The sequence below is a fragment of the Myroides sp. C15-4 genome, from assembly GCF_050522745.1.
GTDB lineage: Bacteria > Bacteroidota > Bacteroidia > Flavobacteriales > Flavobacteriaceae > Flavobacterium.
The window spans coordinates 1-55926 of record NZ_JBMVQX010000020.1; the positions used below are offsets into that span (position 1 = coordinate 1).

The following is a 55926-nucleotide window of genomic DNA, read 5'->3' on the forward strand; positions in this document are numbered from 1 at the left end:
TCTGTGGCCGAGTGGTAGGCCTAACTCCGCAAGAGTTAGTAGGTTGGTTCGAATCCAACCGGAACCTCAAAATAGTTCACGGTGAGTGGTGAGTGGTAAACTGTGCATCGTGCATCAAAAAACAAGGTTCTGTGGCCGAGTGGTAGGCCTAACTCCGCAAGAGTTAGTAGGTTGGTTCGAATCCAACCGGAACCTCAAAATAGTTAACGGTTAACAGTTCGGTAGAGAGCAGAAAGCTGTACACTGTACACACAATCATCTTTATTTTTTACACCCATCTTGTCTTTTGCTGCGATGATTCAATACTGTCATTTTTTTTAATTGAATGCAGCAAAGATGGAGATGGCGATCATTTAAAACGGGAATACCATGAAAATACACAAAGAAGGAAGAGGATCCATTGCAATAGCGAGTATCGTTTTACTCCTAGTTAACGGAGGATCATATTATTTAATTAGCGAAAAATTAGCGCTTGTAAAAGCATTAATTTTGTTGGTAACCCTAGGGATTTGGGGGTTAGTGATTTTCTTTTTTCGCATTCCTTCACGGGTGATGACGCAGGATGATACGTGTATTACTGCTCCATGTGATGGAACAGTGGTCGTGATTGAGGAGGTCGAACCCGATGAATATTTCACGGAAAAACGCTTACAAGTTTCCGTATTTATGAGTGTATTCAATGTACATGTCAACTTGAATCCCATCAAAGGGGAGGTGGTGTACAGTCAGTACCACAAGGGGAAGCATTTAGTAGCTTGGCATCCAAAGTCCTCTACAGAAAATGAGAGACACAGTGTGGTTTATAGACATAAAAATGGGGAAGAAGTACTAGCGAAACAAATAGCGGGAGCCTTGGCCAATCGCATTGTCAATTATTTGGAGTGTGGAACAGTGGTCGAACAGACGGATCAAATGGGATTCATCAAGTTTGGTTCACGTGTAGATTTAGTATTACCCATCAGCTGTAAGGTTCAGGTACAGCTGGGGGATAAAGTACAAGGAGGCGTCACTACATTGGCGAAATGGCAGGGATAAAATAAGAACAATGACTACAGTGATGACTACAGTGCCTCGAGACATTCTCCAATAATACGTATTCCTTTTTCCAAGTCAGCTAGAGAAAGGGTACCAAAACTCAAACGCAAGCCATCGGAGGAAGTCGGAGCCATGTAATAGTCATTGGGATTAACCAATTGGACGCCTCTTTCTAATAAGCGGGGAATGAATACAGAATAGTCAATACTTTGTTTGGGCTTGATCCAAAAGGCCAAGCCACCATCGGGAATAGTATACGTAACCTGATCTCCTAAATAGTGTTGGATATACTCAAGCATTACCTCCCTTTTCTCTTTGTATAAACTTGTCGCTTTTTTAATATGTTTTCTTAGCATGCCGTCTTCGATTAATTGAAGTACGGCTTGCTCCATGATACGGTCGCCTTGAATATCAATGATCTTTCTCAGCTGGGAAATCTCTTCAATTAAGGAAGGGTGACTGGTCACTAAAAAACCAATACGCAGCGCTGGAGCAACAACCTTGCTTAGCGTGCCAATGTACACATAGTGCTGTAATTCGATATAGCTACACAACGGTAAAACGGGGCGGTAGCTATAGTGAAATTCATTGTCATAATCATCCTCAATAACTGTCAAATTATACTGGTTTGCCAGTTGAATAATTTCCAATCGACGTTGTAAGCTCAGCGTAACAGTTGTCGGAAATTGATGGTGTGGCGTGAGGTATACTGCTTTGATATTGGGATTCTTTTCCAACTGTTGGCGCATGGCAGTTGTGGAAATTCCCTCCGCATCCACTTCAATGGGCACTAAGGTTGCACCAGCGCGTTCAAAGGCTTGCCAAGCCGATTGGTACCCTGGGTTCTCTACCATAATAGCCTCTCCTTTTTTAAGCAAACACTGGGCAATTAAATAAATAGCCATCTGTCCACCACGAGTTACACAAACGTGGTCTTCTTTTACATGCATTCCCCTTTGATGGTTGAGCATATGTGCAATATGTTGAATAAAACGAGGATCCCCTAAGGCATTGCCATAGCCCATCATTTGCCATTTGGCATTTCGATTGAAAATCTGTCGATACGCTCGTGCTAATTCTTTTACAGGAACAATCTTACTATCTGGATAGCCATTGTCAAAAATGAGTGGCGCAGGATGTTGAAAGATAGGATCCACAGGTAAGGTAGTCTCAGCTTTTGCTCTAAGTGGTCTCGATTGCGGAATGGTTTGTGCAATGTAGATCCCTTTGCGCTCCATTGAAATTAACCATTCTTCATCCAAGAGTACACTCAAGGCTTTTACAATGGTATTGCGGTTAACAGCAAGCATCGTGGCTAAAGTTCGCGTACTTGGTAAAATATCTCCTTTGAGCAGTCTACCTTGTTGAATAGCCTCAATAATAGCATCCGCAATTTGCAAATATATCGGTTTTTCAGCCGCCTGATCCAATCGAATTTCTAATTTCCAAAGCCTTTTCATGTGGACTAGTTAAGTTGTTAGTATATGTGTTGTGTAATAGACCAAATATACGCAATAATATTGTAGTTTGCGGTTTGTAGTTTGTGCGGTTTGTAGTTTGCGCGGTTTGTTCTTTGCGCGGTTTGTTCTTTGTTTTTCGCGCGGTGTATCTCACCTAGTTTATATTGGTTTTGGTATTCGATGAACCTACACTTCGTTACGGTTTGTTTGATTTTCTTTTCATAAGAGAATCTACTTTTTCAACTAGATGTAATGAACCAAAAGCTGAAAGCCGAAAAACAGTTTTTTTGTTCGTTGCTCTTTGTTATTTGTGATATTTATTCTTATTTAGAAGATTTTCACCACTCACCACTCACCACTCACCACTTACCACTCACCAGTGTATCGTGAATCTGTTGAGAGAGCAGATGCGCTTCTTGTTCAGCGGATTGAAGGATGAGATTTTCACTTAGAATATAGGTTTGTATTTGGTGAAATCCCAGTTCGTGCATTAACTGTCGGAGCACGTCCATTTTCAGGAGATTCTTTCCACTTACATTGACACTTCGAAGTAGGGTAATATAGGTTGTCATTCGCAGTTTATTCTAAAATGAATGGCTAAGATACATATTTGCCTGTTTTTATGAAAAATTGTGGGTTTACTTGGGATGTTATTTTATAGCTTTTTAAAGCTAGTGTAGGGAAGAATTCTACCTATTTGGAATTTTTATTTCTATTAGTTTAGTATCATGTAGTATTGTGTATTTATAGTAAACTTTGTTAAAAAACAGAATTTAACTTTAGTTTTTTATTTAATTCGTGTAAAAAATATTGATTTTTATATGAAGAATAAAATAATGATCTTGTTTCTTTTGTTCTTGAAATTGAATGGAAGCGCCCAGAAGGGAATATTCAGAAGAGGGACGATTAGCCCCAGGCAATATACTGAAAACATAGTTTTTAAAATTGTCAATCACTTGATCTATGTTACAGTTGAAATCAAAGGAAAAAATTATGTTTTTTTAGTCGATACAGGAGCTCCCTCAACAATTCGGAAAAGTTTGGATGCGGACTTTATTTTTCTAACGAAAGAGCCGATTATGGATGCCATGAGAAATGTACAAGAAGTTGAATATGGTATAGTACCCCAAGTTAAGATGAGCTCGATTACTTTTGAAAATTTTACCTTTATGCGCGAAGATTTTACGCTATTTGATGAACTAGGGATTGATGGTATTATTGGGGCGAATATTACGAGTAAAAGTGCTTGGGATTTTGATCTCTTACACCATCGCATTACCATTTCGAGCGGGTTGAGTCCGACGCTTTTAAAAACGCGTCATTTTTCCTCTTTAAAAATAAAAAAAACACCAACAGGAACGCCGACTATCGCTTTGACTTATTTTGATAAAATCAAAGAAGAAGGCATTTATTTTGACACAGGCTATACGGGATTGTTTTATTTGAATTCCGACTTATTTTAGGAAGTTAAGCCCTATGTGGCGGGTTATATTACAGGAGAAGGAGAAATTAGCAGAAGTGCTTTTGGCGTTAGTGCAGGAGAAACACTGGCTTTTCCATTAGCCATGAGAATGGGAAAGGAGGAGATTCCTACTTTTTTAGCCCATGTAGAAGAAGACGATGAAAGCAATATTGGGGTCAAATGGTTGTCTTACTATCGGGTGATTATTTATGAAGACCGATTCTATTTTTCAAAATACAGACAAAAAGATTTTGACAATCAGGTTGTGATGAAAGGAATGAGAGCCGATATTGAGAATGATGAGCTGGTGGTTACTTTTGTATGGCATAACTCACAAGCCCATAGAAAAGGGGTTCAAGTTGGGGATAAAATAGGGGCTGTTAATGGGCAGGTGGTGGCGAATTTACCTTTTTTGGAGCAAGTAAAATTAAAAGAAGCAATTAATACAGCGTCTAAGATTCGCGTAGCTATTCACCGATTGGGCAATGATATTGAGTTGACCGATGAGGTATTACTGACATTTTAGTAGGAGTAGCGATGAAAAATTGGGATAATAGCGTGTATCAAAGGTAGCTATTCATCAACAAAATAGTACCAGTGGTCAAAAGAATACGGTTCTCACGCTGGCTTTTTCCTTGTTTTGCACCAAAATAACAAATATGAAAGCAGGTGCATTTTTAATTTATTGTATGTTGATTTTGAGCGGGGTATCGCTACACGCACAGGATCATTTACGAGGGGAGTTTAAGGTAGATTACGTTCCTTTTTCCAACTATGTTAGACCCATAGACAGTGTGAAAACTCCCGCAAAAACGGATTTTAGACGCGTAGAGTTAAATATTGAAATTCCACTATCTACGCGTGTGGATCACAGGGGAAAACCGCGTACGTGGTCTGTAGTTGCACAAGGTGCCTATGCCAAAATGCAACACAAATTATACGAGGAAGACTTGTTTCCTACAGAGTTGCTCAATGCACAGGTCGGAATCAAACACTTCCGTTCGATTAGCGATTCCTGGTCCTTATTAATGATGGGAAGCGTAGGAATTTATACCGATCGCAAAGAAATTAGCTCAGAGGCAATTTTAGGTCAAGGCGGGGTGTTTTTTATCAAGCATTTCAACGATAAAGTCGCTTTGGGGGTAGGGCCTGTGTTAACCAATAGTTTTGGGGTGCCCATGGTACTTCCTGGAATCTATTTTAGCTGGGAAACACAGGGTGATTTCTTCGTTCGCGTGGCTTTCCCTCAAGGTGCTGAATTGGGCTACAAAGTAAGTGAAATCGTCGATCTCAAATTAGCTGTCGATTTACAAGGGATGACCGCAGTGATCAAAAAAGACGACAAAGATATGTTGTTGGGGTTCCAACAGATTGTCGCAGGACTCCGACCTGAGTTTAAATTCAGTGATAATCTGACGTTGTCACTTACCGCTGGTAGCTCTTTGGTACGCTCGTTTTCATACAATGAACGAAAAATAAAGAATATATTCAAAGAGAAGAAAGAAGCTGATCCTCGATTTACAACCACTTTTTACGGTGCTGTAAAATTGAGATGGAGCTTGTAAGTTGGTGTAAAACAATAAGGTAAAAACAAATTGCAGCAAGGGGACTCTTGTAAAGTAAATGCTTTGCTTACTTTACAAGAGCCCCCATCGCGTTTTATTTACTCAGTAAATTTTTGTATATAATGTCGTTGAGTAAAGCTTCTTTGCGCAGTCGGGCTAAGGGCAATTGGGTGTTGTTAATCAACACTCGATTCCCCGAAATAGAACAAATGTGATTGACGTTAATCAAATAGGATTTGTGTATGCGAAAGAAGTGTTCTTTAGGGAGTAATTCTTCCAAAGCAACCATCGTTTGATGAATGATATAGGTCTTCTGATGGGTGTGTATCTTGACGTAATTCTGCATGGCTTCGATGTAAAAAATATCCTGCCATTGAATTTTTACAAAACTGTCTTCGTGTTTCATAAACATCGAACTGTCGGTGAGTCCAACCTCTTCTTTTTGTTGGTTTTTAAGCTCATAGAGCTCTTTGGCTTTTAAGGCAGCTTGATAAAAACGCTTAAAAGCAATGGGTTTTAGCAAGTAATCAACAATTTGCAAACGATATCCCTCTAGCGCGTGTTCGGAATAAGCCGTCGTAAAGATTACAAGGGGAGGTTGGCTGATAGACTCTAAAAAATCAATGCCCGATAAATACGGCATATTGATATCGAGGAAGAGTAAATCGTACTTTTCTTTGCTCATTAATTCTTGTGCTTCTAAGGCGGATCCACAAGAGGCAGTTGCAGCTAAAAAATCAACTTTAGCAATATAATCGACAATGGATCGTCTGGCTAAAGGCTCATCGTCAATGACTAAACAGTTGAGCAAAAGGGGGTTTTTAGGTGTTAGCATTTGAATCGTTTAAATTAATCTGAAGGGAAACCGTATAGTTGTTTTCGCCTAGTGTAATGGTCAACCGGTGTTGATCGGGATATTGAATCTTTAAGCGTTCGGTTATATTGGCAATTCCAATTCCTCCTTGTTGTTTTTCTCGTTTAAATCGATCGTTATACGAATTTTCAATATCTAAATGTAAGACATTTTGCTTTTCGATACACACAATGCGGACATATCCTTGTTGATGGGGAAGTCGCGATACGTGTTTAAAGGCATTTTCAATCAAGGGGACTAGAAGTAAGGGTACGATTTGCAGCTGTCGATTGTCAATCTCCCACGTACAATCCACTTCCAGTTCATCCTGCCAACGCACTTGTTCAATGGCAACTAAATCTTGTAAATAGCGCATTTCTTGATGGAGGAATACCTGTTTTTGGTTGCATTCATACAGCTGATAGCGCAAAATATCGGAGAACTTCAGCAAAACCGTAGACGCAAGCTCTACATTGTTTTGCATGAGGATGTGAATGTGATTGAGGATGTTGAACATCAAATGGGGATTGATTTGATCCTGAAGGAGCTTAATTTGTGCTTCCAAGTGTTCTTGTTTTAACTTGGCATTTACCTGCTCGATTTTGTAGTGTTCTTCATAGAAGCGTATCCCACAGGTTGTGGTGACAATCGCCATAGCTGAGGGAAAAGAACTAAATAAGCGATGGATATAATACTCTCTCCAAGTTGTTGCTTGCATTTCAGCTAACATGGCCGTATCGTTGATATAATAAGGAAAAAGCGTAAAACACAGTGACATTACAGCATTAAGGAGTAATATTCCTAGAAGGAAAAGCACAATAAAACGCTTCATTCTTCCTTCTTTTAAGGCTTTTGGTAGGGCGATATCACTGAGGTAATGGGAAATACTAATGAAACAAGTCATCAAGATCGTACATTGCAACAACCAGTAAAACGGACGGTTATTCGCGTGAATGTAGGGCCATACAGAAAAGGCTAGTATGGACCAAAAAAGAAAAAAGAAAAGTCGTTTGTGTTTGGTTATATTAATTGTTGGATGCATTCGTTTAGCTGTATTAAGACTACAAAGGTAAATAAATGACAATCATTTGATTCAGCAGCAAATGATTTGACCACTGGTGGGTATAAATTGACAAATGGTAGAGGTGAATAAAAAATTCGCCCCTACCATAGACTTAATTTAGAAACATTCCCTAGTGTATATTGACTAGAAGAACATATAGCCTAGACCTAGTTGCACATGATTTGATTTGGATTTACTATTTTTTGAAAGATTGTTGAGACTGCGCAAATATTTAAGCTCTACGACAAAATCGCCCAGGGTTACACCAGCGCCAAGTTGTGCTTTTACGTTGTTTTTGTTCAAGGTATAATCAAATTTCTCCAAGTTGTCAGTTAGACTTATTTTGTCGTCAATTACTTGAGAGTAAACCCCGCCGGCTAAAACGTGTACTTTTACTTTTTGAAAATCCAAAAGGGTGTACCCCAATGAAATAGGTAGATCAATACTCTTCCATTTTGCTTGATGGACAAGCGCATGGTCTACAGGCGATTTAGATTCACTATACAACAAGTCCGCCTGAATAAAAAGGCGATCAAAGTGGTATTGTGTGGTAATTCCCGCCGAAAAACCTTGTGCACTGGATTTGCTCAAGTCTTTTAAATTTTCCTCAATATTAGCGTGATTAGAGGAAACTTTAACCCCTAAGCGAAAGGGATTGGGTGCTTGTTGTGCTGCAGCGTCTAGACTGAATAACGACAGCGTACACACACACAAGCTAAAGATTGTTGCTTTCATATTTAAAATTTATATTGATGCAGCAAATAACCTTTAGTTTGTGTTGGTGACCAATATTCTTTGACCTATGGACGCCTGGTGTTGATTACAGACGCTAATTGATGGTCCAAGGGAAAGGAAAACATCTTGTTTGTTATTGAAAAATATTCATTTTTTCGTCGTAAATAGGGCTATCTAGATTTAAAAAGTGCAACACGCTGTGAAATACATGATGTTGAGAAAGTAGGGGAATGGGTTTTAATTTTTGATTGCCATCGCCCACCCAAACGATAAAGGGAATCTCATATTGCTCTTTGGGCGCTAGGCGCAAAGGCAATCCATGCATGTAGATCTTGTTCTCTCCAAGAGATTCTCCGTGATCAGATACAAAAAGCATGCTGCGTTTGTATGTAGGAAAAGCTTTTAGTTCTTCAATGACACGGTGTAGGAGATAGTCCGTATACACAAGGGTATTGTCATACGCATTGTGTAGCTCCTCTTGGGAGCAGTTGGCCAATTCAACACTGGTGCAAACGGGAGTAAATACTTCAAATTGGGGTGGGTATTTGGTATTATACGTCGGACCATGACTTGTACTGGTGTGTAAGACAATAAAAATGCGGTCTTTGGTACTGGCTAAAATGTCGTCTCTTAATCCTGTAAGCAGAATTTCATCATAGGCACAAGCGTCGCCTATGCATTTTTCTCTCAACGCTTCTTTGCTTTGGTAGTTGGCAATGTGAACAGGAGGTTCGCCCCAATTGGTCGTTTTCCAGATGACATCCACTTGATTGCGCGCTAAATAGTTGGGCAAGATTTCGTATAGTTCATCTGTATCTTTGTATTCTAAGATACTTTTTACCCCAGCCGTGGTATAGGTAGCAGATGAATTCGCTTTGAAGGCAAAGACGTTTTCCGTCTGCGAGAGTAAGGGATTTGTATTTTTCGTATAGCCATAAAGCGAAAAGTTTTGTTGGCGCGCAGATTCACCAATAACCAACACTACAATCGCCTTTTCGTTCTTATTTGGGGCGCTGTTCGGCTCGTTTTTGACTTGTGCATCGGGTAATAGAATTTCTTTCTTGTTCTTTTGTGCTTGGTGAACGTAAAACAAAGAAGTGTTGACTGTATAGGACCAAGGCATAGCCAAGCCTCCCAATTGCTTGGAGTTGTGGTCGATCCACAGGATATTTTTCGCATTGAGGAGCACGAGAACAAGCAGTATTCCCAAGGCTAGACCACTGTGTAAAAGAACGGTTTTTATCGCCTCTTTTTCAATCTTTAATCGAAAGAGTAAAACGCTAGGCGCAATTCCCAAAAATAGAATATAGAGGACGAGTTTAAAGGAGAAAAAACTACTGGATTCCTCAAAATTAGTGTTTAAAACATTGGCAATCATACTTTCATCCACTAGGACGTGATAGGTCTGAATAAAGTAAACCGAAATCGAATTGAGTATAAAAAAGAGCGACAGTACTACTTTGCCCAATCGACGTGAGAGCGATAACAGCAAGTAAAAAGCGAGAAAATTAGCGCTTAGCATCACGACAAACAAGCTCAGGAGGAGTACCAATCGATTGAGTATACTTGAGGTATTGTTTTGATTGGCGAAATCAAAAAAGGGAAGGTGAAACAACAGGGTGTTGAGTACACTCATCCCTAGGGCAATCTGACGGGTTGGACGTTTATTTTTGAACATAGACCTTTGCAATTTTATATGATGAATACCCCAAACTCAGCAGTGCACAGTAGTAAATAAATAGATTTTCATGGAGAATACGCACAATCAGTACGACACTACAAGATAAAAATAAAAGCAGAAAAATAGGGTAATATTTTTTTTGATGAATCCAGGGCCACAAGGCGTACTTTCGAGTAATACACACGCCTAATAGCCCTGAAATATACCCCAATACACAGCCGATAATTACATCTAAGGGATAATGTGCGCCTACAGCAACGCGCGTAAAGGCAAAGCACAACCCCAAAGCAGTCGCACAAATAAAATAGGGAATGTGATAGTTTTTATTCTTGGGTACCAAAGTAAAGAGCAATACTGTTAGGATGGTAAAAATGGTAATCGAATGGCCCGAAGGAAAACTAGTGGAACCCGCTATTTTTTCACCTATAATGGTAAATGTTGTATAATCATAGGCCCTGGCGGGTCTGGGAATGGAAAAGACTTCTTTTAAGGTCAGGGCAAAGACCATTGAAATTAAAGAACCCGTAAGCAATGATTCCCATATTTTTGGCGTATAACGAAGCAAAAACGTTAGAAACGATAGAAAAATCATTGCATCGCCAAGTTGTGTTAAATTAAAGAGCAACTGTGGATGTTGTTTCAAATAGGCATTAATAAAGTAAAACCACTCTTTCTGAATGTAAATATAGCCATTGACGGATAAGGCGTCTGAGATATATAGCAGAACAGCTATCAGCAACAGCAAGAGTAGGGGGACGATAAAAAAGAAATACCGCGGTCGGATGGTAGCGGTTGCAATGTACTTATTCATGTATGGAGGAACTAATCTGTTAGTTGTTTTTCAGCTTCTTCTAAGCGAGTAAGTGAGCGTACAATAGTAGCTTGTACCTGCACCATCGCTAAATAAGAATGACGAACGCATCTCTTTTTATGACGAAATCCAGTCGTCTAAAGCGAAAAGACTATTTGCTGTGTGTACACAATAGTTACGCCATTTTTGGAGGGAATAAAGGAGAATCCCTGAAACTACTTTGCATTGTATAGAACATAATAATAATCCCTTGTTTTGTGCAAATAAAAAAAGGAACCCTTTGAGAGGTTCCTTTTAAAATCACTGGAAATCAAAACTAACTAGTGTAAAATGAAGTGATTAAATAGTTGGATTCCAATGATCGTAATCAAACATAGTATATTTATTTTATTACTTTAATCGTGGGCTGTGGTTTGCCTAAGATTATCGGATCTTCTTCCTTGTTCTCCGCCTTTTTTTGTTTGCCTCCAAAGGTATAGGTAAGTCCTAATTTAAAGACACGCATATCATTCGTAAAGGTAAAGTTCGTCTGTTGATCTGGATGCTCTAAGATCGTTGTGCGAAAACCTCCCGTCTTAAATAAGTCGCTCACCGCTAAGGTTGCTGTAAAGGCCTCGTTGAAAAACTTCTTACTAATTCCTATATTGACCTCTCCCAAAGCGCGATACTTAAAGTTGGAATCAATACCGCCATTTTGATACCAAGCCGTTACTTCCAGGTTAAACTGATGGGGAAGTTTGACGTTGTTATAGGTAAATAGACCTAGGCTATTCTTGTTTTCCTTGATTATGGCATTGTCAAATCGCGTATTGTAAAAGTAAACCCCGTGGTAGTTTTCCCACCAGTTAATCCCTGGTATAGGCAAGGATAGAGAGGCTTGCCATTCACTGCGACTTTTTCCATTGACACTAGTAAAATACGACTGATCCATCCCCTCATTAAAATAGCTGTACAATATAGGGGCTGTAATGCGACTATACCCTAAGGTTAGGTCGATGAAGCCTAAAAATTGCTGAGAAACCTCGATATTATTGGAAAACTCTGGTTGTAAATTTGGATTTTCTATCGATCGTGTGGTGCTATTCATATAACGCACGGCAGGATTGAGCTTATCAAATTCGGGGCGCTCTATTCGCCTTGCATACGAGGTCATAATGGAATAGTTTTCATTTGCCGTATAGGTGACTTGAACCGTTGGAAATAACGAGAAATAGTCTTGTTTGACCAATCGCTTGTGTTGCAGCGTATCTCCTTGAATATGGGTGTATTCCCCGCGTACGCCTGCTTGGATAGACCACTTGTCTATATTGAAATTCATCGATCCATAAAAAGCGTGTATGCCCGTGCGGTATTCAAATTGACTTTTATGACTTGATTCACTGTCTCGCTTTGATCCATTAACGTTCGAAGGGTTTCATCTGTCTTCAACTGGGAATAATTGTTCTTTATTCCAAATTCTACTTTAGCATTGCTATCGTCATCTTCCCAAAGGGATTTCTGATAATCAGAGGTAAAGTTAAATGGTAAGTGGTGAGTGGTAAGTGGTGAGTGGTAAGTGGTGAGTGGTGAGTGGTGAGTGGTGAGTGATGAGTGGTAAGTGGTGAGTGGTAAGTGGGGAAGGTTATGGGGCGAATTTTTCTAAATAAGAACGATCTAACAAACCGCGCTACGAGCAACCGCACAAGGAACAAATCGATTCCTATTATCCGATTTGTTTCACCTTGAGGTAGGAAAGGTCGCATCCTAGACGTTCATCATGCTAAAAAGCACCTAGAAACGTGAGATGTTAGAGAATGCTTCGTACTACCTGTATTGTGCATCCATTGTGAGTCCATAGTGACTCTATTAAAACACGACTTTTTAATAGAGTCACTATGGACTCACAATGGACTCACTATGGATGCAACTCGAAGTAAACTAGTATCGTCCTACTATAGCTGTACAGGTATGGGTAGGGTTCTTGTAATAGGGTATAGTTTACTTTTTTAGGCCTTTTTTTGTGTTTGGATTGAGGTTGTTCTTGCATGCCAAGGAGAACATCCTTTCCATTGCACAGGAGGTTGGTTGACTTACATCACCCATTTTTCTACCAAGTGATACCAAAGGGCTTGATTGTCGTGTAGGCGAAATATTGCAGAGGCTTGGCGCGTATTTTGGATGCCATCAGTTACTTGAATTTCGGTATAGGTGAGGAGTATATGCTGTGTTGTAGCATTTCCTGTCAGGTTTTGCAAGGTCACTTTTCGCGTGGGAAATTGCCCATAGACGCCTTGTAACCATTGTGTCAGGGAGGGAAAGTCGATGGTATGCCCATCGCCGTTCATTAAAATAAATGCGGGATCAAAGCTCGCTAAGATTTTTTCATATAGGGCATTGGGATCCGATGCGGTTCCGTTGAACCAAATTTCAATGTCAATACAAAAGTCTTGTACTTGTTGTTTGCCCAATTCTAAGAAGTGTTGTGTTTTCATCGTAAACAGTTATTGTGATTTTATATTGGTATAATAAAAAGCAAGGCCAATGATTTGTACGCTGCCAATCGTAGCCAGTGCTGCTGCGAGTGCAAGGGGAAAACCATAGCTGTTGCCGAAGCTGAAAAATAAAGTACCGACGATGGCGCCACCCAATACGCTACCCACTTGGATAAGGGTACTGACCAGACCTGAAGCTTGTCCCGCTTGTTCTAAGGTAATGGGGCGTATACTTTCGCGCATCATCACAGGCATGATTAAACCATGTCCTAAACCAGCAAGGAGAAATAAGCCATGGGTCAACCAAAAGGGGTGAGCGATGAGGTAAAAGGTAACTCCCAAGGCTATAAACGAAATGATTAGTAAACCTAAGGCAATGGGAATCCAGAAACTGCTGCTTTTGTTCCCCTTAGTGAAGAGGAGGGGACCCACAAAGAACCCAAGTCCATAGGGCAGGATGGCTAATCCAGCAGCCATAACCTCCCAATGCAAATAGGCTTGTAAATAGTAGGGATAGCAAATAAATAGTCCAGCCGTAAAATTGTAAAATAGAATAATGGGTAAATTATAGCTAAATGACTTATTGTGAAGTAATTGAATGGGAATTAGTGCGGGTTTCTGGTGTTTTTCGCGGCGTATTTCCCATTGTATAAAGAGCCATAGAAAGAGTAAACTCACGCCAATTAAGGCAAATATCCACCACGGCCATTGAAAAGATCGACCGTAGATCAAGGGGGTAATAAAGAAAAGTAAAAAGCTGATAATCAAGAGAACACCTCCATAGTCTAAGGGTTGCGGTTGTTTGGTATCACGAGGCATGGTGGTGTAGATCCCATACAGACAAAGGGAAGCCTTAGATCTGCATTCATATTGATTTTTTTTATTTCTTTGCAAAGAAAACACGCTTAATACAAAATAAATTGTATTTAAAAAGGTTTTTGTGGTTTTGTACACATGCATTAAAATAGAATAGATCCCCTTTTGGTACAGCAAATGACCTGTGTAGATGAGGTGTTGACTCTTCACTCTAAGGCAGAGCTAACGCTTGTATTTGTACTGGAGGGAAATGGAATGACCCAATTTGACGCTCAAGTTTTTCCCTACCAACAGGGCAAGCTTTTTGTTATCCCTTTTAGTACGACTTATAGGTTTGAGAGCCAGCAGCGGAGTAGCTTCTTGGTTATTGAGTGTTCTCAGTCTTTCATTACGCAATTGCGCATGGATGCCGATCGAATAGAAACCTGTGATAACCTGCATAAGCTCACCTATATTACCCATCATTTTCACACCAAAGCAGGTTGTGTTTTTCGCCTCAAAGAAGATGGTGATTTTGCAACACAATTGCTGCTAGCCATAGAACGAGAGACCCAAAATGCAGATCAAGACTACTTGATCATTCGACAAAGCTTGGCTATATTACTGAATTTAGTGGCACGCAATCTCATTCAAAGTGATTTTGAACAAGTCAATGAAAACAAAAGAGAACAGGATGTGATGAAGCTGATTACCTATGTGCAAAAACACATTGGACAGCGCGAAAAACTTACCATTGCAGCCTTAGCAACTACCTTTGGTATGGCGAAGAGCTATTTGGGTGAATACTTTAAAAAACAAGTGGGGGTGTCCTTGCAGGAGTACATCTTGGAACACAAGCTGAAATTGGTAGAAATTCGATTGAAACACAGCCGAATGCGGATCAAAGAAATCGCTTTTGAGTTGGATTTTAACGACGAAAGCCACCTGTCAAAATTGTTTAAAAAGTACAAAAATACTACTCCTTCTCACTATAGAGCACAGTATAGCTTACCGAATAAAAAGCGGTGATGGTGCAACCATAATCAAATGGGTGGAAGCAGTAAAACAAAAGCTCCAGTACCGTTTTGCTATATTGGAGCTTTTGTTGTTTGGTTTTGTAGGAGTATTTACTTGGATGTTGTAAAGGCTTCCGTCGTCAGCTGATGCCCAAAATGATGCACAATAGTATCTAAAAAATACTGCTGTTGGGTGGCGTTAAAAGCTGCCGTTGCATCAGAGAGGACCCAAGTGTCATAGCCTTTCTCATGCGCATCTCGAAAGGTACTTTCTACACAGACCTGTGTGGCATAGCCGACCAAATAAAGGGTATCAATTTTGTTGTTTCTCAAGTAGGTATCGAGATTAGAGCCTGTAAAGGCACTCGCTCCTGTACGTCCACTGGCAATAAATTCGCCTGTAAGGGGTTGTACGGATTCATAAAACTCGGTACCAAAGGCGTTAACTTGAAAGGTAGCTGCTTTTGGAATTGCCTGACGCAATCCCCCAGTAGCGATTCCCAATTCTGGATAGCCTGGTTCAAAACACAAGCCAATGTGAATAACGGTTAGGTCGTTTTCTCGAGCATAGTGTAGCGCTTTTTCAATGTTGGTTATGGAGTTTTTTAATAGCGTTTGATCTTCCACTAGGGCTTTATTTAACTTGCCATTTGGATGCATCCATTCGTTTTGAGTTTCAATGAGCAGCAAGGCTGCTTTGCTTTTCGGTTGTGCTTGTGTGGTGTTCATAAGGAGTAAGGATAGTAAAATAAATACATGGTTTCGCATTAGAATTCTAGGTTTAAAGGGTTAATACTATGGTCTTTTGAAATCTTTGCCACGGCTTTCCACGTCGTGTCAAATTTGATATAGGACAAATAATCCGTAATAACGAGTGATTTCCCTCTATAATATTGCGTTTTGACAACAGCAATGGTATCAGTCATATCCAAGATTTCTATTTCATAGGTTAGATTTCGCACGCCAGACGCCATTTGAACTGGATCATTCTTGTACGCTTGTACAATCCCTATCCATTGATCGCGAGAGAGTTTGATTAATTCTTGCGTCCCAGTGGGAATTAAAATGGCGAAATCCGAATGAAACCCCTCATACATCGCCTCATAGTTTAGGGCATTTAAAGCGCCTTGAGCAAAACTGACTTCGATTTGCTGGAGCAATGCTCTTTTTGCTTCTGCTGTAGGTGTGGATTGTGCTTGCATAGAACTAAAATTTAAAAGTAGAAGCGAAAAGTACGCGACACAGATTGTTTGTTTCATACATAAATTGTTTTTAATTGACTTAGATTGTAAATAACTTACAATTGCAAATGAACGCTATATATTTTATATTTACAACATTAATTGTAACTTATTTACAAAATGAGCACAGGAGAAGAAAATAAGGATTTGTCTTTTGACTTTGATTTTTTAGATAAATTGGTTGTTGGCATTGGTGAGGTGGCCCAAATTACGGGTATTCCCACGCGTCAAATTCGCTATTGGGAAGAGAAGGGAATTATCACAAGTTTGACAGAGGAAGAGGGAAAAAACCGACGCTATAACTATGAGAACATCAAAAAAATGTTATTAATCAAAGAATTAATGGAAGAAGGGTATACCTTAGATGCTTCTGCTGAAAAGGTGAAGAAACGCATGGAAATGATCGAAGAGACCTTGCATAAATTAACCCAAAAATAAGTGGAAATTAGATGAAATACGCGGGATTTGGTTTTGTTGTATTGTTGGTCCTCGTTGTTTTTATAGGCACGAGAACTACGGGCTTGATGAGTGGATTAACCCCTGGGTTGACGACGGAGCAGACAAAAGAATGGCGTAGGACTTCTGCTGTTTGGGATACGGTTGATTCACTACAACAATCAGACCTACGAACACCGTTGTTTGATGAATATTTAAGGGGGAAGTTTGATCAATGTACCCCTTGATCTTCAGTTGTTTACTCTACGATCGTTTCTCTTTATTAAACGAGCGTAAAAAAAGGTTTTTTTTCTTTTTTGTCATTTGACAATTGCCTCCCAACATCGACAACTTACTTTTGTTGTTTAATTTTTTAAACATTAAACGATATGAGTATGGATATTTTAGTAGGACTCCAATGGGGGGATGAAGGGAAAGGGAAGTTTATAGATCACATTTGCAGTCAGTATGATGTAGTGGCTCGTTTTAATGGTGGGGCAAACGCAGGGCATAGTATTTACTATCAGCAGCAAAAAATAACCTTGAAATTATTGCCATCGGGCGTTTTTTATCCCAAGACTCTCAATGTTATTGGAACGGGTGTTGTGGTTAATCCCATTCAATTACAGGAAGAATTAGGCTTGTTGATGGCTATTGATCCAACGTTAGAAGTGTCTAAGCGCTTGTTGCTTTCCGCAAAGGCCCATTTGGTTCTACCAACACATAAGTATTTTGATATTGTATTCGAAGAAAATCCAGCCTATCGAACGATTGGAACAACAAAAAATGGAATTGCACCAGCTTATGCGAATAAGATATTGCGTCAGAATTTACGTCTAGGGGATGTGTATCGCCCCCAGTTTGAAAGTGAATTTCGCGCTATGGTGGAACGACAGTATAGCGAATTAGAGGCTTTCTCTTGTGTACTACCTCCTTATGCAGTATTGGTAGATGAATTCTTAGCTGCTGTCGAATTTCTAAAAACCCTGTCAATTGTCGATACGGAACTCTATGTTAACCAAGCGTTGAAAGAAGGAAAAAAAGTATTGGCTGAAGGAGCGCAAGCCACCATGTTAGATATTGATCATGGAACCTATCCCTATGTTACGTCTTCTAGTACCATTGCAGGAGGAGCTTGTACAGGATTGGGCGTATCCCCAACCAAGGTGGGCGAGATTTTTGGTGTAACGAAAGCTTATACTACACGGGTGGGAGAAGGGGTATTTCCTACGGAGATTTTTGGAGCAGAAGCAGAGGAACTTCGCCAAAAAGGAGGAGAGTTTGGCTCCAATACCAAACGACCTAGACGCGTAGGATGGTTGGATTTACCCGCTTTGAAATACGCTATTATGATGAATGGAGTGACCCAATTAATCCTAACGAAAGCCGATATTTTAAACGAGAGAGCGGAAGTACTACTTTGTACGCATTATGAGGTAGATGGAGCAATACACGCTTATTTTAGCACCAATTTAAAAGAGGAACACATCAACCCCCAATTTAAAGTAATGGAAGGATGGGATTTTGATTTTCAAAACGTCATAGCGAAAGAAGATTTGCCTCCTAGCTTTATTGCCTTTCTCCACTTTATTGAACAAGAGGTGGAAGTTCCTGTTACATTTTTGTCAACGGGACCTAAACGAGAAGAAATCATCGAATTACCCGTTTCAATATTGAATTAATTACGTAAATTTAGAGGATAGCATCACCTGCGATTCTATCCGTTAATACATGGAAGAACTACTGACCTATATCGAGAAATTTGCCAAGCTTACAGAGGAGGAATGCCTGATTATTCAACGGGTGTTTACCTTAACGGAGATAGCGAAAGGCGAGTATTTTACAGCGAGTGGAAAAATAAGTCACCAGCTTGCCTTTGTTGAATCAGGCGTATTTCGTTCGCTCTATTACAACAAAGCAGGGGATGATTTTACGCGCTACTTTATCTATGAGGGACGCTTTGTTGGTGATCTACACAATTTTTTAATTCAGGCTCCTGCCGATGATTATATTGAAGCTATTACAGCTGCTCGTATCTGGAGTATTGACTATAAGAATTTTCGCCTATTGGAAAAAGAAATCTCCGTGTGGCCACTCTTAATGACCAAATTATACGCTTTTGTTACCGAGAGTAAATTGAAAACAGCCAATATGATGCTCAACCTAGAAGCAAAAGATCGCTATTTGCTGTTTCTTAACCATTATCCTGGGTTGGTTAACCGGGTGCCCTTGAGTATGTTAGCATCCTATTTGGGGATAACATCTTCTTCTTTAAGTCGAATTCGCCGTGGGGTGTAATTATAAATGGATGAATTTGATGTTAAAGAAGCTTGAGAAGGTTTTCCCTTGATTTTGCATCGACTTTTTCAAGGAGTAGGGAATTTATACTTTTTTTTTAGTATTGCTTTATATATCATGTGGATATAATGGACTTTTTGTGCATTATATCCACATTTTTTTCTACATACTGTCATTTTTTGTATGTAAGTAAGTTGGAGCGTTATTTTTTTTATAAAAAAGGTGATCGAGGAGATAGCCTTGCTTTACCTTACTTTTTTTGTTTCATTTTGAGCTGTTTTTATTGGAATACCATAATAATAGTATGCTTTTTGTCCTTTATTAAGCAAGAAAGAGTTACGCTTAGCTAAAAAAGAGCAAAAAATAGTATCGCGATCCATTGTGACTCAAATACAGAAAATACTTACGAAATAACGAGTAAAACAAAACAGATAAGGTTTAGCCTTGTTTGTAGTAATACGAAGTTATGCTACAACTTTTGTAGTCTAACTAGAGAGATTAAGTATAACCAGTAAAATCAAAACCGATGAGAAATATATTTTGGATCCTCGTTATTCTTCTACTTCTGGGTTGGGGAGTTGGTTTTTTTGCCTTTGGGCAATTGATAGGGGAAGCTATCCATATTTTGTTAGTCGTGGCGTTGATTATGTTAGTCGTGCGTCTTGTTCAAGGAACAAAAAGCAAAGTATAAAAGGATAAAAATTGAATGCTCAACCAGAATAAGAGAATACAAGAAAAATAAAGTATAAGTAGTTGCTTTTCATGTTTTATATTAACTCATAAAAAGATCAGAGATGAAAAAAGATGAAATGTACAAGTACGGTAAAATTCTTTGTTGTGTTGCTGCAGGATTAGCAGTAGCAGCTGTAATCGTAAAGAAAACGATGGTAGACAAAGGGATGTGTATAGACGACTGTTCTTCTGAAGAAGAATAAGCGTTGAATAGAGAAGAGCGATGGGCTTGAGAAGTCTAGCGTTTTTCACAACGAATAAAAAAAGTATAACCATTAAAATTATAAGACTATGAATACGTTAGAATTAGAAGGAAAATGGAAAAGAATAAAAGGAGCTGTCAAACAAAAATACGGTACGTGGTTTGACGATGACAAGGTTTTTGCTGAGGGAAAATTTGATGAAATTGTAGGAAAGATGCAAGAGAAAAGTGGAAAAACCAAAGAAGAGATTGAAGATTTCATTCGAAATTGGAAAGAAGAATAAGAACATTCTGTTTTGATTCAATATACTAAACTTGAAAGAGAAGTACTAGACAAGTTAAAAAGGCCATAGGCTTCTCTTTTTTACTTAAACAGAGCAATCGTAGGTTAACCCATTTTGATATGGGGTAACAGACGATTCAAAAAAAGCTTTCGAAAAAGAAAAACAAAACCCTGTATACATAACATACAGGGTTTTGTTTTTATAGTAATACGAGTTAACTGACTATGGATGTCTTTCAACATGTGGGAAGGAGTTTAGTAAGGATAATCAATTAGTAAGGTAATGGTAGTACCTGTAGCAGAAGAGGAATGCAACTGCATTGTCGCTTCAATCTGTTCGGCTCGTTCAAACATATTCGATATCCCCATGCCCTTAGTTTCTTTTTTATCAAAACCAATTCCATTGTCTTGAATAGTGAATTTTATCTTGTGTTCCTGTAGAACAAAGTCAATCGTACAATGCGTAGCCTTGGAGTATTTGTTGACGTTTTGAATGGCTTCGCGTAAAATATAGTATATGTTTATTTTTGTATTTACAGGAAGTAATTCAAAGTTAATGAGGGGATCATAACTTACCGAAAACTTTGTATTCCAAGTATTTATTTGAAAGGAGACGAGATCAGAAACCAATTGTTCAAATTGATTTTCATTGAATAAAGGATGTTCTACTAATGCATGCGAGATATCGCGCGTACTGCTTTCTAAGTTTTGTAGCTCTTGGATTAAGAGCGCTTTGGTTTTTGTATCGGGTGTTTCTAACAGTTGCAAGTGAAAGCGAATACCAAAAATACTATTGACTACACCATCATGTAGGTTTTGGGCGATTCGATTGCGCTCCTTTTTTTTGATATCCAATGAAATTAGATTGCGCTCAATAATTAATTCATCAATACTTTCATTGGCTTTTCGTTGGGCTTTAATGAGTTGAAGTTCTTTGTTTTTAATTTTGAGTTGAAAGCGAAAGACACTGAGAAGCAGGACAAAAAGTGAACTGGCACCAAGGATGATAAGGGTCAACATCATTTCTCTAAGCTTGTCGTTTTCCGCTTCAATAATTTCAGTTTCATAAGCAATGCGCGAAAACGTATTACGCGTTTTATTTTCTTGATCGGTTAAGGCTTGTCGGAGTTGGATGAGTTCAACGACCTTACTTTTTTGCTGGTATTCTTCATGGGTCAACAAAAATTCTAGCGCTTCTATTTGTTGGGGGAGCACATTGTGCTTCGTTGCATTATCATAGGCTACGGCAGCCCATCGATTGGATTCTTGAGGATGATGCTCCAACTTATAGAGTTGGGCGAGATTCATTGCGGTATAATGCATGCGAAAAGCATGGCCCAAAATAGAATCGTCTCGAAAACTCTGACGCACTTCTAAGATGTATCTACTGTCAGCGGTTAACCGATAGTTACATTGTGCTAAAGTATTGCGCAGAAATGAGACCACCATGATGGGCGTCTCTTCATCTACGTACTTTTGTCCCTCTAATGCATAGGATTTGGCTTGAGAAAATTTATTTTGATTGTAACAAGCTTCTGCTAAATTGCCATATGCATTGCCAAGTGCCATTTTTACGCGTTTTGTATCGAGTACTTTGTTTTTATTGAGGTCGAGTAAGATTTGATCCACCGCTTTTTTGAAGTATACTTCTGCCTCTTTGTTGTTCTTGCGTTCCATTAAGCACAATCCCATCAATTGATTGGCCTCAAAATTTACTGGATTGCGTGGGTATTTGTTTAAAAGCAATAGCGCCTGAGCCACCTTCGATTCACTTTCCAGAAGTAAACCCATTTCAAAGAGCAAACGCGCTTGGTAAAACTTTGTTTCTCCTATTTTAATGGAATCGTGTAGTTCCTTGTAAATATTTTCCGTTTTGATGTAGTAGTAATAGGTGCTGTCTAATTGATAACCATCGTGGTAATACATTCCCATATTATTGTACGTATTAGCTAATAAGTACCAGTCGTTTTTGCTAGTAGCATAGTGAATACTCTTGTGTGCTAGTTTGTTGAAATTAACAGAGTCCATCGTCCAACGAAGTAGTTGTAAGGTACTATCAATGGTTTTTCGATTTGCCGCTGTATTGGATAAACGGAGTGCATAGGCTACTTGAGGGGCCAGTGTTTTTGCAAGGCTATCTTTATAGGCATTGTTGTAATATAGGGCATATAATTGATCAATATCGGTGGGCGTAGTTAGCTGCTGTTTTGTACAATGCGTTAAACTAAAAATAATAAAAAGGGGGAAGAGATAGATTAGCACATTGTTTTTCATAGTAAAAAAGAAAAAAGAGAAAGGTAAATGTAATTAAGTTTTGATGAATAATTAACTTAAATAGAAGAATTGTTGTTTTTATATTTGATATAATTCATGCAAGGAGTTGAATTTGTTAACTAATGCAGTTGGACCTGCCTCAGGACTAGGAGCGTGTTTTCGCTTGTTGACAGGCCTTAGGTAGAGTTAAATAGGGCTTAAGGGAAGTTGACGACTAGATTTTTGTTTCGATATACTTCAATGCGATAGCAAGGACAAAAGCGATAGCGAGATACAACCATTTAGGCTTTTTCTGTGTTGGCGTAAACAACGCTCGAACGATAATTTGTATTTTTCTATAGTCGTAGGCTAAGAGGACTAATGCTATTAGTTGATAGAATATCGCTGATTTTATGGCCGAAATATCATAAAAGTAATCTTGAAGGATAATATTCAGTAGAAGTATAGACAGCAAAAGCAAACCAAAGAGTCGCGTTCGCCTAAAGAAAAGGGCGAAACCACCAATTACTTCAAAAAGACCAATGACAATAGGATAGCCCTTTGTATAGCTGTAAAAGGTCCACATTACTTGGTGTCCTTCGGAAACTTGTGAACTTGTTGAGGTTCCAAAGTCTTGGAATTGAATGGGTTTGGCAAGACCATAGACTATCATGGAGAAGGCTAAGATAAATAGGAGCGTCCAATATATAATTTCACTACTCTTTTTTTTGTTGGTTTGCATGGTAAGGAAGGGATAAGGGAGCGTTTATTTATTTCGCGAAAAGCGAGTTATAAATATAAACAAAATAGATATTAGGTTGGTGTAGATTAGTGCTAATTGCGCATTCTTTTTTAGCCTAGCTAAATAGGGGGTTAGAAAAAGTCCACAAGGGGCAAATAAAAAAGACCGGATTCCTACAAGGTTTCTTGGTTTAATGTAGTCTTTTACTGCTTAGATGTGATATATTTGCACCCAGTAAAAACTCGAGCCAATGTCAATCAAAAAAAATAAAGTATACCGTAGAACCCGTTATTTGTTATACAAAGAAACGCTGGTAGATTTTAAAGAACATTTTTGGGCGTTTATTGGATCTTTTGTTGGTTTAGGAGCGATTTGCTACCTGCACTTCGAAGCCTTTTCACAATATGATCTCACCTTGTTAATTGGTTCTTTTGGTGCGAGTTGTGTGTTGATTTACGGTGCAATTGGTAGCCCTTTGGCTCAACCGAAGAACTTGTTTCTCGGTCATCTTATTTCGGCAATTATTGGGGTAACGATTTTCAAATTGTTAGGCAACTACATTTGGATTGCGGCGCCCTTGGCAGTATCGTTATCCATCATAGGCATGCAAATGGCTAAGGCCCTTCATCCACCAGGAGGAGCAACGGCTTTGATTGCAGTAACGGGGGGAAGTAGCATTACTCAATTAGGGTATGCCTATGTATTTTCTCCTGTACTCACAGGAGTTACTCTCTTGTTTATTGCCGCTTTGATTTTCAACAATATCCCACATAAACGTCAATATCCCGTAAAATCGTTTATTCGCATACACAAGTTGCGCAAGAAGAGAATGCGTTAGTTTACCCTTGCTTTAATGGGAAACATCGCGAACACCGCTGTGAAATTAGTTCAAATACAACTGTTTTTTGTAAAATCTAAAGTGTACTTTAGCTCTTTATTTAGTTGCGTTGGCTTGTTATGGAACAATTAAAAGAAATACCGAATTACACGGCTAGAGATATTTTGCAATTGTTGCAATTGGAAGATATTGACCGCGGAATATATGTGAGTTTTCGCAAGTATTTTTCCCCTAATCCCTTCAAAGATCCCTATAAGTATGATCGATATACCTTGCTTTTGGTGAAACAAGGGTATATTGAGGTGCAAATTAATCTCGTGGATTATACGATTGACTCCCATTCCATTGTCATTATCGCTCCTGATATGGTGCTGTTTTTCAAGACCTTCAGTGAAGATATTGATTTTGTCGTAATTAGCTTTGATAAAGCCTTTGCCTTGACGCATTCAGAGATGAAAAGAGACAAGGATATCTATGGTTTGTTGGCTGCCAATCAGGTAAAAAAGATTAACTTAATCGGCGATCAAGAGGCAACATTAGTGGGATTATGTGAATTAATTCGATTAAAAAATTACGGTGAGCAACCGCCAACAGAACAAGTGATGGAAGTTGTGGCCGCGCTATTTAGCATTTTCTTATCTGAATTGGTTGTCTGTTATCAATCCAATGAAAAAACAAGCATTCAAAATCCACCGCGTAAAGAAAGTTTAACACTACAGTTTCTAGCGCTATTGCAAGAGCATTTTAGAACAGAGAAACAGATTCAGTTCTATGCGGATGCCTTGTGTATATCGGAGAATTATCTGGCAAAGATCGTCAAGGAAGTTTCAGGAAAAACCATGGGACAACACATCAATAATGCGATTGTTATTGAAGCGCAACTCTTGTTGCTCAAAACGACCTTGAGTATATCAGAAATTGCTGAGACACTTCATTTCAGCACCCCTTCTTTTTTTGGCTCTTTTTTTAAGCGCAATGTAGGTTGTTCTCCCAAGGTTTACCAAAAAAATAGAAGATAAGTGGCGGATCTCAACACTTACTTTTACGAATATCTTCGTTCAAAAGCGTGTTTTTGAACAGTTTTTGACCTAAATCAATCTTTTTTAACGCCCTTTTTTTGTTGAATTTTGCTTTGTTAAAAATCACAATAACGCAACGGTATGGCTGTGAATCCAAGGAGTTGTCCGTTGTTACACTACAAAGTAGAAGCGATAATAAACGAGGGTATAAGCTTGGACTACAAGCGATTTAGGATAACTTATTGTAATCGTACAAAATGGATGAACAAGCTTGTTGTGATTCGAAATACGCGATAAAATTTCTATAAAAATAATGGATATGAAAGATTTTGCTTTGTTTCTTCGATTGCAAGATAAAAATGATTTTGTTTCTTCTTTAGCACAAGTTTCTGAACGAACCAATTGGTTAAAAGCGATTGAAAAAGAAGAGAAATTGGTTTACCAAGGTACGATATTACCCTTCGCTCAATCTGAAGCGAAAACGGTATTTGAAAATGAAATTGTGACACCAGGTCCTTTTGTAGAAGTAAAGGAGTTTATCAGTGGTTTTATGATCATCAAATCGAAGAATATTGAGGAAGCGATTGAAATTGCAAAGCTCAACCCCATCTTTAAACTAGGGGGGAGTATAGAAGTTCGTGAAATCAAACAAATGGAATAAAAGATGAGGAGGGGCACCGCAGCTATTTTGCATGGTCTAAAATTACTTGATTCGCTTATTTCTGATGCAAGTAGTTGTAGGTTCACCTTCTGATACCAGCATAAAAACAGGTTTTACTTCGGTATTTTTTCAGTGTAATTATATGCTTTTACGTTGTGCACAAGAACTTTACTTGTATTGTTCTTGTGTTTTTTTTAGGCTAGACCAAAACAAAGCACGTAATACAGGATAAAAGATTCGGAGCTTGGTGTTGAACAACCTGTAAAAAAAACAAAGAAGATGAAAAAACAGATTGGAGAAAAAGCCTTTGCGCTTTTTTCTAAACATGGATTTAAAAAAACGACAATGGATGATTTAGCACTTGCTTTGGGTATTTCAAAGAAAACCATCTATCAACATTTTACGTCCAAAGAACAAGTGATTGATAGCTGTGTAAAAGAGTTGAATCAGAGTGTATTAGAGGAATTGTCTCAGCAAAAAGCCCAACAGGGAACTTGTGTGAAAGAAGTATTGGAGATCGCACAGCAGTTGGAGCGAATTATTCAGTTTAGTTTTTTACCCTATGCGGAAGAATACAGTGCCTTTTATAAAAAAGTGGAGCACAAACAACAGGGATTTTTGGTCAAAAAAATTAGCCCCTATCTCAAGAATAACTTCAAAAAAGGCGTAAAGCAAGGCTATTACAAGAGCGATTTGGAGGTTGATTTTGCCCTGTGGACGTTTTTTACCTTGATTACCTCTCCTTTTTTGAGCATTTTTGATTGTATTAGTCTCAAGGAGTCTTCGATAACCTTATTTTTAAATACGATACTAACAGACAAAGGACAACAAGAATTTGAAGTCCTTCGTACCACTTATTTTGTTTAGTTGTTGTCTCCATGGGAGCTGTGACAGCTACTATGGAGACTTTTTTAGTCCGTATCAAGGGGAGGATTAGCTGTTGTTTTTTAAGGCTTTGGGGAAAAGAGGACTAAAATAAGTAGGAGGGTTGCCAAACTATGCCTTGGGGTAAGTCGAAATAACCACATAAATAGTCTAATTTTGTAACAAAGATTGAGATAATGAAAGACGCTAAGCAAAAACAAAAGAAGTTACACGAACGCAACAAGCATCAAGAGCTGTATAATTTTGATCAGCTCAAAGCTGTTGTGCCCGAATTAGGAGCTTTTATTCGCAAAAATCCATCAGGCGTAGATACTATTGATTTTGCAATTCCAGAAGCCGTTGTATTGCTCAACAAGGCGATTTTGATGAAAGATTACAAGATGACGTATTGGGAAATGCCCAAGACGAATCTATGTCCACCTATTCCTGGACGGGCCGATTATATTCACTATATCGCTGATCTATTAGCGGAAGGCAATGGAGGTAAAATTCCCACTGGAGCCGGAGTAAAAGTATTGGACTTAGGGATTGGTGCCAATGTGATTTATCCAATTATTGGAGTGGCAACGTATGGTTGGGATTTTGTGGGATCAGAGGTTGATGTAGTTTCCTTGCAAACGGCACAGCATATTGTCTCTAATAATCCTCACCTCAAAAACAAAGTGACCCTGCGCCAACAACTGAGTAAGCGAAATATTTTAAAAAATATAATGGGGGACAAAGAGTACTTTGATTTGGTGATTTGCAACCCGCCTTTCTTTTCTTCTCGAGCAGAGGTTTTGGCTAAAACCACACAAAAGCTGCGCAATCTGGGGAAAGAAGTTGTAGGTAAACCCGTACAAAACTTCAGTGGTCAGAACAATGAATTGTGGTGTGAAGGAGGTGAAAAGGCGTTTATTACCAACTATATCTATGAGAGTAAACACTTTAAACGCAATGCCGTTTGGTATACCACGCTTGTTTCCAACAAGGATAATTTAAAGCCCTTGCAAGCCCTACTCAAGCGTTCTGAAGCAGCAGAAGTACGCATTATTACCATGGAACAAGGCAATAAAGTAAGTCGCATATTGGCTTGGCGTTATTAAAAGTTGAACTAAGATTATTTAGCCATACAAAGTCCATAAATCATTGGTTTTATAGACTTTATTTGTGTTTATAAGAGAGCAATTTTAGATTTGAAACACAAAGTATCTATTTGTTTTTTGTTTTGACTGATTTAATTTATGTTAAATTAATTGGTAGTTTAGCGAAAAAATAAAAATTAAGCAATGAAAAAAGTTTTATTATCAACTATTTTAAGTCTGTTCTTACTAAATTGTCAATCTTCGGATAATGGGTATGAGGATTTATCCACACAAGAAATCCACGTAACGCATATTGGCGTGGATCGCGTGAGAATTTCTAGTAGATATAATAGTGCAGTGAGCTGGATGGAATATCGCGCCAAAGGAGAAACTATATTTACCAAAGCGAAGAAAGAGTCAACAGTAGTTAGCGGTTTAAAACCTGGAAAAACCTATGAGTTTAGAATTGCCAACGAGAAGTATGTTACGCCTGTAATTAGGGTGACAACTAAAGCTATTGAGCTTGATTATCAAAGAATACGAAAAGAAACGTCTTGTTCCTTTGAACGACGTGAAATCAAAACAAAACGCAGTTATACGCTTTATACCCAAGATCAAATTCAACATGATCATATTGATATGTATTTGTTGAACCACACATTAACTGACAGTATTAAGGTGAATACAAGGATAGGAGAAGATAAAAAATCGTTTACGTTTACTGTACCTGATGATGTGTTTATTGATAGTTCAATGCCGAAAATCACGTATTTAGGTTTTAAAATAGGAGATAAAATGGATTATTATTTTGGTTCGTTTTTCGATAAAGGATTCTATGATTACGAGCAAAATAGATATGTACCACTTAGTATTTATAATAATTTAAAATATAATTTAGGTCCTGGTTTCTTTGTAGAAAATATTACACCAAATTTGGAGCGCATTTACGTAGCAAAGAAAAATGGCTATGCTGCATTAATAATCACAGGACGAATGTTTGATTATGTGCATTATGGAATAACGAAATGTGATGATCATATTGAAGCCGTTGCTTCTACTTTAGTTTTTTATAAAGAGGATCAACAAACGGTTTTTTTAGATGTATCCAATAATAAAGGAGATGCAAGACCCATATCTAAATTAAATACCTTCGAGGTGTTTGTTAATAGATACATCGTTGATTTCATCAAGGATTATACGAGTTTACAAGGGATGGAGATTCAATACTATACCAATCTATTTCCTGAGGGAACATACTATGTACAGTATAAAGTGAGATTAGCGGATGGTGGATATGTTGAAAGCAATAAAATTGAGTTTGTATGTGAAGGGATTACTCCTTAATCCTAGATATATAAGTACTGAAAAGATAAAATAAATAATAGAACGGCTCAAAAAAAGACACTCTTTTTTGGCCGTTTTTTATTTTCCCTATAGGTTGTGATTTTTAAGAGATACAAACTGTTTTTTAACAAAAAAATGTATCTTTAAAAGATGAAAAACAAAGCAATCCTAGTGTTAATCTTTTTCCTCTTGCCCTTGGTGGGGAGTGTGTATTCCATTCCGCTATCCTATGCCAATCCTAAAAAGCAAGGGGTATTTACCCGTCAAGAACAACCCAAACCAGACCCGACTGCTTTTTTGAAGCTGAGTCAGCTGGTAGATGTCTATGCCAATCAAACGTTGAGCAAGGGCAACATCCATTCTTTGGCTATAGCAGTGTATAAAGACGGTGCTGTTTACCATCAGTATTACGGAACCTTAAATCCTGTAACACAGCAAAAGCCTACGGATCAAACCCTATATGAAATTGCCTCGATCTCTAAGGTCTTTGTCGGTTCATTAGCAGCTAAAGCTGTATTGGAGCACAAGCTAAAATTGGAGGATGATATCCGTTTGTATTTAAACGGCGCTTATCCTGATCTGACTTTTGAAGGAGCACCCATTACCATCCAAAACGCCTTGACCCATACCTTGGGATTAAAAGATAAAAACCCAAAGCAGTTGGATCATATTTTTCAACAAGTAAGGGAAGGATACTATGAAAATAGGCCTTTTGCATATTCGATGGCAGATTTATTAACGGAATTAAAAACCGCTGAAGTGACAACGAAACCGGGAACGGTATACGAATACAGCTCTGTAGGACCGGAATTAATCGCCTATGCTTTAGAACAAGTATATGGGAAGCCTTACCGCGTACTCCTAGGAGAGTTCTTGGAGGATTTACAATTGAATCAAACCTATTTGTATGCGTATGATCAGCATAAACAAGAATTAGCCGTTAGTTTTAACGAAGAAGGAAAGGTCGCTCCTTTACTCAAAAATCCGCTATTAGGTGGATCACATGGAATGTTAAGTACATTGCCTGATTTAATTACCTTTATGCGATTTCAGTTAGAGAGTAAGGAGCCCTTTGTACAAGAAGCGGCGCGTTTGTTGTTTGAAGATGAAATAGAAGGCGATGACAAAGGGTATTTATGGGATGTGGGCTATGGACAAAAAGAAGGGGCGTATCACGGAAAAACGGGAACATCCAATGGAGTACAGAGTGGAATCCTCATTTGCCCAGATTCGAATTACGGGATGATTGTAATGATGAATGATACGGCTGAAGCCGCTCAGGAGGATTGGGGCACCCTGTATAACAAACTAGAAACAGCGCTTATTCAATATCCTAAAGTTAATTTAGTGTCCTTATTAGCGCCTGATTTTGCAGCGAATTTTGAGGAAGGAGCTAAGCTATATAGGCAATTGAAAGACAAGAAAGAACAGTATATCGCAGACTCATTTTCTCTTAACAACTATGCCTATGAATTAGCAGGAGAAGGACAGTTTGATCAAGCCATTCGAATAGTCGAATTCGCCCTTTTACTCGATGAAGACAAGGCTAATTTATACGATAGTCTAGGTGAAATTTGCCTAATGAATAAGCAGTATGACAAGGCATTACTCCATTATCAAATGGCGTTGGATTTAGATCCAACGAATGAAAATGCCAAACGCATTATAGAAGAAATAACACAAAGAAAATAGTAGGGGCGAAGCCCAATATAAAAGAGCATTCTATTGTAAACTAGAATGCTCTTTTTTTAGGTAGTATAAAAAGAAATTGTTATTTAAAAATCACTTTAGGCATGCCAATTTCACCGTATAATAGGGATTTTACCACAGGTTTGAGCACCTTAGATGCTTCGATATAAAGCGAATCTGGAATATCGGGATTGGCTCGAACCACGACTTTTTGATCTTGAAAAGGAGAAACTTCCGCTTGCTGTACTTGCATTTCCCATAATTCGAGTGCTAGTGCATCCACTGAGGAAAACTTAAAGTAAACCCCTTGATCAGCTAGCTTATCGGCAATCACCATATAGACCCATTGGGGAATAATCGCATCAACAGAGCAATAAACAGCCACTGCTTTTTCGCGAAATGAGTTAAAATCAAGTTGAGCGAGTGCAATTCTGAATTCCTTCTCTTTGATGATCATCTCCATATAAAGCAATTGTTTAAGGTCTAGTCCAACGACTTCGATTGTGGGTTTATACGCCAATAAATCAAAGGCAATAATACCCGAAGCAGTTACTTTGTTGTGTATAGGATCGGTATGCATCGTATATTGTTTAAAAAGAGCGCCTTGTATCGAGCTACAGGGCGCCGACATTATTACATTTTGGAAAGCGCGAGCTCGTAGTTTTTTTCAACAACAGACCAGTCTAATACAGACCAGAACGCATCGAGATAATCGGCTCTTCTATTTTGATACTGTAAGTAATAGGCGTGTTCCCATACATCTACCCCTAAAATTGGGTAGCCTTGTTGAGTGGGGTTGACATCCATTAAAGGATTGTCCTGGTTAGGTGTTCCTGCAACAGCAAGAGATCCATCTGCTTTTACATAAAGCCATGACCATCCCGATCCAAATTGACCCATTCCCGCTTTGGTAATTTCTGCTTTTAGTGCCTCCATACTGCCAAAAGTTTCCGTGATACGAGCCGCTAGTGCGCCTTCTGGAGCTTGTTTGGGTGTAGGGGATAAAAGACTCCAAAACAAGCTGTGGTTGAAATGCCCACCGCCGTTGTTTCGCACAGCTGCTGAATGCGTGCTTATCTCACCTAGTAATTCTTCTAATGCTTTTGTTTCATTGGCTGTACCCGCCAATGCATTGTTTAGGTTCGTTACATAAGCTTGGTGATGCTTGCTGTGGTGAATCATCATCGTTTCTTTGTCGAAATGAGGCTCTAAGGCATCATAGGTATAGGGAAGTGTAGGTAAATTAAATGTACTCATGGTTTCTATTTTTTGAATTAAAATCTGAAGACAAAAGTACGGGTAATTTTTAATAAACCAAGTTTTTACTTGTTTTATTGTTTTTGGAACCAGCGTATATAAACTGCTTTATGTCAATTTGTATAGGGGAACTCGTGTAAATTGGCAAAAAAAAGATACCTTTGTTTGATTAATAAAACAACATTTTGTTTGGTAAATGAAAAAGAGTGCTACAGATCAAATATTGATGCAACTGAAAATGCGCGGTACGGCAAGTGCAGCAGAACTCGCTGATGAATTGGGTATTACAAAGGAAGGTGCGCGTTTACATGTTCAAAAACTCGTAAAGGAAAACGCAGTACAGGTAGAAGCCAAAAGTGAAGGTGTAGGCAGACCAGTAGCCTACTATTCTTTAACAAGTACTGGCTTAGCTAAATTTCCCGACTCGCATGCTCAGGTTACGATGGAGATGATTCAGTCCATCCGCAGGCTCTTTGGGGAAAATGCCCTTGATTTATTGATTACAGATCGCGAAAAGAAGGTTTATTCACATTACGAGGAATCCATTGGTACCACAAAATCACTCGAGGAGGTATTGGAGCGGCTTACCAATATACGCACTCAAGAGGGGTATATGGCTGAATGGAAAAAGGAAGCCGATGGTAGCTACTATCTGATTGAAAATCATTGTCCCATATGTGCTGCCGCAACGGCATGTCAAGGATTTTGCCGCAGTGAACTCAAAAACTTTAAACAGCTCATCGGTGAGGACTACCAAACCGAACGTATCGATTACATCCTAGATGGTGCACAACGTTGTACGTATAAGATTACGAGAATAGAGAAGGGAAATCGAAAAGCAGTCTAGATGCATCGAATACCAAACAAAATATAAACTAAATGAGAGGAATCTTATTTTGTGTGGTTCTTCGCGTGGTTTGCTCATCGTCTCACTCATCTTAAAACTTCTCAATCGCCCCTAAACCAAACAACGCAAAATCGTATTTTACAGGATCAAGAGGATCGAGTTCACGCAAAGCCGTATCCAATTCCAAAAGCGCCTTAGCATCGTTTTGGGTGCGTTTTAGGATGCCTAACTTACGCGCCATATTGCCAGAATGCACATCGAGTGGACAAGATAACTCACTAGGCGATACGCCTTTCCATAACCCAAAATCAACACCTGCGTTGTCGTTTCTGACCATCCAACGGAGGTACATATTAATCCTTTTCGCCGCCGACCCTTTTAACGGATCTGAGATGTGTTTTTGGGTACGCGATTGGTGTTGAATTTCAAAGAATATCGTTTTAAACTTCGAAATACGCTCCTGTAAGGGAAAAGCCGAATCGCTAAACACAGCTTCTAAACCTCCGTGGTTGAGGTAAATGTGTTGAAGCGCTTGAATAAAAGTAGCCAAGTCAATACTGTTAAAAGTACGGTGTACAAAGCCTTCTAAAGCATCTAAATGATCTTCATTGTGATTCATGACAAAATCATAAGGAGAATTGCCCATTAATTCCATCATTTTATGTGCGTTTTTAATGATCATTTTTCGATTGCCCCAAGCGATGGTTGCACTTAAAAAACCCGCAATTTCGATATCTTCTTTTTGGGTGTATAAATGAGGAATTTGTACAGGATCATCCACAATAAAAGAGGGATTGTTGTACAAGACTACCTTTTCGTCTAAAAATTCTTTGAGTTCATGTTGCTTCATAAGGACAAAGCTAGGGAATTATTGGGAAGAATAACTAAAATTTGTTGGATTGAAAGAGTAGGGGGCTTGTGATAGCTCAAAAACTACCACAGACTACTTAGGCTCAAACGAAGGGTAAAAGCAGTGGAATACAAGAAGAAAACGCAGACTTTAAAAAAAGACTGTTAATAAAGCATGTTAAGGATTGATCACCCCATCCGTCATCACCAACTTGCGGTCGGCCATATCAGCTAATTCCTCGTTGTGGGTAACAATGACAAAGGTTTGATTGAATTCATCTCTCAATTGAAAGAAGAGATTATGTAGGTTTTCTGCAGTTTTGGTATCTAAATTACCAGAAGGTTCATCAGCAAAGATCACTTTGGGTTTGTTGATTAAGGCTCTAGCTACGGCCACGCGTTGTTGTTCACCACCAGACAATTCAGACGGGTAGTGGTGCGCGCGATGAGAAACTCCCAAATAATCCAATAATTTCTTGGCCTCTTGTTCCGTTTCTTTCTTGTCCTTTCCTGCAATATAAGCGGGAATACACACGTTTTCTAGGGCATTAAATTCGGGAAGTAATTGGTGAAACTGAAAGATAAATCCCAAATTGAGGTTTCGAAATTTCGAAATTTCTTTATCGTTCAACTGCAGTACATCCGTATCGTGGATAAAGAGCGAGCTGTTGGGTTGAATAGTAGGTTTATCCAATGTCCCTAAGATTTGAAGCAGTGTTGTTTTTCCAGCACCTGATGCCCCCACAATAGAAATGATTTCCCTTTCCTTAATGTGAAGATCAACACCCTTTAAAACCTCTAGTTGGTCATAAGATTTTCTAATATTCGTCGCTCGTATCATACTGTTGTTTTTGATCGGATACAAAATAACAATGTTTTGGTTCAATTAAAAATTAAAAAGAGAAAAATATTTTAAAACAATCATAACTTCCACCGATAATTAATAACTTAGACTTCTGAAATGTTAGTGAAAAAAGTAAAAAGTACATGAAAAAAGCAATACTAGCGGGTGGGTGTTTCTGGTGTACAGAAGCCGTATTCAAAAGTTTAAAAGGAGTAGAGGAAGCTTTACCTGGTTATATTGGAGGTAAAAATGAAAACCCAACCTATGAGCAAGTGTGCACTGGAGAAACAGGGCATGCAGAAGCGATAGAAATCACCTATAATGAAAATGAAGTGAGTTATAATGAGTTATTGGAGATCTTCTTTGCCACGCATAATCCAACAACCTTAAACCGACAAGGAGAGGATGTAGGAACACAATACAGAAGTGAAATTTTCTACCTCGATGAGGCACAAAAACAAGCTGCCGAAGAGTATATTGGGATTTTACGAGATGAAAAAGTATTTGATCAGCCGATTGTTACCCAGGTAAGTCCAGCGTCTACTTTTTATGTTGCTGAGGATTACCATCAAAATTATTTTGAGCGAAAAGGGACAGAGAACCCATATTGTCAGCTGGTTGTTAAACCTAAGGTAGAGAAGTTTAAAAAGAATTATGCAGCTAAGCTGAAAGAATAATACACAACAGATGACGCAAGAAGAACAAATACGAGCCAGCCAAATTAAAAGAAGGCAACTTATCACAGGGTTATTCCTTGATCTCCTAGGAATGGCGAGTTATTTGTTGCCGGGATTAGGCGAATTTACCGATGTGATTTGGGCGCCAATTTCCGCTTTTATTCTAGCGAAAATGTACCCTGGAAAGATTGGAAAAGTAGGGGCAATCGTCAATTTTATTGAGGAAATATCCCCAGGATTGGATATTATTCCAACCTTTACATTAACTTGGGTATATACCTATTATTTTCAGAAGAAAAGTTTCTAATAAATATTGTTTTTTATTTTGTTAAAATCATAAATTTTTCTTAACTTTAAAGTGCTTCCTTTACTAAGCAAAGGAGTGAGAAAGGATTGATTAACTATAAACCATATTTTATGAGAAACTTAATTGTGATTATTTGTAGCATTTTCCTATTTGTAAGTTGTAAAGAAACAAAAAACAGTAGGGCTTTGGGGGATGAGAATGCAGGGAAGACATTAATAGGATGGTACTATTATAATTTAGGAGAAGAAAAGTATGATGATTTAAAGCAATATCTAGACGAAGATTTCTTTAAAACTACCTCTGAAACGGAGTTTTTTAATAAATTGAAACAACGTGAAGGTGAACTTGGACATATCGTAAAAGCGGTGTTTAGAGAAGGAGATATGACGGAGGAGAACAAAAAAGAAAAAATAAAAGAATTCGATTTTCAATATGATGTACAATATGAAAAAAGTACAGCCGTTGAAAAATTCCATTTAATTAAAAGAGGAGACGATTTTAAAATTGCTAAAATTGAGTTTTAACCTCATAGCGCAATAAGACATAACAAGTATACTTGTGAGAAGAGGGTGTCCCAAAAGGGCACCCTCTTTGTTTGGTGTATAAGCCTGTTAATGGGCTTATATCAAGAAGGTTAGCCTGCCCTTTGTACTAGTTTTCTTTTACATGCTAGCGTAATTCCTGTAGGATGCGTCCATAGTGAGTCTATTAAAAAGCCTTGTTTTAATAGACTCACTATGGACTCACTACGGATTCACTATGGACACATGAGCTATCATACCCAAACAAATATTGTCTCACAACCAGTAACAGGTAACCGTATTACTCCTCAGATAAAAGTGTACTTTACCAATAAAACTGTACATTTGTTTGTTGCTATACGAAAGGTGCATCTAGCTGTTGATCCTTATCCTATTGCATTACAGTATAGGTAGACCAACTGCTTTTGGAGGAATACCCAAGATGAAAACACCTAAAAACAAAAAGCGCTACTAAAACAAGGTTATGGAATATTTGTATCTATTCATCATTGTTCTCCTGTTAGCCATAATTGGCATTCTGTTGTATTTTTTACTTAATTACAACAAACAACGTGTTGCTTTTGAGAAAGAAAAGGAATTATTCGACACCAAGTTGAAGTATTTGCAATTAGAAAATTTGGAATCGAGATTGGATCCACACTTGTTCAAAAATATTCTAAATTCAATCCAGTCCCATGCTTATCAAACCTACTATGCGCTAGATAAAATGGCAGGAGTCTTGGATTATATTTTATACGATAGTCAACGCAAACTCGTAACGTTAAAAGAAGAGCACGAATTTGCTATGCGTTTAATTGACATTAATAAGATTAAACTCAATCCCCTTTTTCGCTTAGATGTCCGTTCGAATATAGGCGAAGTAGAAGCGCTGTATGGCGAAGACTTAGTCGCGCCATTAATCTGTGTGGAGTTAATAGAAAATGCTTTTAAACATGCAGATTTAACAGGAAATGACGCTTTTATTACTATTTTATTTAAATTGAAAAAGGGACAGTTTGATTTAGTGGTTTCCAATAAGAAATCCTCTAAAGCTTCGCTGAGAAAAGAAAAAGGAGGCTACGGCTTATCCGCTTTGCGCGAACGCCTTCATTTGATTTATGGCCCATACTATAAGTTAGAAAAATCAGAAGATGATCAAGTGCATTCCATGCATTTAAAAATTAATTTGAATGAGTTCAAAACTAAAATGTATACTCTTAGATGATGAGTTATTAGGACTGAAATATGTAAAGATGTTATGCGAACAAATCGCCGAGATTGAAGTCGTTAAAGTATTCGATGACCCCGTTGCTTTTTTAGAAGAGGCATCTACTTTAGATTTTGATGTGGCTATTCTCGATATTAATATGCCGGGAATGGACGGACTAAGTGTAGCTCAACTCTTGGTAAATAAAGGCGTAATTTTTATTACCGCCTATAAGGAATTTGCCCTAGATGCCTTTGAAGTCGATGCCATTGACTATATCGCTAAACCCATTAAAAAAGAACGTCTACAGCGTGCAGTACAAAAAGCCATGCGTCAATTGAAGCCCGTTGAACTCAATGTGTCTTTAACGATTAATTCCAATAAGGGAAAAGCAATTCTGCAATTCGAAGATATTCTTTATATTAAAACATGTGAAAGCGATGGACGAGATAAAGAAATTTTTTTAGAAGGGGGACAACAGTTAATTGCAAAGAATATTTCGCTAGATAAACTTGTGGAGGTTTTACCTGCAACTAAGTTTTGTCGCATCAATAAACGAGAAATTATTGCCCTTAAAATTGTGCGTTTTTTCGGACATGATCTGATTACAACGCAACTGTTAACCGAGCAAGGAAAACCCCTTGAACTCACTTTAGGAGTGACCTTTAAAACCGATTTCTTAGACAAGATTTAGTTTCATTACAAGAATTTAGCCTTTCATTACAGGAAAGCTTGTTTTCAACCCAGTAGCACAGGTTGGAGTTTATATATTTTGGAGTTTTGTCTCTGAAATAATAAACCTTAACGATTATGTCAAAGTATAGGAATTCCCTCCTCTATGTTTCTATTATCGGTGGATGTACCGCTTTAATTTACTGGGTAGTTACCCAAGGCTCTAAATTAGAAGTAGACACCAAAGCTATCGTTTCTGATCATACGGCTTGGGAAAACTTTATTAAAACCTTAATTCACAACTTAGAAAGTCCATTAGCTCTACTTTTAGCACAAATTGTTACCATTGTTTTGGTTGCTCGTGTTTTTGGTTGGATCTGTAAAAAAATTGGACAACCTTCGGTAATTGGTGAAATTATTGCGGGTATTGCCCTGGGACCTTCTCTTGTTGGAACGTACTTTCCAGAGTTTTCTGCCGTGATGTTCCCAACACAATCTCTAGGAAATCTAAGCTTTTTAAGCCAAATTGGTTTGATTCTCTTCATGTTTGTGATTGGAATGGAACTTGATCTTAAAATCCTTAAAAATAAGGCCCATGATGCCGTGCTCATTAGCCATGCAAGTATTGTGATCCCGTTTGCCTTAGGAATGGCTTTAGCCTATTATATATTTGAATCTTTTGCCCCAGATGGTGTTGATTTTCTGTCGTTTGGATTGTTCTTGGGAATTTCGATGAGTATTACCGCTTTTCCTGTATTGGCGCGGATTGTACAAGAACGAGGCCTGCAAAAAACGAAAATTGGTACGATTGTTATTACATGTGCAGCAGCAGATGACATCACTGCATGGTGTATTTTAGCCGCTGTAATTGCAATTGTACAAGCAGGTAGTTTTGTCAGCTCCTTGTATATTATTGCTCTTGCTATTGTTTATGTAATTGTGATGCTTAAACTCGTTCGCCCTTTCTTAGCGCGAATTGCAAAATACCAAGGCAGTAGTAAGATATTGACCAAGGGAACCGTAGCCATCTTCTTGTTGACGTTAATTATTTCTGCCTATTGTACGGAAGTAATTGGAATTCACGCTTTATTCGGGGCCTTTATGACAGGAGCAATCATGCCTGATAATATGAAGTTTAGAAACATCTTCATCGAAAAAGTAGAAGACGTTGCTGTTGTGCTATTTTTGCCCTTATTCTTCGTATATACCGGATTGAGAACCGAAATTGGCTTACTAAACGAACCGTATTTATGGAAAATTACGGGATTAATTATTTTAGTAGCCACAGTAGGAAAGTTTATCGGAAGTGCGATAACGGCGAAATTCGTTGGGATTAGTTGGCGGGATAGCTTGACCATTGGCGCCTTGATGAATACCCGTGGTTTAATGGAACTCATCGTCTTGAATATCGGTTTTGATTTGGGCGTAATGACAGGGGAAGTATTTGCTATGATGGTGATTATGGCACTCGCAACTACCTTTATGACAGGACCCTTACTCGATCTAATCGCTAAAATATTTGGACCTTTAGGCGATGAACCTCAGCATAAAGGTGTGGTCATTGGAAAGTATCAAGTGTTCTTGTTTTTTGAAAATAAGTTGAGCTTAGCTCCCTTGATGAAATTAGCCAATGCTTTTACAGGAAAATCAAGTGCTGATACGCGAATTACAGCCATGCACATGATTGATAGTGCAGAACTCAACTCTTTTAATACGCAAGATTATGAAGAGGAAATCTTTGAAGCAGTACAAGAACAATCCACAGAAATGGACCAAGAAGTACAAACCTATTACAAAGTATCCAATGACATTGAAAGTGATGTGGTGAGTATGGTTCATCAAGAAACTTGTGATTTACTGCTGATCGAAATGGGATACTCTATTTATCGCGGTTCAGTACTGGGAAATATTTTGGGATTTACCACGCGAATAATTAACCCTGATGTGTTGTTAAATAAAGTAACAGGACGCGAAAAATTGTTTGAAAATTCGTGGTTTAATGCCCGTACGCAGCAGATTATGAATCGTACAAAAGTGCCTTTGGGAATCTTGATCAACAAGGATTTTGAAAAATTAGAACACGTATTCTTACCTATTTTTAGCAAAGGCGATTTAAAACTATTGCCCTATGCACAAAAAATGATTCGCAATAATGAAGTACAGGTGTCTATTTTGGATGCTACAGGGGAGTTGGAGAATCATACAGAATTTAAAGAAAATATAAGGCTGATTGAACAATATAAGCCGAATCATATTCGCATCGTAAGCAATAAGGTGGTATCCAAGGATTTCATTGAAGAATTCGACTTGATGCTGATTACCTTAGACAGTTGGAAGAAGTTGATCGAAACCAGAAGTATCTGGTTAAATCACGCACCCTCTATGTTATTGATGCAATCCGTATAACTAGTTAGTTATGTTGTTTTATATTAATTTGCAGAAACCTCAAGTCTTTGGCTTGAGGTTTATTTTTTAGGCGATTCATAGTCTTGGTTACCCGATAAACTTGCACCGTCATTTTTATTGAGCTTCATAAAAACTGTGCTTGAGAGGATGGTTAAAACCCCCATGACTAAAAACGTATAATTGAATACTGCCGTTGGATGCTCAGGCGTATCAAGCGCACTATTTCGGAAGAGTTGCAAGAACATAGCAGAAATGGAAATTCCCAAGCTAATGGCCAATTGTTGTGTAACAGAAAGCAAACTATTGGCATCGCTAGAGGTATTGTTATCTAGATCTGCCAGGGAAATGGTGTTCATCGAAGTAAATTGTACGGCATTAAAAGCACCATTGCAGATCATCAAAAAAATGATAATAAAAAAGGGGGTGTTTTCATTGACAAAGAAAAAGAGACTAATGAGAATCCCCGTGGCTATAGTATTGAAGACTAGTGTTTTTTTATAACCAAAACGCTTGACAATTGGCACGACAAAATTTCTTGATATCAGGTTGGATAAGGCTTGAGGAATCATCATTAAACCCGCATAAAAAGCAGAATAACCAAAGCCGAGTTGCAAGAGAAGCGGAATCATCAGCGGCATCCCGCCAATACCAAAGCGCGTGACTAAATTTCCAATAAGTCCGATGTTTAAAGTTTTGATTTTAAATAGCTCTAGCTTAATTAAAGGATGAGGACACTTTTTGGCATACCATACATAGGCTGCGATTAATAGCAAGGCCAAAACAAAGAGAGCAATCAATTGAAAAGCACCTAGGCTGGGCGAATTCCAACGTTCGATTACTAAGGTAAGCATCGTTAATCCACCGCTGAAGAAGATCCAACCTAAGACGTCAAAACGCTCAACTTTATTCGTAAAATTGGGGATAATACGACGCGCCATTAGAATGGCAATAATCCCCACAGGTAAATTGATAAGGAAAATCCAATGCCAAGATAATTTCTCCACTAAAAAACCACCGGCAGTAGGTCCTAACATCGGACCAATTAAAGCGGGAATCGTAATGAAATTGATAATTTTAAGCAGTTGATCTTTGGGGTAGGCATAGAGCAGGGTTAGACGAGCAACAGGGACCATCATGGAGCCTCCAATAGCTTGAAAGATACGAGCAAAGATCAGTTCATTTAAAGTATTAGATAAAGCACAAAATAAAGAACCCAGGGAGAAGAGCGCCACGGCAAGAATAAAAATACGCTTCGTTCCAAAGCGATCAGCCAACCAGCCACTCAACGGAATAAGCAAGGCAACCGTTAAGGTATAGGATACGATTATACTCTGCATTTCCAAAGGAGATTCTCCTAAACTTTTCGCAATCGAAGGAAGTCCCGTATTGAGGATTGTACCATCTAAGGCTTGCATAAAAATGGCTAAAGCACCCAGATAGGGGAGATATTTTTGGACTTTAGGGTCTTGTATTATTCCTGCTTCCATGTAAAAAAATGCATTTCTATTTAAAAACTGAATTTACCATTTTACATTCAGCCTCACAATATTTTAGCATAACATTTAGGTTCATAAGGCAAAAAGTATAGCTTTTGACCGCTTTTTTGGAATTTAAAAAAGGGGCATATAGTGTAATACGTTGTTTATTGCTCAATCCAGTTGGCAAGCATTTGTCTGCCTTCCGTCGTGATATAAGACTCAGGATGAAATTGAATACCTCGGATATTTTTCGTTTGGTGTCTAAAAGCCATCAGCACCTTATCATTGCTTATTGCTGTAATCAGTAATTCTTTAGGAAAATTGTCGTGTGCTAAGGCCCAAGAGTGATAGAGTCCCACTTGTGTATTATTTGTCACGTTTTGAAAGAGCAAATCAGGAGTTACTAGCTCCAATCTTCGAGTCTGACCGTGAAAAACACGGGCTACATTGTAGAGTGTGGCACCGTAATATTCGCCAATGGCCTGATGTCCTAAACAGACACCAAGAATGGGCTTGGTATCTTCATAACGCGTCAGAATCTCAAATAAAATGGGATATGCTCGCGGTACATCAGGACCCGGAGAGAGAACCAATTGATCGTATTGATCCAGCTCATCGAGGTCGACTTGATCGCTATAAACCACTGTAATATTGCAAAGCGGGTGCTCATCAAAAATTTGATACAAATTGTAGGTAAATGAATCGCGATTATCGATAATTATAATTTCCTTCTTTTGGCTCATAAACAATTTGTACTTTTGACCTTTAATTTAGCATTAAACATGGGCATCAAAGATACGATTATCTCGAGTATGAATGAATTGGGAAAGGCGAGAAAACCTTTTTTATTTTTTGTAGACTACAAAGGAGAACTAGGACAGGTTATTCCCCTTGATGAACTGGATGCTGATACCATACGCTATCAATTTAATCATCAGACCAATTGTGAAGAAACTGCGGCATTCATACAACCCCAATTACATGCGAAACCTATTGATTTTCCTGCCTATCAGCAAAAATTTGATCGCGTTATGGATCAAATCCAAAAAGGGAATACCTATTTGATTAACCTGACAGTATCAACGCCAATTACCTTGAATGGAAGCTTATCCGATGTTTTTTATGCAAGTAAAGCAAAGTACAAATTGTGGATCAAGGATAAGTTGGTTTGTTTTTCACCTGAGATTTTTGTCCAAATCAACGCCAATCGAATTTATTCCTATCCCATGAAAGGAACGATTGATGCTGCACTCCCACAAGCAGAAGAACGCTTGCTCCAAGATGAAAAGGAAACGGCAGAGCACTATACCATTGTAGATCTCATTCGCAATGATTTAAACCGTGTCGCTAAAAAGGTACAAGTGGATCGCTTTCGCTATCTGGATAAATTAACGACCTCTAAAGGAGAATTGTGGCAAATGAGCTCGCAAATTAGTGGTGACCTACAAGAAGGATGGCAAAATACAATAGGAGATATACTCAACGAACTACTTCCCGCAGGATCAATCACCGGATCACCAAAAGAAAAAACCGTTCAAATTATTGAGGAAGTAGAAGGTTATGCTCGAAATTACTATACTGGTGTTTGCGGATTGTTCACTGGAGATACCCTCGATACAGCGGTGATGATCCGATTTATAGAACAACAAGGCGAGCAATTTGTTTACAAAAGCGGTGGGGGAATTACTTTTGGCAGTGTCGCTCAAAAAGAATACGAAGAACTTTTGCAAAAAGTGTATATCCCATTTAATCCAGGTATAAAATAGAAAAGCTATAAAAAACTTAGATTATAGTAGGAAGACCTATTATAATCTAAGTTGATTTGTATCAGTGAAAGAAAGGGATATAAAAGGGCTATTCTTAGGTTTTTAAGACCTCAATAGTAGAGAAAAACTGCTGTAAGCAATCTACTAAAGGTGGATCTAACACCAAATTATACTTTTTTTCTTCCTTTTTCTTTGCCGTATAGATAAACAAGAGCGGACGCAATTGGCTATATAGGCTGTTCAATGTTTTAGCTTCTTTATTTTGGGCATAAAGGGCGAGTTGTAGTAAGGTATCTAAGTGAACGGTTTGGGGTAAATAGTGGAGGTGGTGAAAAATATAGCGTTGCAGCTTACTTACTAGACATTGATGCAACTGATAGGTACTGATAAACAGGGCTCCCGTAGGCTTTTGTAAATCCGTTTGAATCATTTTATTCGTTTTTTCGAGGCTTTTTTTCCATAAGCTAGGATAGTCTTGATCAGAGAGATAACAGTCCTTTGGCCAGTGAATTTGCGGATAGTAATCACTGGAATAAATCCGTTTGTTAGACTTTAAAATTGCTTTGAAAAAATCAGCAACTAGATCGGTGTTATTTTGAATGTAAGCCCTAGTATGCAGGAGAATGGTAAAGTGAAATTCAGCATCTTTAGTCGCAAGTTCCTCCATGATTTGTTGTAATTTATTTCCCTTGTTTTTTTTGATTAAAACGAGGAGGTAACATTGTCGAATTTGTTTGTTATCTTTCAAGTATAAGGTTTCATGAAACTGGTAGATTTCTTCAATTTGGTTGGTTTCCAAAAGAGGTGCTAATTTTTCTTTGTACTTCAATGAACTCGTATTTTTCTTTTTACTAGTTGTTTTTGGAGTTATTAAACTTGTTTTACGGTCAATTTTCGCTAAGACATCCAGTACAATCACTTGTAGTTTTTGCTGTATCTTTTGTAGGGCAGGGATCCAAGTATCATCAGCACCTAAGTGTTCTATTATATAATACGTTTGATTCTTGTATTTTACAAAAAGTGTTTTCATCTGAGGGATCAGACGTTCCAAGATAAGCAAGCGTGTAGTAAAAGTATCTTTTGTATTTTTCACCCCTAAGAGCAGCAACTCTAAGACTTCAAAGTTGTACTCTAATGCTTTCAAATAGGCGAGCGTACTTCCATTTATTTTAGAGGCTACAAAATCGAGACAATAACGCGTTAACAAGGCTTGCTTCTCGCGATATAATGCGATAAAGGATTCGAAAGGTTGATATACAATATGCGGATAAGGATGACCTGCTTTTTGATAAATAACACAGTCTTGCGTTAAGGTCGTTTTAAAAATTGTATTGCCATACGTATGATGTGCAGTCAGGTCTTGTTCATCAAGTAGTAGTAGTAATACGTTATACTCGTTGTACAGTGTTTTGCTATAAGCAGAGGAAAAGTGAACAGCTGTTTTAGTCTTGTTGGATACAAATAACCAAAGGACGCGAAGCTGTGTTGATTCCCTTGCAGAACTAAACCAAATGAGGTAGCATTGATTTTCAGCTATACAATTGTTCACTTTTTGTACCAAATCGGAGGAAAAACTGAGTGCGGATTGAAAATGTAGATTTGACTTCATAATAATAGTTTTTAAAATATTTGAAATTTTAATTTTTATTGAAATAACTCTATTTTGTTGCGTAATTATTATGTTTAGTGCTTATTTTTTGATGTATTTTATTTATTTTTGTCTTTTAGGTATAAAAACAAAGGTACGAACAAAGTTTGTGGTTTTGCAAAAATATTACATATACAGTTCGCATATTTTTATTAAATTCTTTATATATGGATAAAATTCAACGCCTCAATGAAGCAATTAAATGGGTGGTTTTTGAAGGTTTGGCTAAGAACCATACAGATTTAGCCCAGAAATTAGGATATAAAAAGTCTTCTTTTTCTCAGATTATCAACGGACGAGTGAACATTAGTACGAGTTTTATTAATAGGCTTGTGACTTTTGCGCCCATTTTGAATAGAAAATGGTTGCTCAGTGGTGAGGGAAGTTTATTTCTTTCTCAACCCAAAATTGTCCAAGATGAGGTAGTAAAAGGGCATATGAAAGGCATTAATTTACTGTTGGAAAATGATGCAACCTATTGTTCAAAAAGCGAAATACCCGAAATTTTATACAACAAACGCGGGAATACGTTTGTCTTTTATCAAGGTGGAAAAATGAATATCGAGGTTTTCAAAATTCCATTTTCCGCTCATCAAACGTATGTTTCGCATCTTCTTGCAGTAAATCAGCTCCGTCAACATTTCGCTAGTAGCGAGTTTGGTGTTGATTATTTTGAGTTGGGTTACTATCAGGCATTTGAAATTATTGGAGATACAATGAATGGAGGAAATATTGAAGATACGCCCGATGGCGCAGAAGTACTCGCAAGAGAAATTAATAAAGACCTGTGGCAAGGAGGCTTTCGATCAACAAAGTATGGATTTATTTTAGTTACGAAGGAACATTTTTTACACAAAGACATAGGGTATTACAACAGTGAAACGGGAATGCTGCAGTTGTCAAGTCGAAATGCCAATTACGGGGTGATGGAATATCCACTTAATGACGTGTTGCAAATCTTTCACGTGATTAAGCGCTTTTTTTAAGTATTGGTGCTGTCCTATAAAGCACAAACGCAGTTTGTGTTTTATAAGGAGGCAGCGAATCAGGAAGTGAACAAGGTTATTTTGAAAACAATTGGAAGTGAATCACTTACAATAGCTTGTGTCCAATGGCATAGCGAATAGCTTCTGTTAACGTATGAACCTGACATTTAGCTATAATCTTCTTGCGGTGAAATTTAATGGTATCTGAGCTAAGACACAGTAAATTTGCTGTTTCCTGTATGCTAAATCCTTGAATAGAAAAACGCAAGATACTCAATTCTCTAGCTGTAAAGATTGGCTTTACCTTTTTTTCCCAACGACGTTGTTTGATCTCATACAACCAAGAATAGGCAGACGTCTTTCTATAAATCTCAATATTTCCCGCCTGTCGCGCAGTAGAAAGAGAGAGAATTCCAATAGACTGGAACAATAGTCCGCTTTAGATGCTGAAAATGAAAAAGTGATTCACGATAATTTACAGGCTTTTTTTAAAGGAAAGACCGTATTGATTATCGCCCATCGTCTGTCTACCGTAAAACAAGCGGATCATATTATGGTACTGAAGGAAGGACAATGTATCGAAGTAGGAAATCATCAAACCTTAGTCCATAAGAAGGGGATCTACTACAACTTAATCAAAAATCAACTAGAATTAGGGAGTACATAAACCAAAAAAACAGCGTAGCTTTATCTTTTGAAAAACCGCGCTGTCAATAAGCAACGTCTGTTGTAGACTGCGTTTATGCAATTCATACTATGCACATTCGATTAATAAAAAAAGAGGAGGTAGTCAGCAGTCGCTGGTCTGGTGGGGAAACGCGCGAATACGCTATTTATCCCCAAGACGCACAATATGCCGATCGAGATTTCGGTTTTCGCATTAGCAGCGCAACCATTGAAGCTATTCCCTCCGTATTTACCCAATTTAAAGGCTATCGTCGCTACTTAGCGATGTTAGATGGCAATCTTGAGATCATCTATAATGGAGAAAATCAACACTATAAACAACATGAACTATTTACTTTTCCATCCACAGCAAGTATAACGTCCTTTACGCAAGGAACAGATTTTAATCTCATGTTGCATGAACAGCTTGTCGATGAGGTTGTGGAAGTTCGACACCAACCTTTTCAAACAGAACAACCCTTTGTTTTGCTATTTGCACTTGAAGAAGCTGAAGTTATGGTTAATACCCAATCCTTTCAGTTACAACCTTGGGATTGTTTACTGTTGAATAACGAAAACAAAATGACTGTAGCTCTTGAATGCTATCAACAATTGATTGTAGGATATTGGTCTATGGAGGAAAGAAAAAAAGACAAATAATGAAACAAAACACACTGCTAGATATACAAATACAAAGAATTAAAGAAAAATTAGCACATATTGAATCCTATGACAAGGAATGGAAGGTCTTTGGTTCGAATTCACATGAATATCAAATAGGACCAGGTATCAACCATCAAGAGATAACAGTTTTTGAAAAGAAGTATGGCATTGAATTGCCAGAAGCTTATGTTGCTTTCGTTACCCAAATCGGCAATGGTAATCCTCAAGAAGAAGCTTATATGGGGAGTGGTGCAGGCCCTTACTATGGAATCTATCCTTTTGGAGAAGGGATAGAGGATTTGCCTGTAGGTGATGGGCAGCGTTATCTCTCTTATCCTTGTTTGTTACATCCTACAATGACGGAGGAGGAATGGAAAGCTCTGACCAGTGAACTGTATGATGATAGCTTATCAGACCAAGCCTATGATGCGATTGTAGGACCTTTGTATGGAGGATTATTACCACTAGGTACGCAAGGTTGTGCCATTACCACATGTTTGATACTCAATGGTCCCTATTTGGGGAGAATTGTTTACCTCAATGACGATTATAAACCTCAATTCGCTTTTGAAACCCATTTTTTAGACTGGTATGAACGTTGGCTGGATGAAATTATTTCTGGAGAATTATTGGCACAACATGCAGGATGGTTTGGCTATAAAAGAGGAGGAACCGCTGTGTATCTCTGGAATGCTTTCCAAACAACTACCAACGAAAAAGAACAACTAGAGTATTTGGAGGGATTAATTAGTAAAAAAGATATCGAGGAAGAAATTATCCAAGCGCTTATTGAAAAAATACCCGAAGCAACAACGCCTATCCGTCAACAGCTAATTTCCATTTTGGCGAAAGTGGATTACAATAAATCACTACCTTTTTTAGAAGAAGAAGTAAAGGAGAGTCTATTGTTTGTTTTGCAACAAATTCACTGGTATGGAGCGAATGAAGCAGCTTGGTTGCCCGTTTTAGATGCGTATAAAGACAAGATAGCCGAAGAAGAAACCTATCGTTTCTTTACCTATATTGCCCTAAAAGCAACAACAGATTTTGCTTATTTACTTTTACCTGGACTCCAGTCACCATTGAGTGCTATTCGTAGTCAGGCGGTTTATTCCTTGGGTAAAGCAACAGATAAACAACAATATGCAACTGCTTTTATGACGGCCCTTCAAGATGAAGAAGATCAGGTTGTGCTGTATGCCTTGCAAGCGTTAGGTGGGGTAGAAGATGACCGATTAAGACAAGCTTATCAAGTCGTATATCATAAATATAAGGACAGTGATGAGGACAATTATATTATGATTAATCTCAATCACCAGTTAAAAGAAAAAAATCTAACAGTTGAAGATTTAAAAAATTAAATGAAAGAAGAAAGAAAAAAAAGTATAGGAAAGTTTTTATCTCTTATTTTGAGACATGAACCCAGTAAAATTGGCATTCAACTGGATGTAAATGGATGGGCGGATGTTGAAGAATTGATACAAAAATGCGCCAAGCATCGCATCGTTTTTACGCGGGATGAATTGGATGAAATTGTGGCAACAAATAACAAAAAAAGATATACACTAAGTGACGATGGTAGCAAAATACGCGCCAATCAAGGGCATTCGATTGCAGTAGATCTTGAATTTACACCCGAGGTTCCTCCAGTGTATTTATATCATGGAACAGCAGATCGCTTTTTACCTGCCATCAAAGGAGAAGGAATAAAGAAAATGAATCGACAACACGTACACCTTAGTTTAGATAAAGAAACGGCTATTGCCGTTGGCTCTCGTCATGGAAAAGTAGTCGTGTTAACTATTCTGGCAGGAAAAATGCAGGAGGATGGCTTACTTTTCTACTGTTCAGCAAATGGTGTATGGCTGACAGACTATATTGACCCTCAATATATCTCGAAGTAATTTAGTTTACAGTTGACGGTTTACAACTTACAATTTTATCGTAAAATAAATATCAATATATAGGTAATAACTAGTGATTTAAGAGATAGAAAGGGAAATGAATCAACAGATAATTTACGGTTGATGACGCTAACCCCCAAAGCAATAGGTAGTCCATACAAAGCATAATACATAGGTGTATACAAGTGATGGTAGACCCAAGTGGTCCAATCTCCCGTGTACGAACCTGTAATATAGGATGCTCGCATAATCCACAAGATCAAATGAATAAAACACAGGGCAAATAGCGTAATATCCACTGCTTTTGCCCATAGTATTCTAGTTTTGGTTGAGTTGTGGTCGGTGTTCTGCATTGACTAATTTCCAAGCGGTTTCAAATATTAATTGTGTTCTCTTTGTCAAAATAGGAAAGTCTATTTTGTCATAGGTATCTGAGGGTAAATGGTAGTCGTCATGTGTTCCGTTATAAAAAAAGATAGCTGGAATATCATGTCGAGCAAAATTGTAGTGATCCGAGCGATAGTAAATGCGTTGAGGATCGTTGTCGTCGTTAAACGTATAATCTAGCACGAGATTTACTGATTCTCGATTCGCTTCTTCTGTTAGATTGTGTAGCTCCTGACTCAACTTATCCGATCCCACTAAAAAAATATAGTCTGCTGTAGAAGGGTGTTCTTCACTTCTTCTTCCAATCATGTCAATATTTAAATTGGCAATAGTTTGTTTTAGGGGAAGTATGGGATTTTCTGTGTAGAATTTAGAACCAAATAAGCCAAATTCCTCTCCTGTTAAATGGAGAAAAAGGATGGAGCGTTTGGATCTGATTCCCTCTTGTACCAAAGATTGAAAGACACGTGCAATTTCCATAACTGCAGAAGTACCTGAGCCATTATCATCTGCACCGTAGTATATTTTTTTGAGTAAAATTCCCATGTGATCAAAGTGAGCAGAAATAACCAATACTTCTTCTGGTTTTTCACTGCCCTCAATATACGCCCATACATTTTCGCTATCTTTTAATTTCATTTGCCAATTGGTCATAAAAGAAGCGGGAATAGGTTGAAAGTAACTCGTTGCTTGAGGAGGCATGGCAATTCCCAGTCGCTTATAATAATTAGCAAGGTATTGTGCGGCTTTTCGCTGTCCTGGTTCTCCTGTGCGACGTCCTTCTAAACTATCCGCAGTCAAAACCAGTAAGCTCTTCTGAATAGAATCAGATGAAATGCGGTCGTAGTAGAGTGCTTTTTCAGGTGATGGCCCTTGATTGACCACTGTTTGTGGTGATTGACATTGAAATAAACTCAAAGCGAATACGCTGATGGATGATAGTAGTATATACTTTTTCATGAGATGTGCATTAAGCGTACAACAAATGATACGAATGAGCCAAAAATACTAATAATTTTCCGTTGTACATGCGTATTTTTTTACTGTTAAGGTTTAAAAGACCTCTTGCGGTTGTCTTTTTTGTTAGTTGTGTTATATTTGTTGAAAACAAAGCGAAAACATGACTAAAGTAGTTTTTATTACAGGCGGATCATCGGGAATAGGAAAATCAATTGGTACTTTTTTACACGAAAAAGGCTTTAAAGTATATGGAACGAGTAGAAACCCAGAACGCGTGACTGCTTCTGTATTTCCCTTGGTACAACTAGATGTACGCGATGAAGCGAGTATTGCACAAGCTATTCAAACCGTCGTTGCTCAAGAAGGGCGTTTGGATATTCTGATCAACAATGCCGGAGTAGGGATTACGGGAGCAATTGAGGAAGTACCTACTTCTGAAATTGTCAATAATTTTCAAACCAATGTATTTGGACCCATTGCTGTGATAAAAGCTGCTTTGCCTATTATGCGCAAGCAAAAGAAAGGATTGATTATCAATGTTACCTCTATTGCGGGCTATATGGGATTGCCCTTTCGTGGCTACTATTCATCGTCTAAAGGAGCCTTGGAGTTGATCACAGAATCCTTGCGTATGGAAGTAAAACCCTTTGGTGTTGAGGTGACCAATGTGGCGCCTGGTGATTTTGCGACTAATATTGCTGCTGGCCGCTATCACGCACCTGTTATTGAAGCATCACCCTATGAAGAAATTTACAAAATGTCGTTGGATATGATGAATGAACATGTAGATAGTGGAGGAGACCCTATCGAAATGGCAGAGGCAATCTATAAGATTATTCAAACCCCAAAACCCAAAGTGCGCTATGTCGTTGGAGCACCCATGCAGAAATTTTCACTATTTCTCAAAAAGATTCTACCAGGAAAGATGTATGAAAAACTCCTGATGAATCACTATAAAATTAAAGGTTAAAAAAGAAAGGATAGGAATGCAATAAAAGGGAATTAATATTGTATTTTTGACACACAACATAACAGGAATTTTTAAGTTTTAAATTTATGAAGTTTTTTATTGACACGGCTAACTTAGATCAAATTAAGGAAGCTGAAGCACTAGGAGTATTAGACGGAGTGACTACGAATCCTTCGCTAATGGCTAAAGAAGGCATTACAGGTGCAGCAAACATCTTAAACCACTACAAAGCTATTTGCGATATCGTAGAAGGAGATGTGAGTGCTGAAGTAATTGCTATTGATTACGACGGAATGATTAAAGAAGGAGAAGAACTTGCTGCTTTACATCCGCAAATCGTTGTAAAATTACCAATGACGAAAGAAGGCGTAAAAGCGTGTAAATACTTTTCATCAAAAGGTATTAGAACAAACGTAACTTTGGTGTTTTCTGCAGGACAAGCTTTGTTAGCAGCAAAAGCAGGAGCTACCTATGTTTCTCCTTTTATTGGTCGTTTGGATGATATTTCAACAGATGGATTAGTACTGATTGAAGAAATTCGCCAGATCTATGACAACTACGGATATGAAACACAAATTTTAGCGGCTTCTGTTCGCCATACGATGCATATCGTTAATTGCGCAAAAATCGGTGCTGATGTAATGACTGGACCTTTATCTGCTATTTTAGGATTGTTGAAACATCCTTTAACAGATAATGGATTAGCTCAATTCTTAGCGGATTACGCAAAAGGTAATCAATAACCTTTCCAATACAAAACTTATTTACAAACATACAAACTAAAAAAAACCAACCTTTTTAAGGTTGGTTTTTTTTTTATTGGTGAAGAGAAATGGGAGATGGAAGATGAGTGGGGTAATCGTTCATCATCACGCATAACCCAATGCTTACTTTTTAGTTAAGAATAAAAATCCAATAAGAATAAAGCCAATCCCTGTAATAAGAGGAGGCTGCATACTCGCTTTCATTCCCAGGAAAATCATGTATATTCCCAATAAAATGACGATAATAGCTATAATTCGTTGTATCATAGTTTTTTGTTTTTTTGTTGGTTGTTCTTCGCTCTTTGCTCTTTACAAGTGTATGTTACTATCAACTAGAGGTAATGAACCAAAAGCCAAAAGCCGAAAAACAGTTTTTTGTTAGTTACTCATGCTATTTTTCTTATTTAGAAGATGCATACTCATCATCACATCAACTAAACCGTTAACCGATTACTGTAAACCGTTAAGATATAAAAGTTAAGAATACATTCAAAATCAGTGCATTGATGATATCAATAAAGAAAGCGCCCACTAAAGGAATAATTAAGAAGGCCTTGTAAGAGGGACCAAATCGATTTGTAACGGCTTGAATATTTGCCACAGCAGTTGCTGTAGCACCTAATCCGAAGCCACAATGTCCTGCACTTAATACAATTGCATCGTAATCTTTGCCCATCCAACGATAGGTAATATAAGCAGCAAAGAAGAGCATTAAGGCAACTTGAATTATTAAAATCAATAAAATAGGCAAAGCAAGATCGACGATAAGCCATAGTTTTAGCGACATCAAAGCACAAGCTAAGAAGATCGATAAACCTGTATTGCCAACGACATCAATGTTTCTGCTGTGAACCTTGTATTTGAAAAGATGCGTCAAACTATTTCGAATAATGAGTCCGACAAATAAGCACCAAACAAATGTGGGTAGTTTGAATGAATACTGTGCATTCCAATCAGCCAACCATTGACCGATTACCAAACAAATAGCCAACATGGTGATGGTGTGCATCATAGAGGTATAGCTAATAGGAGAGAAGTTTTTAGACTTTGTAATATCTTGTTCCTCTTCTTGTTTTTCGACGGTATCAGGATCAACCTCTTTGTACTTATTTTTTTTCAGTAGGCGATAGGCTAAAGGACCTCCGATTGATCCTCCAAAAATCAACCCGAAGGTAGCACAAGCCATGCCAATTTCTTTTGCACCTAGTAGTGGATTGCCGCTGACGGCAAAATCATCAGCCCAAGCACCTGCTGTTCCATGTCCACCTGTTAAAGTGATGGATCCTGCAATCAAACCAAAGCGCAAATCAAGACTGAGTATTTTGGCTAAAAGCACCCCTAAACTGTTTTGACAAATAATGAATAAGGCTGCAATAAGAAGAAAAATAATCAGGGATTTACCCCCTTGAAGGAGTTTAGAGAAATCTGCATTCAATCCAATAGAGGAGAAGAAAACCAGCATCATACTCTGCTGAATAGCTTCATTGAAGGTGAAATCCGTACCTAAAAAAGAATGCGCACCCCAAGTAAATAAGGCAATTAAGAAACCGCCTACTACGGGTTCAGGGATGTTGTATTTCTGTAGCCAGTTGACTTTTGATACAATAAAATGGCCCAGTAAAAGGACCAAACACGCTAACATTAAGGTTTCGTAGATTCCAAAATCCATATTGAGTATATTTAAGTTTTTTCCTCCTGTTTACAAGGGAAACAGGGTGACTTGAAGCACAAATATAAGTAAAGATCAAGTGATTTGGTACTGTCAAAAAAGCTTTTTTATTGTTTTTTGAGTATTATGAAAGTTAAACTGTGAAAATATTGGATTATTTTATTTTATTCGCGAATTGTATTGGTTTTATTGTAATAAAAAAAATGAGGTAAAACTTTTTTGTAGTCTGTGTGAAATATCTATTTTTGCATATGCAACACAATGTACTTATTTTAGATTTTGGTTCGCAATACACACAGTTAATTGCGAGAAGGGTTCGAGAATTAAATATATTCTGCGAGATCCTGCCTTATAACGGTTTACCCGAGGATTTATCAGCGTATAACGCGGTAATCTTATCAGGAAGTCCTTATTCTGTTCGTTCACAGGAAGCTTTACATCCAGACCTAGCTCAGATTAAAGGCAAGATGCCTTTATTAGCCGTGTGTTATGGTGCGCAGTATTTAGCTCATTTCTTTGGTGGAGAGGTAGCTCCATCGGATACCCGTGAATATGGAAGAGCAAATCTTGCTTTTATTGCAGAGGATCCTTTCTTAAAAGATATTCCACAAAACAGTCAAGTATGGATGAGCCACAGTGATACCATCAAGGCTTTACCTACGAATGCTGTTTTATTAGCGAGCACGGCAGATGTAACCAATGCAGCTTATAAAATTGAAGGAGAGCAAACTTATGCGATTCAATTTCACCCAGAAGTGTACCACTCAACAGATGGAGCACAATTATTAAAGAACTTTTTAGTAGACATCGCTGGAGTAAAACAAGATTTTACCCCTGCTTCTTTTGTAGATGAAACTATTGCTGATTTACGTGCAAAAGTAGGCAGTGAAAAAGTTGTTTTAGCTCTTTCAGGAGGTGTTGACTCTACTGTAGCGGCTGTTCTATTGAGTAAAGCTATTGGAGATAACTTACACTGTATTTTCGTAAACAACGGATTGTTGCGTAAAAACGAATATGCAAACGTATTGAAACAATACGAAGGAATGGGATTAAACGTAAAAGGAGTAGATGCTTCTCAGCGTTTTATGGATGCTTTGGCTGGTCAAGAAGACCCAGAAACAAAACGCAAAACCATTGGTCGTGTATTCATTGAAGTATTTGACGATGAATCGAAATTGATTAAAGATGCTACATTCTTAGGTCAAGGAACAATCTATCCCGATGTAATTGAATCAATTTCTGTAAAAGGACCTTCAGCAACTATTAAATCACACCACAATGTAGGGGGATTACCTGATTTTATGAAGCTGAAAATAGTAGAGCCTTTGCGCATGTTATTTAAAGATGAAGTACGTCGTGTTGGTGCATCTTTGGGTATTGATCCTGAATTATTAGGACGTCACCCTTTCCCTGGACCTGGTTTAGCAATCCGTATTTTAGGGGATATTACCCCAGAAAAAGTGAGCTTGCTTCAAGAAGTAGATGCTATCTTTATCAATGGATTAAAAGAGCATGGATTGTACAATTCGGTTTGGCAAGCTGGAGCCATTTTATTACCTGTGAATTCAGTAGGTGTAATGGGAGATGAGAGAACCTATGAAAAAGTAGTAGCTTTACGTGCAGTTGCTTCAACAGATGGTATGACTGCAGATTGGGTACACTTACCGTATGAGTTCTTAATGGAGATTTCAAATAAAATCATCAATAAAGTAAAAGGGGTAAATAGAGTGGTATACGATATCAGTTCTAAACCACCTGCAACGATTGAGTGGGAATAAAAAATAGAAAAATAAATAAGTCGCTGTATATTTGTATAGCGACTTATTCGCTTTTATAAAATTACTA

The 55926-nt window shown here is 38.1% G+C and carries 61 protein-coding genes, 1 tRNA gene and 1 pseudogene; 37 read left to right on the forward strand and 26 right to left on the reverse strand.

Going from position 1 to position 55926, the window contains the following annotated elements:
* Positions 1-125 precede the first annotated feature (125 nt).
* Together ACPDHL_RS09920 and ACPDHL_RS09925 are read left to right on the forward strand one after the other, a co-directional pair.
* A tRNA-Cys gene (locus ACPDHL_RS09920) sits at positions 126-195 on the forward strand.
* A 174-nt stretch (positions 196-369) separates the two neighbouring features.
* The gene (locus tag ACPDHL_RS09925; protein WP_430532610.1) at positions 370-1035 is read left to right on the forward strand and encodes a phosphatidylserine decarboxylase family protein; all 666 of its coding nucleotides are present in this window, start codon (positions 370-372) and stop codon (positions 1033-1035) included.
* 26 nt (positions 1036-1061) lie between these two features.
* On the opposite strand, the gene ACPDHL_RS09930 is transcribed toward ACPDHL_RS09925, so the two are convergent.
* Together ACPDHL_RS09930 and ACPDHL_RS09935 are read right to left on the reverse strand one after the other, a co-directional pair.
* The gene (locus tag ACPDHL_RS09930; protein ID WP_430532611.1) at positions 1062-2495 is read right to left on the reverse strand and encodes a PLP-dependent aminotransferase family protein; all 1434 of its coding nucleotides are present in this window, start codon (positions 2493-2495) and stop codon (positions 1062-1064) included.
* A 359-nt stretch (positions 2496-2854) separates the two neighbouring features.
* Positions 2855-3067, reverse strand: coding sequence for a DUF1697 domain-containing protein (locus ACPDHL_RS09935; RefSeq protein ID WP_430532612.1), 213 nt, complete (start codon positions 3065-3067; stop codon positions 2855-2857).
* Between the two features lie 249 nt (positions 3068-3316).
* Here ACPDHL_RS09935 and ACPDHL_RS09940 point away from each other — a divergent pair, with 249 nt between their 5' ends.
* From ACPDHL_RS09940 to ACPDHL_RS09950, 3 genes are all read left to right on the forward strand, one after another.
* A complete protein-coding gene (locus ACPDHL_RS09940; protein ID WP_430532613.1) occupies positions 3317-3958 on the forward strand; it encodes an aspartyl protease family protein in 642 nt (213 codons plus the stop codon).
* 15 nt (positions 3959-3973) lie between these two features.
* Positions 3974-4483, forward strand: coding sequence for a PDZ domain-containing protein (locus ACPDHL_RS09945; protein WP_430532614.1), 510 nt, complete (start codon positions 3974-3976; stop codon positions 4481-4483).
* Positions 4484-4646: 163 nt separating this feature from the next.
* Positions 4647-5522 carry a DUF6268 family outer membrane beta-barrel protein gene (locus ACPDHL_RS09950; RefSeq protein WP_430532676.1) on the forward strand — a complete coding sequence of 292 codons (876 nt, stop codon included), beginning with the start codon at positions 4647-4649 and terminating at the stop codon, positions 5520-5522.
* A gap of 94 nt (positions 5523-5616) precedes the next feature.
* Here the strand turns inward: ACPDHL_RS09950 and ACPDHL_RS09955 are convergent, their stop codons facing one another.
* From ACPDHL_RS09955 to ACPDHL_RS09990, 8 genes are all read right to left on the reverse strand, one after another.
* The gene (locus ACPDHL_RS09955) at positions 5617-6357 is read right to left on the reverse strand and encodes a LytR/AlgR family response regulator transcription factor (protein ID WP_430532615.1); all 741 of its coding nucleotides are present in this window, start codon (positions 6355-6357) and stop codon (positions 5617-5619) included.
* Positions 6344-7417 (reverse strand): sensor histidine kinase, encoded by a 1074-nt coding sequence (locus ACPDHL_RS09960; protein WP_430532616.1) that lies wholly within the window; start codon positions 7415-7417, stop codon positions 6344-6346. The genes ACPDHL_RS09955 and ACPDHL_RS09960 overlap by 14 nt, the downstream gene beginning before the upstream one ends.
* A gap of 165 nt (positions 7418-7582) precedes the next feature.
* Entirely contained in the window at positions 7583-8173 is a 591-nt protein-coding gene (locus ACPDHL_RS09965; RefSeq protein WP_430532617.1) for a porin family protein, read from the reverse strand.
* 133 nt (positions 8174-8306) lie between these two features.
* Positions 8307-9851: a phosphoethanolamine--lipid A transferase EptA gene (eptA, locus tag ACPDHL_RS09970; RefSeq protein ID WP_430532618.1), complete on the reverse strand. Its 1545-nt coding sequence runs from the start codon at positions 9849-9851 to the stop codon at positions 8307-8309.
* Positions 9838-10665, reverse strand: coding sequence for a phosphatase PAP2 family protein (locus tag ACPDHL_RS09975; RefSeq protein ID WP_430532619.1), 828 nt, complete (start codon positions 10663-10665; stop codon positions 9838-9840). The genes eptA and ACPDHL_RS09975 overlap by 14 nt, the downstream gene beginning before the upstream one ends.
* 382 nt (positions 10666-11047) lie before the next feature.
* A complete protein-coding gene (locus ACPDHL_RS09980) occupies positions 11048-12004 on the reverse strand; it encodes an outer membrane beta-barrel family protein (RefSeq protein ID WP_430532677.1) in 957 nt (318 codons plus the stop codon).
* A gap of 730 nt (positions 12005-12734) precedes the next feature.
* On the reverse strand, positions 12735-13136 hold the full coding sequence (locus ACPDHL_RS09985) for a hypothetical protein (RefSeq protein WP_430532620.1): 402 nt from the start codon (positions 13134-13136) through the stop codon (positions 12735-12737).
* A gap of 9 nt (positions 13137-13145) precedes the next feature.
* Entirely contained in the window at positions 13146-14030 is an 885-nt protein-coding gene (locus ACPDHL_RS09990; protein WP_430532621.1) for an MFS transporter, read from the reverse strand.
* Positions 14031-14117: 87 nt separating this feature from the next.
* Between ACPDHL_RS09990 and ACPDHL_RS09995 the strand changes: the two genes are divergently transcribed.
* A complete protein-coding gene (locus ACPDHL_RS09995; protein WP_430532622.1) occupies positions 14118-14960 on the forward strand; it encodes a helix-turn-helix domain-containing protein in 843 nt (280 codons plus the stop codon).
* 98 nt (positions 14961-15058) lie between these two features.
* Here the strand turns inward: ACPDHL_RS09995 and ACPDHL_RS10000 are convergent, their stop codons facing one another.
* Positions 15059-15676: a cysteine hydrolase gene (locus tag ACPDHL_RS10000; RefSeq protein ID WP_430532623.1), complete on the reverse strand. Its 618-nt coding sequence runs from the start codon at positions 15674-15676 to the stop codon at positions 15059-15061.
* 38 nt (positions 15677-15714) lie between these two features.
* Positions 15715-16149 carry a nuclear transport factor 2 family protein gene (locus ACPDHL_RS10005; protein ID WP_430532624.1) on the reverse strand — a complete coding sequence of 145 codons (435 nt, stop codon included), beginning with the start codon at positions 16147-16149 and terminating at the stop codon, positions 15715-15717.
* 159 nt (positions 16150-16308) lie between these two features.
* Between ACPDHL_RS10005 and ACPDHL_RS10010 the strand changes: the two genes are divergently transcribed.
* The 7 genes from ACPDHL_RS10010 (at position 16309) to ACPDHL_RS10040 (ending at position 20139) form a co-directional block, all read left to right on the forward strand.
* Positions 16309-16626, forward strand: coding sequence for a MerR family transcriptional regulator (locus ACPDHL_RS10010; RefSeq protein WP_430532625.1), 318 nt, complete (start codon positions 16309-16311; stop codon positions 16624-16626).
* Positions 16627-16637: 11 nt separating this feature from the next.
* A complete protein-coding gene (locus tag ACPDHL_RS10015) occupies positions 16638-16871 on the forward strand; it encodes a hypothetical protein (RefSeq protein WP_430532626.1) in 234 nt (77 codons plus the stop codon).
* Between the two features lie 147 nt (positions 16872-17018).
* Positions 17019-18305, forward strand: a complete 1287-nt coding sequence (locus ACPDHL_RS10020) for an adenylosuccinate synthase (RefSeq protein WP_430532627.1) — start codon at positions 17019-17021, stop codon at positions 18303-18305.
* A 49-nt stretch (positions 18306-18354) separates the two neighbouring features.
* Positions 18355-18921: a Crp/Fnr family transcriptional regulator gene (locus tag ACPDHL_RS10025; protein ID WP_430532628.1), complete on the forward strand. Its 567-nt coding sequence runs from the start codon at positions 18355-18357 to the stop codon at positions 18919-18921.
* A gap of 526 nt (positions 18922-19447) precedes the next feature.
* On the forward strand, positions 19448-19612 hold the full coding sequence (locus tag ACPDHL_RS10030) for a lmo0937 family membrane protein (protein ID WP_430532629.1): 165 nt from the start codon (positions 19448-19450) through the stop codon (positions 19610-19612).
* 103 nt (positions 19613-19715) lie between these two features.
* Entirely contained in the window at positions 19716-19856 is a 141-nt protein-coding gene (locus tag ACPDHL_RS10035; protein WP_430532630.1) for a hypothetical protein, read from the forward strand.
* A gap of 88 nt (positions 19857-19944) precedes the next feature.
* Positions 19945-20139 (forward strand): CsbD family protein, encoded by a 195-nt coding sequence (locus ACPDHL_RS10040; protein ID WP_430532631.1) that lies wholly within the window; start codon positions 19945-19947, stop codon positions 20137-20139.
* Positions 20140-20393: 254 nt separating this feature from the next.
* On the opposite strand, the gene ACPDHL_RS10045 is transcribed toward ACPDHL_RS10040, so the two are convergent.
* A complete protein-coding gene (locus ACPDHL_RS10045) occupies positions 20394-22412 on the reverse strand; it encodes an ATP-binding protein (protein ID WP_430532632.1) in 2019 nt (672 codons plus the stop codon).
* A gap of 214 nt (positions 22413-22626) precedes the next feature.
* Positions 22627-23133: a hypothetical protein gene (locus ACPDHL_RS10050; RefSeq protein ID WP_430532633.1), complete on the reverse strand. Its 507-nt coding sequence runs from the start codon at positions 23131-23133 to the stop codon at positions 22627-22629.
* A 250-nt stretch (positions 23134-23383) separates the two neighbouring features.
* On the opposite strand from ACPDHL_RS10050, the gene ACPDHL_RS10055 reads away from it, so the two are divergent.
* From ACPDHL_RS10055 to ACPDHL_RS10085, 7 genes are all read left to right on the forward strand, one after another.
* The gene (locus tag ACPDHL_RS10055; RefSeq protein WP_430532634.1) at positions 23384-23971 is read left to right on the forward strand and encodes an HPP family protein; all 588 of its coding nucleotides are present in this window, start codon (positions 23384-23386) and stop codon (positions 23969-23971) included.
* Between the two features lie 119 nt (positions 23972-24090).
* Complete coding sequence (locus tag ACPDHL_RS10060) at positions 24091-24990, forward strand: helix-turn-helix domain-containing protein (protein ID WP_430532635.1); 900 nt, start codon at positions 24091-24093, stop codon at positions 24988-24990.
* Between the two features lie 319 nt (positions 24991-25309).
* On the forward strand, positions 25310-25651 hold the full coding sequence (locus tag ACPDHL_RS10065) for a YciI family protein (protein ID WP_430532636.1): 342 nt from the start codon (positions 25310-25312) through the stop codon (positions 25649-25651).
* A gap of 279 nt (positions 25652-25930) precedes the next feature.
* The gene (locus ACPDHL_RS10070) at positions 25931-26518 is read left to right on the forward strand and encodes a TetR/AcrR family transcriptional regulator (RefSeq protein ID WP_430532637.1); all 588 of its coding nucleotides are present in this window, start codon (positions 25931-25933) and stop codon (positions 26516-26518) included.
* A gap of 194 nt (positions 26519-26712) precedes the next feature.
* Positions 26713-27621, forward strand: a complete 909-nt coding sequence (rlmF, locus tag ACPDHL_RS10075; protein WP_430532638.1) for a 23S rRNA (adenine(1618)-N(6))-methyltransferase RlmF — start codon at positions 26713-26715, stop codon at positions 27619-27621.
* A gap of 183 nt (positions 27622-27804) precedes the next feature.
* Positions 27805-28944, forward strand: a complete 1140-nt coding sequence (locus ACPDHL_RS10080; RefSeq protein ID WP_430532639.1) for a fibronectin type III domain-containing protein — start codon at positions 27805-27807, stop codon at positions 28942-28944.
* A 150-nt stretch (positions 28945-29094) separates the two neighbouring features.
* Complete coding sequence (locus ACPDHL_RS10085; RefSeq protein ID WP_430532640.1) at positions 29095-30636, forward strand: serine hydrolase; 1542 nt, start codon at positions 29095-29097, stop codon at positions 30634-30636.
* Between the two features lie 79 nt (positions 30637-30715).
* On the opposite strand, the gene ACPDHL_RS10090 is transcribed toward ACPDHL_RS10085, so the two are convergent.
* Both ACPDHL_RS10090 and ACPDHL_RS10095 read right to left on the reverse strand, forming a co-directional pair.
* Positions 30716-31213, reverse strand: coding sequence for a DUF2480 family protein (locus tag ACPDHL_RS10090; protein WP_430532641.1), 498 nt, complete (start codon positions 31211-31213; stop codon positions 30716-30718).
* A gap of 53 nt (positions 31214-31266) precedes the next feature.
* Complete coding sequence (locus tag ACPDHL_RS10095) at positions 31267-31890, reverse strand: superoxide dismutase (protein WP_430532642.1); 624 nt, start codon at positions 31888-31890, stop codon at positions 31267-31269.
* Positions 31891-32086: 196 nt separating this feature from the next.
* Between ACPDHL_RS10095 and ACPDHL_RS10100 the strand changes: the two genes are divergently transcribed.
* Positions 32087-32737, forward strand: coding sequence for a helix-turn-helix transcriptional regulator (locus tag ACPDHL_RS10100; protein WP_430532643.1), 651 nt, complete (start codon positions 32087-32089; stop codon positions 32735-32737).
* A 91-nt stretch (positions 32738-32828) separates the two neighbouring features.
* Here the strand turns inward: ACPDHL_RS10100 and ACPDHL_RS10105 are convergent, their stop codons facing one another.
* Together ACPDHL_RS10105 and ACPDHL_RS10110 are read right to left on the reverse strand one after the other, a co-directional pair.
* Complete coding sequence (locus ACPDHL_RS10105) at positions 32829-33587, reverse strand: TIGR02757 family protein (RefSeq protein WP_430532644.1); 759 nt, start codon at positions 33585-33587, stop codon at positions 32829-32831.
* A gap of 177 nt (positions 33588-33764) precedes the next feature.
* Positions 33765-34427: an ABC transporter ATP-binding protein gene (locus ACPDHL_RS10110; RefSeq protein WP_430532645.1), complete on the reverse strand. Its 663-nt coding sequence runs from the start codon at positions 34425-34427 to the stop codon at positions 33765-33767.
* A gap of 146 nt (positions 34428-34573) precedes the next feature.
* On the opposite strand from ACPDHL_RS10110, the gene msrA reads away from it, so the two are divergent.
* The 7 genes from msrA to ACPDHL_RS10145 all read left to right on the forward strand — a co-directional run bounded on the left by msrA (position 34574) and on the right by ACPDHL_RS10145 (position 40220).
* Positions 34574-35107: a peptide-methionine (S)-S-oxide reductase MsrA gene (gene msrA / locus ACPDHL_RS10115; protein WP_430532646.1), complete on the forward strand. Its 534-nt coding sequence runs from the start codon at positions 34574-34576 to the stop codon at positions 35105-35107.
* Between the two features lie 10 nt (positions 35108-35117).
* Positions 35118-35414 carry a hypothetical protein gene (locus ACPDHL_RS10120; protein ID WP_430532647.1) on the forward strand — a complete coding sequence of 99 codons (297 nt, stop codon included), beginning with the start codon at positions 35118-35120 and terminating at the stop codon, positions 35412-35414.
* Between the two features lie 110 nt (positions 35415-35524).
* Positions 35525-35938: a hypothetical protein gene (locus ACPDHL_RS10125; RefSeq protein WP_430532648.1), complete on the forward strand. Its 414-nt coding sequence runs from the start codon at positions 35525-35527 to the stop codon at positions 35936-35938.
* 213 nt (positions 35939-36151) lie between these two features.
* Complete coding sequence (locus tag ACPDHL_RS10130; RefSeq protein WP_430532649.1) at positions 36152-36349, forward strand: hypothetical protein; 198 nt, start codon at positions 36152-36154, stop codon at positions 36347-36349.
* A 70-nt stretch (positions 36350-36419) separates the two neighbouring features.
* Positions 36420-37160, forward strand: coding sequence for a sensor histidine kinase (locus ACPDHL_RS10135; protein WP_430532650.1), 741 nt, complete (start codon positions 36420-36422; stop codon positions 37158-37160).
* On the forward strand, positions 37126-37836 hold the full coding sequence (locus ACPDHL_RS10140; protein ID WP_430532651.1) for a LytR/AlgR family response regulator transcription factor: 711 nt from the start codon (positions 37126-37128) through the stop codon (positions 37834-37836). Before ACPDHL_RS10135 ends, ACPDHL_RS10140 begins: the two co-directional genes overlap by 35 nt.
* Before the next feature lie 116 nt (positions 37837-37952).
* A complete protein-coding gene (locus ACPDHL_RS10145) occupies positions 37953-40220 on the forward strand; it encodes a cation:proton antiporter (protein WP_430532652.1) in 2268 nt (755 codons plus the stop codon).
* A 59-nt stretch (positions 40221-40279) separates the two neighbouring features.
* Here ACPDHL_RS10145 and mdtD read toward each other — a convergent pair whose 3' ends face one another.
* Both mdtD and ACPDHL_RS10155 read right to left on the reverse strand, forming a co-directional pair.
* Positions 40280-41707: a multidrug transporter subunit MdtD gene (gene mdtD, locus ACPDHL_RS10150; protein WP_430532653.1), complete on the reverse strand. Its 1428-nt coding sequence runs from the start codon at positions 41705-41707 to the stop codon at positions 40280-40282.
* Positions 41708-41862: 155 nt separating this feature from the next.
* Positions 41863-42441, reverse strand: a complete 579-nt coding sequence (locus ACPDHL_RS10155; RefSeq protein ID WP_430532654.1) for an anthranilate synthase component II — start codon at positions 42439-42441, stop codon at positions 41863-41865.
* Positions 42442-42480: 39 nt separating this feature from the next.
* Here ACPDHL_RS10155 and ACPDHL_RS10160 point away from each other — a divergent pair, with 39 nt between their 5' ends.
* A complete protein-coding gene (locus tag ACPDHL_RS10160) occupies positions 42481-43464 on the forward strand; it encodes an aminodeoxychorismate synthase component I (protein ID WP_430532678.1) in 984 nt (327 codons plus the stop codon).
* Between the two features lie 94 nt (positions 43465-43558).
* On the opposite strand, the gene ACPDHL_RS10165 is transcribed toward ACPDHL_RS10160, so the two are convergent.
* Positions 43559-45073, reverse strand: coding sequence for a hypothetical protein (locus tag ACPDHL_RS10165; protein WP_430532655.1), 1515 nt, complete (start codon positions 45071-45073; stop codon positions 43559-43561).
* A gap of 206 nt (positions 45074-45279) precedes the next feature.
* Here ACPDHL_RS10165 and ACPDHL_RS10170 point away from each other — a divergent pair, with 206 nt between their 5' ends.
* Positions 45280-46098 (forward strand): hypothetical protein, encoded by an 819-nt coding sequence (locus tag ACPDHL_RS10170; RefSeq protein ID WP_430532656.1) that lies wholly within the window; start codon positions 45280-45282, stop codon positions 46096-46098.
* Between the two features lie 106 nt (positions 46099-46204).
* On the opposite strand, the gene ACPDHL_RS10175 is transcribed toward ACPDHL_RS10170, so the two are convergent.
* Positions 46205-46528, reverse strand: coding sequence for a response regulator transcription factor (locus tag ACPDHL_RS10175; RefSeq protein ID WP_430532657.1), 324 nt, complete (start codon positions 46526-46528; stop codon positions 46205-46207).
* A gap of 3 nt (positions 46529-46531) precedes the next feature.
* On the opposite strand from ACPDHL_RS10175, the pseudogene ACPDHL_RS10180 reads away from it, so the two are divergent.
* The 4 genes and pseudogenes from ACPDHL_RS10180 to ACPDHL_RS10195 all read left to right on the forward strand — a co-directional run.
* A pseudogene (locus ACPDHL_RS10180) lies at positions 46532-46765 on the forward strand (peptidase domain-containing ABC transporter); the annotation flags it as partial.
* 89 nt (positions 46766-46854) lie between these two features.
* Positions 46855-47424 (forward strand): HutD/Ves family protein, encoded by a 570-nt coding sequence (locus ACPDHL_RS10185; protein WP_430532658.1) that lies wholly within the window; start codon positions 46855-46857, stop codon positions 47422-47424.
* Positions 47424-48788, forward strand: a complete 1365-nt coding sequence (locus ACPDHL_RS10190; RefSeq protein ID WP_430532659.1) for an SMI1/KNR4 family protein — start codon at positions 47424-47426, stop codon at positions 48786-48788. Before ACPDHL_RS10185 ends, ACPDHL_RS10190 begins: the two co-directional genes overlap by 1 nt.
* Positions 48789-49331: an RNA 2'-phosphotransferase gene (locus tag ACPDHL_RS10195; RefSeq protein WP_430532660.1), complete on the forward strand. Its 543-nt coding sequence runs from the start codon at positions 48789-48791 to the stop codon at positions 49329-49331.
* A 35-nt stretch (positions 49332-49366) separates the two neighbouring features.
* Here the strand turns inward: ACPDHL_RS10195 and ACPDHL_RS10200 are convergent, their stop codons facing one another.
* Together ACPDHL_RS10200 and ACPDHL_RS10205 are read right to left on the reverse strand one after the other, a co-directional pair.
* Positions 49367-49684: a hypothetical protein gene (locus ACPDHL_RS10200; protein WP_430532661.1), complete on the reverse strand. Its 318-nt coding sequence runs from the start codon at positions 49682-49684 to the stop codon at positions 49367-49369.
* Positions 49650-50678 carry a M28 family metallopeptidase gene (locus ACPDHL_RS10205; protein WP_430532662.1) on the reverse strand — a complete coding sequence of 343 codons (1029 nt, stop codon included), beginning with the start codon at positions 50676-50678 and terminating at the stop codon, positions 49650-49652. Before ACPDHL_RS10205 ends, ACPDHL_RS10200 begins: the two co-directional genes overlap by 35 nt.
* Before the next feature lie 160 nt (positions 50679-50838).
* Between ACPDHL_RS10205 and ACPDHL_RS10210 the strand changes: the two genes are divergently transcribed.
* Together ACPDHL_RS10210 and fsa are read left to right on the forward strand one after the other, a co-directional pair.
* Entirely contained in the window at positions 50839-51648 is an 810-nt protein-coding gene (locus ACPDHL_RS10210; RefSeq protein WP_430532663.1) for an SDR family oxidoreductase, read from the forward strand.
* Positions 51649-51734: 86 nt separating this feature from the next.
* On the forward strand, positions 51735-52391 hold the full coding sequence (gene fsa / locus ACPDHL_RS10215; RefSeq protein WP_430532664.1) for a fructose-6-phosphate aldolase: 657 nt from the start codon (positions 51735-51737) through the stop codon (positions 52389-52391).
* A 144-nt stretch (positions 52392-52535) separates the two neighbouring features.
* Here fsa and ACPDHL_RS10220 read toward each other — a convergent pair whose 3' ends face one another.
* Together ACPDHL_RS10220 and gltS are read right to left on the reverse strand one after the other, a co-directional pair.
* The gene (locus ACPDHL_RS10220; protein ID WP_430532665.1) at positions 52536-52679 is read right to left on the reverse strand and encodes a hypothetical protein; all 144 of its coding nucleotides are present in this window, start codon (positions 52677-52679) and stop codon (positions 52536-52538) included.
* 196 nt (positions 52680-52875) lie between these two features.
* A complete protein-coding gene (gene gltS / locus ACPDHL_RS10225; protein WP_430532666.1) occupies positions 52876-54081 on the reverse strand; it encodes a sodium/glutamate symporter in 1206 nt (401 codons plus the stop codon).
* A 251-nt stretch (positions 54082-54332) separates the two neighbouring features.
* On the opposite strand from gltS, the gene guaA reads away from it, so the two are divergent.
* Positions 54333-55859 (forward strand): glutamine-hydrolyzing GMP synthase, encoded by a 1527-nt coding sequence (guaA, locus tag ACPDHL_RS10230; protein WP_430532667.1) that lies wholly within the window; start codon positions 54333-54335, stop codon positions 55857-55859.
* Positions 55860-55926: the final 67 nt, after the last annotated feature.

Excerpts from the sequence above, each read along its gene's own strand:
- fsa (WP_430532664.1), top strand. The coding sequence starts at position 51,735 with ATGAAGTTTTTTATTGACACGGCTAACTTAGATCAAATTAAGGAAGCT.
- ACPDHL_RS10185 (WP_430532658.1), top strand. The coding sequence starts at position 46,855 with ATGCACATTCGATTAATAAAAAAAGAGGAGGTAGTCAGCAGTCGCTGG.
- ACPDHL_RS10205 (WP_430532662.1), bottom strand. The coding sequence starts at position 50,678 with ATGAAAAAGTATATACTACTATCATCCATCAGCGTATTCGCTTTGAGT.
- ACPDHL_RS10035 (WP_430532630.1), top strand. The coding sequence starts at position 19,716 with ATGAAAAAAGATGAAATGTACAAGTACGGTAAAATTCTTTGTTGTGTT.
- ACPDHL_RS10080 (WP_430532639.1), top strand. The coding sequence starts at position 27,805 with ATGAAAAAAGTTTTATTATCAACTATTTTAAGTCTGTTCTTACTAAAT.
- ACPDHL_RS09975 (WP_430532619.1), bottom strand. The coding sequence starts at position 10,665 with ATGAATAAGTACATTGCAACCGCTACCATCCGACCGCGGTATTTCTTT.
- ACPDHL_RS10155 (WP_430532654.1), bottom strand. The coding sequence starts at position 42,441 with ATGAGCCAAAAGAAGGAAATTATAATTATCGATAATCGCGATTCATTT.
- ACPDHL_RS10130 (WP_430532649.1), top strand. The coding sequence starts at position 36,152 with ATGGACTCACTACGGATTCACTATGGACACATGAGCTATCATACCCAA.
- ACPDHL_RS10110 (WP_430532645.1), bottom strand. The coding sequence starts at position 34,427 with ATGATACGAGCGACGAATATTAGAAAATCTTATGACCAACTAGAGGTT.
- ACPDHL_RS10160 (WP_430532678.1), top strand. The coding sequence starts at position 42,481 with ATGGGCATCAAAGATACGATTATCTCGAGTATGAATGAATTGGGAAAG.
- ACPDHL_RS10055 (WP_430532634.1), top strand. The coding sequence starts at position 23,384 with ATGTCAATCAAAAAAAATAAAGTATACCGTAGAACCCGTTATTTGTTA.
- ACPDHL_RS10195 (WP_430532660.1), top strand. The coding sequence starts at position 48,789 with ATGAAAGAAGAAAGAAAAAAAAGTATAGGAAAGTTTTTATCTCTTATT.
- ACPDHL_RS10200 (WP_430532661.1), bottom strand. The coding sequence starts at position 49,684 with ATGCAGAACACCGACCACAACTCAACCAAAACTAGAATACTATGGGCA.
- guaA (WP_430532667.1), top strand. The coding sequence starts at position 54,333 with ATGCAACACAATGTACTTATTTTAGATTTTGGTTCGCAATACACACAG.
- ACPDHL_RS10005 (WP_430532624.1), bottom strand. The coding sequence starts at position 16,149 with ATGCAAGCACAATCCACACCTACAGCAGAAGCAAAAAGAGCATTGCTC.
- ACPDHL_RS10085 (WP_430532640.1), top strand. The coding sequence starts at position 29,095 with ATGAAAAACAAAGCAATCCTAGTGTTAATCTTTTTCCTCTTGCCCTTG.
- ACPDHL_RS09940 (WP_430532613.1), top strand. The coding sequence starts at position 3,317 with ATGAAGAATAAAATAATGATCTTGTTTCTTTTGTTCTTGAAATTGAAT.
- mdtD (WP_430532653.1), bottom strand. The coding sequence starts at position 41,707 with ATGGAAGCAGGAATAATACAAGACCCTAAAGTCCAAAAATATCTCCCC.
- ACPDHL_RS10025 (WP_430532628.1), top strand. The coding sequence starts at position 18,355 with ATGGAAGAACTACTGACCTATATCGAGAAATTTGCCAAGCTTACAGAG.
- ACPDHL_RS10065 (WP_430532636.1), top strand. The coding sequence starts at position 25,310 with ATGAAAGATTTTGCTTTGTTTCTTCGATTGCAAGATAAAAATGATTTT.
- ACPDHL_RS09935 (WP_430532612.1), bottom strand. The coding sequence starts at position 3,067 with ATGACAACCTATATTACCCTACTTCGAAGTGTCAATGTAAGTGGAAAG.
- rlmF (WP_430532638.1), top strand. The coding sequence starts at position 26,713 with ATGAAAGACGCTAAGCAAAAACAAAAGAAGTTACACGAACGCAACAAG.
- ACPDHL_RS10045 (WP_430532632.1), bottom strand. The coding sequence starts at position 22,412 with ATGAAAAACAATGTGCTAATCTATCTCTTCCCCCTTTTTATTATTTTT.
- ACPDHL_RS10165 (WP_430532655.1), bottom strand. The coding sequence starts at position 45,073 with ATGAAGTCAAATCTACATTTTCAATCCGCACTCAGTTTTTCCTCCGAT.
- ACPDHL_RS10000 (WP_430532623.1), bottom strand. The coding sequence starts at position 15,676 with ATGAACACCACACAAGCACAACCGAAAAGCAAAGCAGCCTTGCTGCTC.
- ACPDHL_RS10145 (WP_430532652.1), top strand. The coding sequence starts at position 37,953 with ATGTCAAAGTATAGGAATTCCCTCCTCTATGTTTCTATTATCGGTGGA.
- ACPDHL_RS10135 (WP_430532650.1), top strand. The coding sequence starts at position 36,420 with ATGGAATATTTGTATCTATTCATCATTGTTCTCCTGTTAGCCATAATT.
- eptA (WP_430532618.1), bottom strand. The coding sequence starts at position 9,851 with ATGTTCAAAAATAAACGTCCAACCCGTCAGATTGCCCTAGGGATGAGT.
- ACPDHL_RS09965 (WP_430532617.1), bottom strand. The coding sequence starts at position 8,173 with ATGAAAGCAACAATCTTTAGCTTGTGTGTGTGTACGCTGTCGTTATTC.
- ACPDHL_RS10140 (WP_430532651.1), top strand. The coding sequence starts at position 37,126 with ATGAGTTCAAAACTAAAATGTATACTCTTAGATGATGAGTTATTAGGA.
- ACPDHL_RS10030 (WP_430532629.1), top strand. The coding sequence starts at position 19,448 with ATGAGAAATATATTTTGGATCCTCGTTATTCTTCTACTTCTGGGTTGG.
- ACPDHL_RS10015 (WP_430532626.1), top strand. The coding sequence starts at position 16,638 with ATGAAATACGCGGGATTTGGTTTTGTTGTATTGTTGGTCCTCGTTGTT.
- ACPDHL_RS10220 (WP_430532665.1), bottom strand. The coding sequence starts at position 52,679 with ATGATACAACGAATTATAGCTATTATCGTCATTTTATTGGGAATATAC.
- ACPDHL_RS09955 (WP_430532615.1), bottom strand. The coding sequence starts at position 6,357 with ATGCTAACACCTAAAAACCCCCTTTTGCTCAACTGTTTAGTCATTGAC.
- ACPDHL_RS10125 (WP_430532648.1), top strand. The coding sequence starts at position 35,525 with ATGAGAAACTTAATTGTGATTATTTGTAGCATTTTCCTATTTGTAAGT.
- ACPDHL_RS10020 (WP_430532627.1), top strand. The coding sequence starts at position 17,019 with ATGGATATTTTAGTAGGACTCCAATGGGGGGATGAAGGGAAAGGGAAG.
- ACPDHL_RS10095 (WP_430532642.1), bottom strand. The coding sequence starts at position 31,890 with ATGAGTACATTTAATTTACCTACACTTCCCTATACCTATGATGCCTTA.
- ACPDHL_RS10210 (WP_430532663.1), top strand. The coding sequence starts at position 50,839 with ATGACTAAAGTAGTTTTTATTACAGGCGGATCATCGGGAATAGGAAAA.
- msrA (WP_430532646.1), top strand. The coding sequence starts at position 34,574 with ATGAAAAAAGCAATACTAGCGGGTGGGTGTTTCTGGTGTACAGAAGCC.
- ACPDHL_RS09960 (WP_430532616.1), bottom strand. The coding sequence starts at position 7,417 with ATGCATCCAACAATTAATATAACCAAACACAAACGACTTTTCTTTTTT.
- ACPDHL_RS10070 (WP_430532637.1), top strand. The coding sequence starts at position 25,931 with ATGAAAAAACAGATTGGAGAAAAAGCCTTTGCGCTTTTTTCTAAACAT.
- ACPDHL_RS10190 (WP_430532659.1), top strand. The coding sequence starts at position 47,424 with ATGAAACAAAACACACTGCTAGATATACAAATACAAAGAATTAAAGAA.
- ACPDHL_RS10170 (WP_430532656.1), top strand. The coding sequence starts at position 45,280 with ATGGATAAAATTCAACGCCTCAATGAAGCAATTAAATGGGTGGTTTTT.
- ACPDHL_RS09925 (WP_430532610.1), top strand. The coding sequence starts at position 370 with ATGAAAATACACAAAGAAGGAAGAGGATCCATTGCAATAGCGAGTATC.
- ACPDHL_RS10090 (WP_430532641.1), bottom strand. The coding sequence starts at position 31,213 with ATGCATACCGATCCTATACACAACAAAGTAACTGCTTCGGGTATTATT.
- ACPDHL_RS09985 (WP_430532620.1), bottom strand. The coding sequence starts at position 13,136 with ATGAAAACACAACACTTCTTAGAATTGGGCAAACAACAAGTACAAGAC.
- ACPDHL_RS09930 (WP_430532611.1), bottom strand. The coding sequence starts at position 2,495 with ATGAAAAGGCTTTGGAAATTAGAAATTCGATTGGATCAGGCGGCTGAA.
- ACPDHL_RS10040 (WP_430532631.1), top strand. The coding sequence starts at position 19,945 with ATGAATACGTTAGAATTAGAAGGAAAATGGAAAAGAATAAAAGGAGCT.
- ACPDHL_RS10100 (WP_430532643.1), top strand. The coding sequence starts at position 32,087 with ATGAAAAAGAGTGCTACAGATCAAATATTGATGCAACTGAAAATGCGC.
- ACPDHL_RS10060 (WP_430532635.1), top strand. The coding sequence starts at position 24,091 with ATGGAACAATTAAAAGAAATACCGAATTACACGGCTAGAGATATTTTG.
- ACPDHL_RS10010 (WP_430532625.1), top strand. The coding sequence starts at position 16,309 with ATGAGCACAGGAGAAGAAAATAAGGATTTGTCTTTTGACTTTGATTTT.
- ACPDHL_RS09950 (WP_430532676.1), top strand. The coding sequence starts at position 4,647 with ATGTTGATTTTGAGCGGGGTATCGCTACACGCACAGGATCATTTACGA.
- ACPDHL_RS10105 (WP_430532644.1), bottom strand. The coding sequence starts at position 33,587 with ATGAAGCAACATGAACTCAAAGAATTTTTAGACGAAAAGGTAGTCTTG.
- gltS (WP_430532666.1), bottom strand. The coding sequence starts at position 54,081 with ATGGATTTTGGAATCTACGAAACCTTAATGTTAGCGTGTTTGGTCCTT.
- ACPDHL_RS10120 (WP_430532647.1), top strand. The coding sequence starts at position 35,118 with ATGACGCAAGAAGAACAAATACGAGCCAGCCAAATTAAAAGAAGGCAA.
- ACPDHL_RS10050 (WP_430532633.1), bottom strand. The coding sequence starts at position 23,133 with ATGCAAACCAACAAAAAAAAGAGTAGTGAAATTATATATTGGACGCTC.